We start from the raw sequence: 43,542 nt of genomic DNA, 5'->3' as shown, positions 1-43,542 counted from the left end.
ACCGACGCACCCGCGAAGCCCTCGTCGACGGCCTCGGCCTCGAACCCGGCCGCAGCCTCCAAGAACTCCAACAACGCATCCTCGAACACGACGCCAAAATCCAAATCCCCGCACTCACCCACTAACCACGGCCGTGACCGCCTGCCGGCACCGCGCCGACGGCCCAGGACACGATCAGGCGCAGTGGCCCCTGACGGTCGGCGAGACCGTCGGGAGCCACTGCGCCTGATGCGGTCCGCACCGCTGCCCGGCCCGCGACGCGCGGGCCGGGCGGCGTGGTGTCCGCCTACCGGTGGTTCAGCAGCACCGGCAGCGACGCCACGTCGTTCGCCATGAACGAGCGCAGCGGCTGGATCTCATCCGGTGCCACGGCCAGCGCGAGGTGCGGGAAGCGGGCGAACAGCGCCGGCACCGCCACGACCGCCTCCAGGCGCGCCAGGCGGGCCCCGGGGCAGAAGTGCGGACCCGCCCCGAACGCGAGGTGGTCCTTGTTCTCCCGGTCGATGTCGAACACGTCCGGGTTCTCGTGGACGGCCGGGTCGCGGCCGTGCGCCAGGTAGCTGATGAGGATGGCGTCGCCCGCCCGGATGACGACCCCCTCGCCGAGGTCGATGTCCTCCTTCGCCCAGCGCATCGGCAGTGCCGCCACCGGGCAGTGCGCCCGCAGCGCCTCCTCGATGGCGTCCGGCCAGCGGGCCGGGTCGGCCAGCAGGGTCGCCAGCTGGTCCGGGTTGGCGAGCAGCTCGCGGACCGTGTGGTCGATCAGCGTCACCGTCGTCTGGCTGCCGCCGCCGATGAGCAGCAGCAGCATGTCGACCAGCTCCTGCTCGCTGAGCGGCTCCTCGCCCTCCACCCGGGCCGCCATCAGGAAGCTCGTCAGGTCGTCGGACGGCTCGCGGCGCTTGAGGTCGATCAGCGTACGCATGGCGACGTTCATGTCGACGTAGACCGCGGCCGACTCCTCCTCCGGCACGTTGTCGGTGTTCAGCACCACGCGCAGGATCCGCAGCACCTCGGGCCGCAGGTCGTCCGGCACCCCGAACAGGTCGCAGATCACCCTGGTCGGCAACTGCTGGGAGTAGATGGTGTGCAGGTCGACCGGCTCGTCCGCCGGGTGCGTCGCCAGGTCGTCGAGCAGCCGCCGGGCGACGAGCTCCACGTGCGGGCGCATCGCGTCGATCCGCTTCGGGGTCAGCGCCGGCGCCACGAGCTGCCGCAGGCGCTGGTGCTCGCGGCCCTCCGCCGTGGACATGGACTCGACGTCCACCCACGGCGACAGCCACTTGATCTCGCCGGGGGTGTAGCTGGGCACGTTCTTCTTGACGTTGCGGGAGACCCCGGGGTGGGTCAGCAGGCGCCGGACCACGTCGCCGCGGGTGATCGACCAGGCCAACATGCCTTCCGGCAGCTCGACGGCCACTGCGGGGCCGGCCGCACGGAACTCGTCGATCTGCGCGTACAGGCACTTGCCGCCGCGACTGTCGATCTGGGTGGTGGGGGCAGCGCTGAAGTCGACCATAGTGCGCCTCCTACGATGATGAGGGAACGCAGAGAAAGGTAACTGTCGATCGGGAACTGTCGGGTAACCGCTTTCTCGCACCCGCCACGAATTCGCCTGGACAAAGGCGCAGATCATTGCGTCGTGCCGGCCTACCAACCTATCGTCCTACCACGACACGTGTCAGGGAGCGGCGATCCCGCCCTACTCACCGAATTCTGCGGCAACCCCATTTGTTAACGCGTGTGCGGAGGCACAAACATGGACAGGATTCGCCGGGTCGGCGTCGTCGGGTGCGGGGTCATGGGCGCCGGGATCGCCGAGACGTGCGCGAGGGCCGGCTTGGACGTGCTCGTCGCGGTGTCGCGGCCGGCTTCCCTCGTACCGGGCCGGGCGCGGCTGACCGCGTCGCTGGACCGCGCGGTGGGCCGGGGCAAGCTCAGCGAGGCGGATCGGGACGCGACGCTGGGTCGGGTGTCCTTCACCGCCGACCTCACGGACTTCGCCGACCGGCAGCTGGTGGTCGAGGCCGCCTCGGAGCAGGAGTCGATCAAGCTCGACGTGTTCGCCACCCTCGACAAGGTCGTCGAGGACGAGGACGCGATCCTCGGCTCGAACACGTCCTCACTGCCCATCGTGAAGCTCGGCGGCGTCACCGCCCGGCCCGAGCAGGTGGTGGGCATCCACTTCTTCAACCCCGCGCCGGTGCTCCCCCTCGTGGAGGTCGTCGGCTCGGTGCGTACGGACCCGCGGACCGTCGAGACCGTCGACGCGTTCGTCACCGAGGTGCTCGGCAAGCAGGTCGTCCGCGCCAAGGACCGCGCGGGCTTCGTGGTGAACGCGCTGCTGATCCCGTACCTGCTCTCCGCCGTGCGGATGGTGGAGTCCGGGATGGCGTCGGTGGCCGACATCGACAAGGCGATGACGCTCGGCTGCGCGCACCCGATGGGTCCGCTGCGCCTCGTCGACCTGATCGGGCTCGACATCGTGGCCGCGATCAGCGAGTCGCTGTACCGGGAGTTCCGGGAGCCGCACTACTCGCCGCCGCCGCTGCTCGCCCGCATGGTGGCCGGCGGCATGCTCGGCAAGAAGTGCGGCCGGGGCTTCTACGAGTACGGGCGATGAGCGCGTACGCCGCCGCAACGTCCCCCGCGGAGGTGGGCTGAACCATGGACCTCGTCGACCGTCTGCACCGCGTCGTCGCCGACGCGAAGTACCTGTCCCTGTCCACCGTCTCCCCCGACCGCCGGCCGTGGACGGCGGTGCTCCAGTACGCGTGGCTGCCCGACCCGCTGCGCTTCCTGTTCGGCTCCGCCACCCAGTCCCGGCACAGCAGGCACGTGGCGGCCCGCCCGACGGTGAGCGGGGCCCTCTTCGTCACCGGCGACGGCGGGCTCACCGAGGTCGACGGCGCCCAGTTCACCGGCACCTGCCGGGAGCTGACCGCCGACGAGGTACGCGCACACCACGCGACGTTCTACGACGCCCTGCTGCCGGACGACGCGAGCAGGGCGGAGTACACCCTGCCCGTGTCGGCGCTGCTGCCGCCGGCGGAGCACCGGATCTACCAGATCTCGGTGGACCGCGTGTGGCTCGTCGACACCAGCACCTGGATCGAGGACCGGATCGACCGCCGGATCGAGGTGGACCTGCCCTGAGCGGGGCGGGTCCACCCCGGTCCCGGGGTCACTCGGCCATCGTCGCCCAGAACACCGCCTCGTAGGCGTGCACCATCCGCGCCGCGCGCAGGGCCTCCACCGGGTCGTCGCCCGCCGCGAGGCCGGTCGACACCACCCCGGCCGCCTGCTCCAGCACCTCGTCCGGCGTCTCCGCGAAGTAGCGGAAGTGCGCGACCGCCTCGTCGGAGAACCCGTAGCGCGCCTGGAGGGCATCGGCCATCCGGGCGTAGAAGCCGCCCGACTCCTCGACGTTGACCAGCAGGGCCAGCGGGATCGCCGACCGCGGCCCGAACACGGCGGTCCGGACGATGAAGGAGGGGTACGCCTGGGCCAGCGGTCGCGGCTCGTGCGCCCGCAGCTCCTTCTCCCCCAGGCCCACCGCGGCGGCGAAGGCCGGCAGCAGGCCCAGCGCCTCCTCCTCGGCGCCCGCCATGGCCAGGAACAGCGGCTCGGGGAAGCGGGCCGCCAGGAACGCGAAGCTGCTCCGGTCGCTGGACACCAGGTGGTGCAGCTCGCCGGCCAGGGCGCGCAGCCGGTCGGCCGACACCTCACCGCGCTCCAGCAGCTCCAGGAACCGGTTGGGCGCCAGCTCCAGCGACCGCCGGCCCTGTGCCACCAGCTCTGCCACGTGCTCGTCCACTAGTCACCTCCGAATCGTGCGGTGCAGGTTCGGGCCGCTCGCCGGTCCCGGTACGGGCTCGGCGATCCACGGCCCCTCGATGGACGCGTCGAGCACGCCCTCTTCCAACCAGGTGAAGCTGCCGCCCAGCACCCGCCGGGCGACCGCGACGTCGTCGCCGTCGGTGTCGTCCCGCAGCCGCCGGCGCAGCTCCGCCACCCGCTGGCGGGACTGGCGGCAGAACGCGTCGGCCAGCTCGACCGCCGTGTCGCCGAGCGCCCTGGCGTACACGCAGGCGGCGGTCATCGCGTACAGCTCGGCGGCGATGTCCACGACGCGCCCGAGGAACAGCTGCCGCTCGGCGACCGCCTCGCCCCACCGCTCCCGGCCGTCGGCGAGGTGCCGGGCCATCTCGGCGCTCGTCGCGTCGGCGAACGACAGGTGCCCGGCCAGGTCGCCGAAGCCGGGCGGCGGCGTGAACGGCGTGGACCCCTCGGCCGGGCCCTCCTCGTCCGCCAGCGCGTCGGTCCCGACGAAGACGCGCAGCGCCTCGCTGGAGCCGTCGAAGATCCGGCCGATGCGCAGGTCCCGGAACAGCTGCTCGACGGGGACGCCGCGCTCACCGCGCGCGGCGGCCGACTCGGCGGTCTCGTACCCGCGGCCGCCCCGGATCTGCATCAGCTCGTCGACGATCCGCCACGCCTGCTCCGACGCGAACAGCTTCGCGAGCTCGGCCTCGGTGTGCGTGTCCAGCACGCCGGCGTCGGCGTGCCGGCCGGACACCTCGACCATGGCCTCCAGCGCGAAGGCGGTCGCCGCGATGTAGGCGATCTTGCTCGCCACCGCCTCGTGCTCGCCGATCGGCCGGTCCCACTGCACGCGTACGCCGGACCACTCGCGGGCGATCTTCAGGCTCCACTTGGCGGCGGCGGCGCAGACGGCGGGCATCGACAGCCGGCCGGTGTCCTGCGCGGCGAGCGCCACCTGGAGCCCCTGCCCCTCCGGCCCGATCCGGCGGCTCGCGGGCACCACGACCCGGTGCAGCCGGACGACCCCGTTCTCCAGGCCGCGCAGCCCCAGGAAGGAGCTGCGGTGCTCCACCGTGACCCCCGGCGCGTCGGCCTCCACCACGAACGCGGACATGCCTCCCGGGCCGCTCTCCGTGGGCGGGACCAGGGCCATCACCACGATCAGGTGGGCGATGGTGCCGTTGGTCGTCCACAGCTTCACCCCGTCGAGGCGGTAACCGCCGTCGTCGGTGGGGGTGGCGGTGGTCCGCATCCGGAAGGGGTCGTTGCCGATGTCGGGCTCGGTGAGGGCGAAGGCGGAGATCTCGCGTACGCACCTCGGCAGCAGCTCACGCTTCTGCGCGTCGGTGCCGAACAGCCGCAGCGGCTGGATGAGGCCGATCGCCTGGTGCGCGCCGAGCAGCTCACCGAGCGAGGAGTGCGCCGTGCTGACGATCATCAGCGCCCGGTGGTAGCAGACCCCCGACAGGCCGAGCCCGCCGTACTCCCTGGGGAGCTTGATGGCGAACGCGCCGAGGTCGCGCAGGCCGTCGACCACCTCGTCGGGGATCCGGTCCTCGCGCTCGATGAGCCGGCCGTCCACCTTGTCGGTGCAGAACGCGCGCAGCCGCGCGAGGAACGCCTCGGCGTCGGCGTCGAGCCCGGCGTCGGGCAGCGGGTCGAGCAGGTCGACCCGCAGCCTGCCGCGCAGGAGTTCGCTGCCGAAACTCGGTCTGGTCATCGTTGCCTCCCCGTTGCGCGGGTGGGTCTGGATCGGGACACGGGCCGGGCCACGTTCGACTCGCGTGAGCGGGTGCGCCCGTGGCCCGGTCCTCGACGTGGGTCAGCGCGCCGGCACGGCCTTGATCAGCGAGAGCGGGCCCGCGGCGCCGTGGCCGCAGGACTCGACGGTGAAGCCGGTCTCGGCGAGCAGGGACCGGAACTCGCTCTCGGTCCGCTCCCGGCCGCCGGCGGTCACCAGCATGTTGATGTCCGTGTAGAACATCACCGGGTTGTCGGTGTTCGCGGTGTCCGGCAGCACGGATCCGACGATCAGCAGCGTGGCGTCGGCGGGGATGTGGGCACGCACCGTGGCCAGCAGCTTCCGGGCGTTCTCGTCGTCCCAGTCCTGGAAGACGCTCTTGATGATGTACAGGTCGCCGCCCTCGGGGACCGACGAGAAGAAGTCGCCCGCCACGATCTCGCACCGGTCGGCGACACCGGCGGTGGCGAGCACGCCGGCGGCCTCGGCCACGCCCGCGGCGCTGTCGAAGCACACCCCCCGCAGGTGGGCGTGGGTGCCGAGGATCGCGGCGAGCAGCGTCCCGTCGCCGCCGCCGACATCCACGACGGTACGGACGCCGGAGTAGTCGTACCCGTCGGCGACGAGCTGGGCGGACGCCCTCGACTCCTGCCCCATCGCCACGTTGAACAGCGCGGACAGCTCGGGGTTCTCGGCGAGGTGCACGTAGGCGTTCTTGCCGTGCACGTGGTCGAAGGCGCACTCACCGGTCTCGATGGTGTGCCGCACCTGCTGCCAGGACGCGAACAGCGTGGGGTTGGTGAAGAACCGGGTGAACGCCCACAGCGTGTTCGGCGAGTCGGTGCGCAGCTGCTCGCCCACCTCGGTCAGCCGGAACTCGCCCGGCGCCGGCTCGACCAGCACGCCGATGGCCACGAGGGTCCGCAGCAGCCGGTGCAGCGACGGCGCGTGGGTGCCCGTCGCCTCGGCGAGCTGCGCGCTCGTGACCCGGCCGTCGTGGATGTGGTCGGCGAGCTTCAGCTCGGCGGCGAGCGCGAGCGACTGCGAGGCCATGTAGCCGCCGATGATCTCGATCAGGGCGGCACGGTTGCGGATCTTGGAGGCCAGGGTGGCCGGAACGGTGCTGGTCATGAGGCATGCCTTTCCGCGAGGGGGTGTCGAACCCACACGTTGGGCTCGACGTAGACGGCGTGGTCGTGGTCGACGTTCACCGCGACCGGGGTCAGGGCACCCGGCACGACGACCGGTCCGCTGGTGTCGAAGGGCAACCCGGTCCAGTCGCGCCACTGCGCGAGGCTGCCGGAGATCGTCATGGAGGCCGGGCAGACCTGGAGCACCTGCCCGCCCGCCCGGACGTGCACGCGCAGCCACGGGTCGGCCGGCAGCCCGTCGTCGCGGGTCCGGGCCGCGTACCCCGGCATCGGCTCGTGCGGCTCGGCGTGCTTGCCGCTGGGCCGGACCGGCCCGACGACGTCGCGGTAGCCGTGCCGGCGGGCGTTGTCCTTGACCGCCGCCAGGACGCGCCCCGACATGTTCCGGGCCTGCATGCCGGGCACCACGGCGATCTCCAGCGCGCACAGCGCGGTGAGGTCGCGGCCGGCGGAGGTGTCGAGCATGCTCATCCCCAGCACCGCGTCCCAACCGGTGTCGGGCAGGCTCGCCGGGTCACCGTCCCAGGCGAACGGCACGCCGGCCGCGCGGGCCACCACCTTGTCGTCGGATTCGACGACGACGAGCTGGTGCTCCGGGTACCGGTCGAAGGCCCAGCCGATCACCATCGGCTCGGGCGGGATGTACTCGGGCCACGAGGCCTCCATGTGGAGCATCGCGTCCCGCAGGTCCGGTCGCTCGGCGAGCGTCAACACGCGCACGGGGTCACCTCCCTCGGTCAGGCGGCCAGGCTGCGCGCGGGCAGCGGGTCCGCGGGCATGGCGCAGTGGTCGTCGGCGTGCCTGCGCAGCAGCGCCAGGTATTCGGTACGGGGCACCGCGACCGCGCCGATGAGCTTCGCGTGGTCGCCGTCGTGCTGGACGTCGACCGCCACGCCGCCGCTCTCCGCGACGCGCCGCACCAGGCACGCGACCGCGACCTTCGCGGCGCCGCTGCGCAGCGCGAACTGGGAGTCGGCGCTGAACACGCCACCGACCCGTACGCCGAACGTGCCGCCGACCAGCTCGTCGCCCTCCCACACCTCGACGCTGTGGGCGTGCCCCGCCACGTGCAGCTCGCGCAGCGCCGACACGAGCCGGTCGGTCAGCCACCGGGGCTCGCGGCCCACGCGGCAGTGCTGGACCACCCGGTCGAAGCAGACGTCGAGCGTCGTCGTCCACTCGACCTTGTTGCGCAGCTGCCGCCGCAGGCTGCGCTGGATGCGGGCCTGGTCGACGTGGATCACCGGGCGCGGGTCGGGCGAGCACCAGGCGACGGCGTACGGGTCCGCGCTCCCGGCGAGCACCGCGATCCGGCCGGCGGCGACGTCCGCCTCGTAGGTGAACTCGCTGACGATCTTCCGCTCCTCGGTGTCGGCCGGGAACGGGAACAGCCCGTGCCGGTAGGCGCCGAGGAGCGTCGTCGCGGACAGGTCGTCGCCGAACGCGACCGGGCCCTCGGTGGGGGCGTGGGTGAGGTCGAGCGTCTCCCAGCCCATCACGCGGCCCGCAGGAACTCGGTGCGGGTGAGGTAGCCGATGTAGCGGTCGAGCATCTCCGCGTCCACCGTCGGGATCTCGATGCCGCTGCCGCGCAACGCGTGCTCCACGTTGGTGCGGGAGAAGACGGGGAACGTCGTCTCCAGGTACATCTCCGCGACGCTCATCTGGCCCGTCGCGCAGCGGTCGATGAACAGCGGCGCGAAGGGGGTCATCGGATGGTCGGGCTGTTCGACCGCGACCCGCACCATCTCGTCGAGCCACTCGGCCCAGGTCACCTCGCGGATGTCGTGCCCGTGCGCCCGCAGGCGCTCGACCAGCACCGAGATGTTGACCTTCCCGGGGTTGGTGAGGTGGTAGACCTCGCCGTCGGGCCGGGACGCCCGGGCGATGTGCGCGACCGCGGCGGCGAACACGTCGACCGGCGTGTAGTCCAGCGGCAGCTCCGCGACGGGGGCGGTGCCGGTGTCCACCACGAACTTCTTCATCGCGCACATCTCCGTGGCGATGTTCCACGCGCCGTTGACCCGGTCGCCGGAGATGTCGGCGGCCCGGTAGATCGCCACCGGCAGCCCCTGCTCCGCCGCCCGGTGCAGCAGCGCCTCGGCCACCCACTTGCTCTCCACGTAGCCGACGGAGAGGTGGTCGGCGTACGCCAGCGGGGTGTCCTCGTCGACGTGCCGGACGCCGGCGGTGCCGAAGCCCGCGACGACGGCCATGGTCGACGTGTAGTGGACCGGGACGTTGCGGTGCCGGGCGGCCATCCGGATGATCTCGCGGGTGCCGTCGACGTTCGCCGGCCGCATGTGCGCGTACGGGTAGATGAAGTTGACGGCCCCGCCGGGGTGGTGGATGACGTCGACCGTGCGCGCCAGCTCGTCGAAGGCCGCCTCGGACAGGCCGAGCCCGGGTGCCGCGAGATCGCCGGGGACGGCGACGATCCGGCCCGCCGCCTGGTGACCGGCGAGGTCCTCGCCGAAGTAGTGCCGCGCGTTGGCCTGGATGCGGGCCAGGCCCTGCTTCGGCCCGTCGGCGCGCACGAGGCAGTGCACCACGGCGTCCGTGCTCGTCAGCAGCTCCCGCAGCAGGTAGATGCCCAGGAAGCCGGTGGCGCCGGTGAGGAACACGTGGCGGGGGTCCTGCCAGCGCGGCTCGTCGGACACGTCGCGCCGGACCTGCACGTCCAGCTCCGTCTCGGCGGCGAAGTCCACCCGCTTGCGGGTGTCGTCGCCAGCGAGCGTGCCTTCCCGGGCCTCGCGCACCGCCCGCGCCAGGCCGCGCGGCGTCGCGTCCTCCAGCAGCAGCCGGATCAGCGGACGTACCTGGGTGATGAGCACGCCGAAGGAGCCACGGATCTTCGCGAGCAGCTCGGCGGCGAGGATCGAGTTGCCGCCCTGCGCGAAGAAGTTGTCGTCCGGCAGCACCCGGGGCACGCCGAGCACCTGCCCCCACAGCCGGGTCACGCCGCGCTCCACGAGGTCGACGGGCGTGTCGTCCGCCGCCTCGGCAGCGACCGTCGCGGTGCCCGGCGCGGGCAGCGCGGCCAGGTCGACCTTGCCGTTGGTCTTCAGCGGCAGCTCGTCGAGTGCGACGAACGCCGTCGGCACCATGTAGTCGGGCAGGTGGCGGCTGACGAACTCGCGCAGCTCCGCGACGTCCAGGGGCCGTGGGCCGGTGTGGTACGCGGCCAGGCGCCGCTGGCCGTCGTGCTCGTACGTGGTGACGGCGACCGTGTCGACGCCCTCGTGCGCCGCCAGCGCCGCCTCGATCTCGCCGGGCTCCACCCGGAATCCACGGATCTTGACCTGCCGGTCGATGCGCCCGATCACCTCGAGGTTGCCCTCGGCGGTCCAGGCGCCCAGGTCACCGGTCCGGTACATCCGCGCGCCGGGCTCGGACGCGAACGGGTCCGCGCGGAAGCGGCCGGCGTCGTCCTCGGTCAGGTAGCCGCGCGCCACACCGCGACCGCCGATGTGGATCTCACCGCGCTCGCCGGGGCCGACCGGCCGGCCGTGCTCGTCAAGGACGTACACGACGGTGCCGGGCAGCGGCCGGCCGACGGGAGCCGCGCCGCGGGCGGGCAGCACGTCGGCGGTCAGGTCCATCAGGCAGGAGGTGATCGTGGTCTCGGTGAGCCCGTAGGCGTTGACCAGCCGTACCCCCGGCATCAGGTCCAGCGCCGTGCGGCAGTCCTCCGCGTTGACCGCCTCGCCACCCACGATCACCAGCCGGACCGGCAGGTCACCGGCCCCCGCGCCGGCCTCGGCGAGGAAGCGGCGCCAGTACGCGGGGGTCAGGTCCATCACGGTGACCCCGTGGTGGCGCAGCCGCTCCGGCAGCTCGCTGGGCGCCCAACTCAGCTCGGGCAGCACCAGCGTCGCCCCGCCCAGCAGCGCGACCGTGATCTGCTCGATGGAGGTGTCGAAGGAGAGCGCGCCGAACTGCAGCACCCGGTCGTCGGGGATGACGCCGTAGCGGCCGGCCAGCTCCCCGCACAGGTAGCTAAGCGAGTCGTGGTTGACCACGACGCCCTTCGGCGTACCCGTGGATCCCGACGTGTAGATGATGTAGGCGGCGTCCCCGCCGCCCTCCGCCACGGCCGGGGCGGTCGCGGCGCCGTCCGCGACGCTCGCGGTGAGCGCCCTGACCGGCAGGTCGGCGAAGCGCGCCAGGTCGCGCCCGTGGGTGACGACGGTGGTGCAGTCGGTCTCCTTCACGAACGCCTCGACCCGGCTGTCCGGCAGCCCCGGATCCACCGGCAGGTAGGCCGCGCCCGCCTTCCAGATGGCGAGCAGGCCGACGATGGCGTCGATGGAGCGTTCCAGGTGGACCATGACCACGGAGTCCGCGCCGACGCCCTCGTCGACGAGGTGGCGGGCCAGGCCGTTCGCCCGGCGCTCCAGGTCCGCGTAGCTGATGTGCGCGTCGCCCTGCACGACCGCGGTCCGGTCGGGCTGCGACGCCGCGCGGACGGCGATGAGTTCGTGGACACGCGGTTGCGTACGGATGTTCATGTTTTCCCTCGGGTGTGAGCACGGTCGTACCCGTGGATTTACCTGCCGCTGACCCAACGAAATTCGATACGGGCGACACTACTGCCTGCCGGCGGTTCCCCCGACTACCAGAATGAGCATGGAACCAGAATTGACACTACTCATCAGGGTAGTCCTTTAGGCGCGGTCCACCCTTCGTCGAATTCAACGTGGAGGACGCCGGAAATCGCTATGTGGCAGTGGTGCCCGGAAGGTCCGGACCGCCCGCTACGCCGCGGAGGAGACCGGCACGTGGCGGACGAGTTCCGCCCGCGAGGAGATGCCCAGCCGGCGGAACAGGCTACGCAGGTGGTAGTTGACCGTGTGCGGCGACAGCCGTACCCGGGTCGCGATCTGCCGGTTGGTCATGCCCTCGGCGACGAGCCGCGCGATGGCCCGCTCGACGCCGCTGAACGACTCCCACGCGCCACCGGTGTCCGGGCGGTGCTCGCGGGCGGCGGGCGTGGAGCGCAGCCCGATCCTGCGCCGCAGGTCGGCGGGGGCCACGGGCTCCGCCGACGGGTCGGCGGCGCGGGACGCACCGGTCACGGCCCGGCGCCGGCGCAGGCGGTCGCGGTCGGCGCGGAGCGCCTGCCGCACGGCGGGCGGCAGGGCGTCGAGCACCGCCCACCACACCAGTTCGTGCCGGAAGGCGAGGTCGTCGCCCACCCAGTCGAGCAGACCGGCGTCGAGCAGCGCATCCAGGTCCGGCAGCAGCTGGGCGGTGTTCCGCCGGGTCATCGCCGTCAGCTCCGCGAGCTGGCAGGACCGACCGAGCACGGCGGCCACCCGCAGCAGCTGCCACGCTCCGGTCGGCGCGCCGCGCAACGTGGCACGGACCAGCTCCTGGACCCGCTTCGGCGTCCGCGCCCGGCCGGGCCCGTCGGTGACGCCCTCGACGCGGATCCCCTCGCGCAGCGCGGCCAGCAGCAGCGGGTCCCCCGCCGCGGCGGCGACGAGCAGGCGCATGGCAGGATCCGCCACGACACCGGGCGGATCGGCGACGAGCCGACCCACGGTGTCCCCGGCCAGCGGGCGGCCCGCCTCGGCGAGCGCCCCGCCCCTCTGCGACAACTGCTCGTCCTCGTATGCCACGACGCAATCGTGCACGTGAATGTCTGCCGGTCTCAACATTGCCTTACCACCAGGTACGCCGAGCAATTACCCGCACGTGGGGGAAGCGACACCGCAGCGGCTTGCCGGCGGGTGACCCGGGATTGCTTCGATCAATGTAATGACGTCGCGAGAGAGGCGGGCAGTTGTGGAACCCGTTGTGGTCCAGGATTTCGTACCGGCGATCGACCTGTCGGGCCGCACCACCGCCGAGGGGCGCGCGGCCATCGCGGCAGCCATCGGCAAGGCGTGCGAGGGTTCGGGGTTCTTCACCGTCGTGGGGCACGGCGTGCCCCGGGAACTGGTGAACCGCATGTACACCACCACGAAGACCTTCTTCACCCGACCGGAGGAGGAGAAGGACCGGAGCGCGAACCGCGGCTCCGGGGTGTCGGGCCTGCGCCGCCCGGGCGGCCCGTACGAGGCGTTCGCCGCGCACGTGACGGGCGACCTGAGCGACGAGGAGCGCGCGCGGCTCGGCACGCACCCGGCCACCTGGAAGGCGGCGAACATCTGGCCGGACGACGACTTCAAGGCGGTCTGGTACGAGTACATCGCCGCCATGACCGAGCTGTCGGCGGACATCATGCGGCTGTTCGCGCTCGCCCTCGGGCTGCCGGAGGACTTCTTCGACAGCAAGTTCGACGAGCACGTGTCCCTGATCATCGCCAACTACTACTACCCGACGCCCGACGACGGCGTGCTGCGGCGGGAGATGCACACCGACTGGGGCAGCCTGACGGTGCTCTACGTGGAGGACGAGCTGGGCGGGCTCCAGGTGCGGCGCGGCGACGACGACTGGCTGGACGTGCCCGCCATCCCCGGCAGCTTCGTGGTCAACATCGGCGACCTGATGGCGTTCTGGACCGGCGGCCGCTGGGCGTCGACCGTGCACCGGGTGGTCAACCCGGAGGGGACGGACGCGCCGTCGCGCGTCTCCATCCCCTTCTTCTACCTGCCCAACCACGACACCACCATCGAGCCCATGCGCCCACTGGCCCAGGAGAGCGCCGAGGCCGGGCTCGACCGGGTGACCGTCGGCGAGTGGTTCTCGCACAAGATGCAGTCGACGTACCAGGCTTCCGCGTAGCCGACCCCGCGGCGCCCGCCGGACCGCCCCGCAGACGCGGTCCGCCGGGCGCCGCGCGGTGGGCGGGCCGCCGGGCGCTCCGGGCGCGCGGCGCATCGGCGACGGGCGCTCCGCCGGGCGGCGGTCCGGTGTCAGAGGGAACGCACCGCACCCGGCACGGTGAACTCGATGGTCTCGCGGGCGACCTCGCGCTCCACCACCGTCACCGGCCCGCGCGCCCGCAGCGCCTCGACCACGCCCTCGACCAGGCGCGGCGGGGCGGACGCGCCCGCGGTGACCCCGACCGTGGTGACACCCGCCAGCCACTCCGGCAGGATCTCCGCCGCGTCCTCGATGAGGTGGGCCGGTCGACCGGCGCGGCGGGCCAGCTCGACGAGCCGTTGCGTGTTCGCCGAGTTGGTCGAGCCGACCACGAGCACGAGGTCGGACTCCTCGGCGACCGCACGCAACGCCGCCTGCCGGTTGGTCGAGGCGTAGCAGATGTCGGCCGAGGACGGCCCGCGCAGCGCGGGGAACCGCTGGCGCAGCACGTCGAGCACCTCGGCGGTCTCGTCCACGGCGAGCGTGGTCTGGGTCAGGTACGACACCCGGTCCGGGTCGGGCACCTGGACCGTGTGCGCGTCCTCCAGCGACTGCACGAGCAGCATCCGCTCCGGCGCCTCACCCAGGGTGCCCTCGGTCTCCTCGTGCCCCGCGTGCCCCACGAGCAGGACGGTGTCCCCACGGTCGGCGTACCGGCGCGCCTCCGTGTGCACCTTCGCCACCAGCGGACACGTCGCGTCGAACACCTCCAGGCCGAGCCGGTCGGCCTCGGCGCGCACCACGGGCGACACCCCGTGCGCCGAGAACACCACAGTCGCGCCGGCGGGTACCTCGGCGAGTTCCTCGACGAACACGGCGCCGCGCGACTCCAGGTCGGCGACGACGTGCGCGTTGTGGACGATCTGTTTGCGGACGTACACCGGGCTGCCCCGGCTGGCGAGCGCACGCTCGACGATCTCGATCGCACGCTCGACACCGGCGCAGAACGCACGCGGTGCCGCGAGCAGTACCGTTACGGACTCGGCTACGGACATCGCGCACTCCTTCCCACGCATCTCCGCAGTATCGAGCCGTGTCCTCGCAATCCGGTGGGGTTCCGATGGAGCACCAGCAACGACGCCCCGCGCCGGGACGCCCGCTATCCGTGCACCTGGTAGGCGGCGAGGACCGTCTCGGAGATGAGGCGGGGGGCGTCCGCCCGGTCCACCTTCCCGCTGGCCACGTCGGCGGCGGCGCCCTTCATGATGTGGTGCAGCACGCTGGTCAGCCAGCTGGCCGGCAGGTCGACCCGGAACACCCCCTCGTCCTGACCCCGGCGGATCAACTGGTCGACGCGTCGCGCCGGCTCGGCGTGCAGCTCGTGCACGCGTTCGGGCGGCAGCGACGCCTGCGCCGCCTCCAGCACGGCGCTCGACTGGGCGATCAGCAGCCAGCTCGACCGGATCAGCACACGCAGGGCGTCCCGCGGGTCGCCGGTCAGGTCGAGGCCTGCCAGGAGTTCCTCCCCCTCGGCCAGCACCCGGGTCAGCGCGGCCTCGACCAGGGCGTCCCGGGACGGGAAGTGACCGTAGAGGGTCACCCGGCCCACCCGCGCCGCCTGCGCGATGTCGCTGACGCTGGCGTCGGGGTCGCGACTCAGGCAGCTCACCGCCGCCTCCAGGATCCTCTCCACGTTCTGCTGGGCGTCGGCCCGGCGGGTCGGCTTGGCGAGTGGGCGAGTCATGGAACTTCCCCTAAGTCGAACAGACGTGCATGAGTTAACGTGTCTCCGTAACTTGAACACTACCGTTCAACTTGGCGGAGGAGCCTGGCAGCCATGGCGGAACCTGTGACCGCAACCGAAACTCCCACACCCGCGAGTCCGCATCCGCAGCGCTGGCGGATCCTGGGCCTCGTCGGCATCGCCCAACTGATGCTGATCCTGGACGTCACCGTCGTCGCGATCGCCCTGCCGCACATGGGGTCGGACCTGGGGATGGATCGGGAAGCCCTCACGTGGGTGGTGAGTGGATACACCCTCACCTTCGGCGGCCTGCTGCTGCTCGGCGGGCGCGCCGCGGACCTGTTCGGCGCCCGGCGCCTCGTCCTCGCCGGGCTCCTGCTGTTCAGCGCCGCGTCCCTGACGGCGGGGCTGGCGACCAGCGGCCCCATGCTGCTGGGCGGTCGCGTCGGGCAGGGCCTCGCGGCGGCGCTCCTCTCCCCCGCCGCCCTGTCCCTGGTCGTCACGATCTTCGACGGCGACGAGCGCAACAAGGCGCTCGGCATCTGGTCGGCGCTCGGTGGCGGCGGCGCCGCCCTGGGCGTCCTCCTCGGCGGCCTGCTGACCGCCGGGCCGGGCTGGCCCTGGGTGTTCTTCATCAACGTGCCGGTCGGGATCATCCTGCTCCTGGCCCTCCGGATGCAGCTCCCGCCCCAGGCGCCCACCGGCGCGACGGCCAAGCTCGACGTGCCCGGCGCGGTGCTGGTGACGGCCGCCACCGGATCGCTGATCTACGCGCTGATCCGCGCCGGCGACGTCGGCTGGGCCAACCCGACGATCCTGGCGCTGCTGCTGGCCGCCGTGCTCCTCTACGCCGCGTTCGTCGTCCGGCAGCGCCGCGCCGCGAGCCCGCTGATGGACGTACGGCTGCTGCTTCGCCGGCCGGTGGCGACCGGGGCGCTGCTGATCCTCGTCGCGACCGCGCTGATGATCACCGTCTTCTTCCTGGGCACGTTCTACCTCCAGAACCACCAGGGCTACGGCGCCCTGCGCACCGGGCTGCTCTTCCTGCCCGTGGCGATCACGACCATGCTCGGCGCGAACGCCGCCGGCCGCGTCATCGGCCGGATCGGGGCGCGCACCCTCGGCGTCCTCGGCCTGCTCGTCGCGGCGGCCGGCATGGCGGTCCCCGCCTTCGTCGACGGGACCCTGGCCCTCGTCGTCGGGGTGGCCGTCGCCGCCTCCGGCACGGGCGTCCTCTTCGTCGTGGCGTCCGCCGTCGCGCTCGGCCAGGTCGCGCCGCACGAGGCCGGCCTGGCGTCCGGCATCGTCAGCACCTTCCACGAGTTCGGCGCCTCGCTCGGCGCCGCCGTCGTGTCGAGCATGGCCGCGGCGAGCATCGCGGGCACCAGCACCGAAGGCTTCTCCCGCGGCTTCACCACCGGCGCCGTCATCGCCGTCGCCGCCGCCGTCCTGGCCTTCGTCATCACCCCCCGGCCGGCCCACTGAGCCCCGACCCGGTGGCCGGTGGGGGCCCGCCCACCGACCACCGGGTCGGACATCCTCCACCACGCCCCCGACAGGCGGGCGCGGGAACGGCCGGTGGGGGCCCGCCCACCGGCCGCCGGGTCGGACACCGGCACGCCCCGGGGACGCGCGGGCGCCGGCCCCACCGTCACGTCGACGGGCCGGCGCTCACCGGCGCACCCGCGGCGCGATAAAGGCGCCGAGGCTGTCGCCGTGGCACTGCTCCACGCTGGTGGTGCTGACCCGCAGCGACACCTGGGTCGAGTCGCTGCCGTCCACCTTGACCGGGCGGGTCCTCCCGAGGCCGACCGTGGTGGTGAAGACCTCCTTGCGGTCGGAGAGCACGGTGAACCGCAGCGGCATGCCCTTCGGGGACTCGTCGGCGATGCCCACGGCCGCCTCGAGGACCCGGAACTGCCGGCTCACCACGAACGTGACCATGTAGTTGTCGTTCAACCAACACGGAGACGCGGTCAGCACCGCCTCGTGCCGCTTGCCGGCGACGGTCAACGGCTCCTGCTCCCAGCCCTCGAAGTCGTCCACCTCGCGCATCTCCGTCAGCGGAACCACGTCGGCCGAAGGCGACGGCGACGCGGTGACCGTGGGCGACTCGGCTGTCGGGGCGGGGTCGGTGGGCGCCGCCGGCGGGGTCGGCGAGGGCTGCCCGCTGGACGGAGCACCCTGGACCGGCGGCGCGGCACCGCCGCCGCCGGTGTCGCGGGTCAGCTCCAGCGCGACGGGAATGGCCGCCGCGACCACCGTGGCCACGGCCGCGATGACCGCGCCGGCGATCGCGGGATGGGACGAGCGACGCCGTCTCGGGACAGACACGCTTCGATTATGGCAACTCCGCGCACGCGCGCCGGGCCGCCGCCGGTCAGTGCCCGAGCCGGTCGAGGATCCTGGCCGCCACGTCGAGGGTGTTCCCCTCGGGCGCGGCGGAACAGCCGCCGATCGTCCCCCGCCAGCGCTCCTCGTGCGCGACGACGCGGGCGCGCAGGACGTCGACGTCCGGTGCCTGCCCCGTCGTCGCCGCCCGGGCCAGCCAGGTCGCCCACAGCTCCCACCGGGGCAGGTAGTAGTCCCGGACGAGCCCGGCCCAGTGCCGCCCGGAGTAGTCGTGCAGCCCGCTGGTCTGGTGGCCCCACACGGAGACCAGGCTGCGGGCGTCGCGCTCCATGACGTCGGCCTCGGCGGGCGAGCCGCCCCACGCGCGGGCGTCGTCGATCCACCGGCCGACGCGCGATTCGGACCGCGTGCCGGCGAGCTCGTCGAGGTCGAGCAGATCCGCCCGGAACCGGGCGAAGTGGTCCAGGACCCCGTCCCCGTCCCGCTCGGCGAAGGCTGCCAGCATCCCGCGGATGTGGACCCGCGAGCCCTGCGCCAGCACGTGACCGACCAGCTCGACCAGGTCCCGCTCGACCTGCTCCCGGACCCCCGCCTCCGGCGCCCGCCCGAGCAGCAGCCGGGCGGCCGAGGCGATCCGCGGCAGGGCGCCGAGGACCATGGGGTCGTTCTCGGCGTCGATGTTCGCCGACTGCCGCTGCGGCTCCGCGTCCTGCGGGACGAACTCGCCGGCCAGCCGCTGGGCGGCGAACGGCGCGTCGGCCGACCACGGCCGGGCGATGACGGGGGACGGGATGGACCGCGTACGCCCCGGCCCGTAGAGCGTGTCGGCCAGGAGCCGCCAGGCCCGGGCGAAGTCCTCGTGCCCGGACGCGTAGCGCTGCCGTGCGAACGACCGCAGCCAGTCGTCCAGTCGGGGCACGCCCCAGGTCAGGTCGGTGGCCAGCTCGTAGAAGACGCTGTTGTTCTCGACCGCCTCCGGTGCCAGCCCGACGCCCGCCAGCCGGGCGGGCCGCGTACGCCGCAGCTCGTCGACGTCGCGACGCAGCCCGTCCAGGTCGCCGAAGAGCGCGAAGCGGCCCCCGAAGTTGTGGATGGCGCACCACACCCAGCGCCGCCCGAACATGCCGTCGCGGCGCCACATGGGGGCGTGCTCACCCCACAGGTCCAGCAGGAGGAGCCGCTCGTCGGGCACGTCGGCCAGGAACGCGCGCACGCGTTCGGGCCGCCAGAAGTCGCGCTGGTAGTGGAACGGCCAGCCCTGGAGCACCCAGGTCGCCTCCGGGTCGCCGTCCGCCATCGCCCGGTAGACGGCCCGGCCGACCGATGCCAGGTAGTCGGGTTCCCCGGACGGCGGCACCGACTCGATGAACGGGTCGACGGCGTAATGGTGGTCGGTGCCGAACAGCTCCCGCTGGATGCCCAGGAACTCCGCCGTCAACGACGCGAACCGCTCGCTGTCGGGGCCGAGGATCGGGGTACGCCAGCCCTGCCACTCGATCTCGCCGGCCGACGGGTCGGCCAGTTCCGGCGGCACGTGGCCCCCGAACATGGGCAGGACCGGCGTCATGCCCAGCGAGCGCTGCCGGTCGAGGATCCGCTGCGCCAGCTCGACGTGGCGGCTGATCCAGCGCGCCGGCAGCGGCCCGCCGAACGAGTTCGTGTTGCCCATGAACGTCCACGGGAAGTGCGCCGCGCTGCCGATCCACGCGTCGATCCGGGCCTGGTCGAGCCCGGCCCGCCGGAACATCTCCGCCAGCACCGCCTCGTGGCCGACCTGCATGAGCGGGTGGGTGACGCCGTGCAGCGCCATCCAGTCGATCTCCCGCTCCCAGCGGTCCCAGTCCCAGAACGCCGCCGAGTAGCCGTAGGTCACGGCGTTGAGGTGATAGCGGACCGCGAACGGGCTGGTCAACCGCGTCGGGGGCGCGTCCGGCCAGGGCGTCGGCCGGGGCGCGAGCCGGGGCTGTTCCCAGGTCACCTGACGGCCGGCGTACGCCTTCAGGTACTGCCCGAACGCGGCGGCCGCGGCCACCGGATCCGACCCGCGCAGCGTCAGGACGCCGTCGCGGCACTCGTATCCGGCGACGGCCGCGTCGTCGCCGGCGGGGATCCGCTCCACCCGCACGTCGTCGGCCGTGCCGGCGACGCGGGCCACGAGGGCACGCACCTCGTCCACCGTCACAGCTCCTCGACGGTGCGGTTCAGCCGCGACCGCTCGGCGGCGAAGGCGACGAGGTGGCTCTCCACGCTCTCCTCCAGGGAGCTGGGGGCCGCCTCGACGTCCTCGCCGGACAGCCAGCGCCGGACCCGCCCGGTGAAGTCGAGCATCAGCCCGGCGTCGCCGCCGCCGTGTCCGGAGAACGCCTCGATGACCTCGTCGACGACCCCCTGGCTGCCGGTGCCGACCTGGAACGTCTCGTCGGTCCGCCGTCCCTCCACGGTGGGCGGCGTGTCGGTGAAGGTCGCCAGGCTGATCCGGCCCGAACGCATGTCCGCGGTGATCTGTCCGTGGCTGCCCATCAGCGTGAGCGTGCGGGTGTTCCACGCGGTGAACGCCGAGACCACCAGCGACGCCGTGACGCCGTTGCCGAAGCGCAGCGCCGCCGTCTGGTGGTCGACGACGTCGTTGTCCATCCGGTAGACGCACCGGCCGTAGTCGGTCAGCCGCAGGGCCCGCCGCCGGCCGGCCACGCTCGTGTCGTTCGTGACGACCGTGACGGGTGGCCCGTCGACGTCGGCGAGCTGGTCGACGTAGAGGCGCTCGGCGTTGTACGGGCAGGTGTCGGCGACGGCGCAGCCGTCGACGCAGCGCTCGGTCGAGCCCTTCGGCGCGTGCTCGGCCCGGAAGTGGCGGCGTTCGCCGAACGAGGCCACCGTCGTGCAGGGCGACCCGACCAGCCACCGGAGGATGTCGATGTCGTGGCACGCCTTCGCCAGCAGCATCGGGCTGGACTGGTCGGTCCGGTGCCAGTTGCCGCGCACGTAGCTGTGCGCGAAGTGCCAGTACGCCACGTTCTCGATGTGCGAGATGCCCTGCAACTCGCCGATCCGGCCCTCGTCGAGCAGGCGGCGCAGGGTCTGGAAGAACGGGGTGTAGCGCAGCACGTGGGCGACGGTGACCGTGCCGGCGCTGCCGCGGGCCGCGACGGTCAGCCGGTGCAGTTCCTCGGCGGTCGGCGCGATGGGCTTCTCGAGCAGGACGTGGTGTCCCAGTTCGAGGGCCCGGAGGGTGGGATCGACGTGGTCCCGGTCCGGGGTGGCGACGATGACCGCGTCCCACGGTCCCCGTGTCGAGAGCGCCTGCTGCCAGCCGGTGAAGCGTCGGTCCGCCGGGACGGCGTGGGCGTCGCCCAGTCCGTCGCGGCGCTCCGCGTCGGGCTCGGCGACCGCGACGACCCGGGCCGCCTCGGGGTGCTCCAGGCACCATTGGGCGTACGCGTGCGCGCCGCGCCCTCCCGCGCCGAGCACGAGCAGTCGTACCGGTCCCGATCCCGGGGACACAGGGCCTGCCACGTCGATCATCCTTTCGGTGTTCACTTGTCCGCCCCGGAGGTCAGTCCGGTGACGATGTAGCGCTGGGCGAGGAAGAAGATGACGATGACCGGTACGGTCACCGCGATGGAGCCGGCCAGGAGCACGGTCACGGGCACCTGGAAGTCGGTGAGCTGGGCGAGACCGAGCGGAGCCGTCCACCGGGACCGGTCCTGGACCAGGAACAACAGCGCGTAGAAGTACTCGTTCCACGCGATCATGAAGACGTAGATGGCGGTCGCCACCACGCCGGGCAGCGCGATCGGCAGTACGACCTTGCGCAGCATCGTCGGCAGCGAGCACCCGTCGAGCAGGGCCGCCTCCTCGACGCTCTCCGGCAGGGCGAGGAAGTAGTTGCGCATCATGTAGAGCGCGACCGGGACGGTGGCGGCGACGTAGATGACGAGCAACCCGACAAGCGACCTGGTCAGCCCCAGCCGGCTCAGGATGACGAACTTCGGCACCGCGAGCACGATGCCCGGGAAGAGGTAGACGGCGAGGATGATGCCGCTGGTGAAGCGCCGGCCCCGGTAGCGCAGGCGGGCCACGGCGTACGCGCCGAAGATGCACGCGACGATCGACACCGCGACGGTGGCCAGGGCGACCAGCAGGGAGTTGACCACGAACCGGCCGAGCCCGAAGCCGCCCGCCGACTCGTCCTTCATCGCCGTGACGTAGCTGGACAGGTCGATCTCGGAGAGACCGGGGACGACGTCGAGGGGCTCCATCAGCACCGCGGAGTGGGGGCGCAGCGAGAGCAGCACCCCGTAGAGCACGGGTCCCACGGCGCAGACGAGCGCGACGGTGATGAGCGTCCACCGCAGGACGTTCACCGGGCGCGAGGGCCGCATCGCCGAACTCACAACGTCTCCTTCCGCCGGGAGAGCAGGACGTAGCCGGCCAGCAGCACGCAGAGGATCAGCGACATCAGCAGTCCGTACGCCGCCGCGCTGCCGATGTCGGACCGGGTCACCAGCTCGGTGTAGACCTTGATCGCCATGACCTGGGTGCCGCCGGCGCCCTCGGTCAGCAGGTAGACGTCGTTGAAGTTCTGGAACGACCAGATGAAGCGCAGCAGCATCAGCAGCAGGACCACCCCCCGCAACTGGGGAAGGATGATGTGGCGCAGGTTCTGCCAGCGGGAGGCCCCGTCCAGTGCCGCGGCCTCCTCGATCCCGCCCGGCACGTTCTGCAGCCGCGCGGTGACGAAGAGGAAGGCGAGCGGGAACGACTTCCAGATCTCGAAGGCGACGACGACGAGCAGCGACACCGGTACGGGCAGACCCGCCACGTCGGTCGAGGTGGTGCTGAGGAAGCCGATGGGGCTCTGCCAGCCGAGGTACTCCATGCCGATCGCGTTGACGATGCCGTACTGGGGGTTGAGCATCGTGCGCCAGATCATCGCCGCCGCGATGACCGGCAGCACGTACGGGATCAGCAGCAGCGCGCGGACGAGCCCGCGCCCCCGGAAGGGGCGGCGCAGGGCGAGGGCGAGGGCCATGCCGACGCCGATGGACCCGAGCGTGGTCAGGGTCGCGTAGGCGACGGTGGTCCAGAGCGCGCCCCAGAACGCGTCCGACCGCCAGGCGTCGGCGATGTTCTCGAAGGTCCACTCGATGGTGGACGGTGACAGCCGGGGAATGTCGATCAGCCGTGTGTCGGAGAACCCGAAGATGACGACCAGGACGAACGGGAGCAGGACGACCAGCGCGAGCAGCAGCAGGGTCGGACCGGTGAGGAGCTGGCCGTTGAGGTTCTCCCGCTGGGAGCGGCTGAGCCGCTCCCAGCGGGAGGACCGCACTGTCGGCGTGCTCACAGTTCGGCCTGGACCTTCTTGACCTCTTCGGCCATCGCCTTCGTGATGTCGGCCGGCGACTGCCCGCCGTAGAGCCGCTCGAGGAACTGCGCGAGCACGTTCTCGGCGGTGACCGCGCCGGCCAGCGGGGAGTCCTTCGTGCCCATGCCCCACAGGCTCACGGCGTTGACGCCCTCGCGGATCTGGGTGACCATCTCCGGGCCGTACAGCTCGGCGACGGAGCTCTTGGCCTCCGGGCCGACGCCCAGCTTGCTCCACGCGTCGAGGTACGCGTTCGGCTCGGCCTTGGTGCCGTTGCGCAGCGGGATCCGACCCTCGGTCGCCGAGGCGAGCGTGTCCGAGTAGCCGTCCTCCAGCATGAACTTGATGAACTCCTTCGCCCCGGTGGTGTTGGCGCCCTCCGGGATGCCGTAGCCGAGGGTCGCGCCGTACTGCGCCGGGTGGTTCCGGTCGAGCACGGTGATGAATCCGGAGTTCTTCGACAGGAACGCCGGGTCGGCCTTGCACTGCGGGCAGGTCGGCGGGTTCGCCGAGTCGAGGCCGGCCAGCTCGTCGAGGATGTGGGTCGAGAAGAGCAGCATCGAGGACTTGCCGGCGAGGTAGGCCGCCCGCGCGCTGGTCACGTCGAAGTCACCCTGCGCGCTGGAGTCGCGCAGGACCTTGAACTGCTCGGCCGCCTTGGTGCACTCCGGCGAGTCGATGGTGACCTTGCCGTCCTGCACGAGCTGGCAGCCCGCGCTCTGGAACATCGAGTAGATGGCCTCGGTCCCCGAGGCGGTGCCGGACTGGGTGCCCAGGGCGATTCCGGACACCCCGGTCGCCTTCATCGTGGTGGCGGCCTTCGCCACCTCCTCGAGGTTGGTCGGCACCGCGACGTTCGCCGCCTGGAGGAGGTCCTTGCGGTACACCAGCAGGTGCACCCAGCCGTCGCTCGGCACGGCGCCGACCTTGTCGTCCAGGCTGAACGCCTTCAGGGCGTTCGCGTTGAACGTCTCGGCGCCGAGGTCCTTGACGACCTCCTCAGCGGCACCGGTGTTCAGCAGCCCCTGGGAACGCCAGGCGGCCGTGGTCGTGGAGCTGTGCAGCATCACGTCGGGCACGTCCCCGGAGGCGGCGCCCGTCGCCAGGGCCTGCTTCTGGTCGGCCTCGCTGAGCGGCACGACCTTCACGGCGATGCCGGTCTTCTCGGTGAACCGAGCCGCGACCTTCTCCTGCGCCGCGACCCGCTGCGGGGTCGTCTGCGGCGTCCAGAAGGTGATCTCCTTGGCCTTTTCCGCCTCCGACTCGGACCCGCCGCAGGCGGCGAGCATGGTGAGCGCGGTCGCGGCGGCGAGAGCCGCCGCCCACCGGCGCTTCGTCAGGTGGACCATGTGCTGTCTCTCCTCGATCTGCTTGGTGACGACGGTCAGGACCGCTCGACGGCCCCGCGCATGACGTGCCCCTGCGAGTTCGCCGGCGGGCGCACGCCGAGCAGGGCGCTGATGGTGGCGGCCACGTCGACCAGGCCGACGTTGCGCAGCGGGACGCCGCGGCGGATCCCGGCGCCGGAGAGCACCATCGGGACCTGCGCCTCCGGCAGGGCGCCGTGCGAGGCGCGGGGGGCGCCGTCGGCGAGCGTGGAGAGGTGGTACGGCTCGACCGGCTCCACCACGAGGTCGCCGAGCTTGTCGCTGGCCTTCAACCGGCGCAGGTCCTGCTGGTCGCGGACGGCCGCGATGCCCGGAATGCCCCGGATGATCCCGGCGATGCGGCGGGCGTTCTCCGGGGTGTCCGCCCGGCCCCGCAGGGTGATGTCGGCGGTACGCGGGGCGGGCACGACGACGATCTCGCTGGCCGGATCCGGTACGCCGCCCGAGCTGGCGACGACCTGGACCTTGAGGCCGGTCGCGGAGAGCCGGTCGAGCACCTCGGGCAGCAGCGGGACGGTCCACTCCCGGGCGCCGTGGTCGGCCGTGACGACGAACGCCGTCCGGTCCAGGACGCCGGCCTCGCGGGCGGCCTCGCGGACCCGCCCGATCTGGGCGTCCACGCGGGCCAGGGCGGCGGGCAGGTCGGGGTCGGAGAACCCGCCGTCGTGCAGTACGCCGTCGACGTCGTCGCAGTAGACGGTGATCAGGTCCGGGATCGCGGCCGGGTCGACCATGGTGCCGCCGGAGTTGACCGGTTCGCCGCGCAGCAGCGCGATCGCCTGGTCGGCGCGGGTCTCGCAGTCGCCGCCCGGCTGGGTGTACAGCGCGGCGGGGTCGCCGTACGTGGCGCCGTAGTTCTGCACCGCGTACCACTGGAGGTAGGCCGCGGTCCGGTCCTGCCGCTTCAGCGAGTGGGCGATCGTCTCCACGCCGGGCTCGATGTGGCGCTCCTGGGAGACACCGCGGTCGGTCTCCTGGTTGTAGTAGTAGCCGGTGTTGCGGTGCACGGCCGGGTACGCGCCGGTCGCGGTGGTCGTCCGCGACGAGTTGGAGTACGACGAGTACGACCCGTCGGCCACGCCGAAGGCGCCCTCCCCGATGAGCGCCCGAATGTTCGGCAGCTCGGCCAGTCCGGCGTAGCGCCCCGTGAGGAAGCGCGGGTCGAACCCGTCGAAGTCGAACATGATCACGTGCTGCGCGGGCCGCGCGCCGTCCGCCGTCGCCGCCGGTGACGACACCGCCGGGGTCGCCGGCAGTACGGCCGCCGCGAGCAGCACGACCGCGCCGGCCGCCCCGGCCCTGACCGCGCTGGAACGCCTGATCGGATGCGCCACCCTCTGCCTCCTCGAACCGTCGGACCCGTGGGCGAGAGTCTGCCGGAGACACGAGGGAGATTGTCAAGATGCCCGTGTGAGATGCAAGATACGCGCATGCAAAACCTCTCGGCTGACGGGAATGGTCGATCCTTGGACGAACTCGACCGGCAGATCGTCGGTGCCCTGCTCGCTCATCCGCGGGCCACCCACGCGCAGATCGGCGAGGCGGTCTTCACCTCGGAGGCCACCGTCTCCCGCCGGGTCCCGCGACTCCTGCGCAGCGGTGCGGTGCGGATCATCGGGGTCATGGACGGCGAGGCGACCCGCCGGGCGCGATCGCTGTTCGTGCGGCTGCGCTGCCGTCCGGACGCCGCCGGCCGCTCCGCCGAACACCTGGCCCGGTGGCAGGAGTGCGGCTCCGTCAAGCTGCTCACGGGCAGCGTCGACTGCGTGGCCGAGGTCTCCTACACCTCCAACGAGCACCTGCTCCAGCTCATGTTCGAGCAACTGCCCGGCCTGGACGGTGTCCTGGCGATATGGAGCAACCAGGTCATCCGGAGGTTCTGCACGCCACACAACTGGAGCCCGAGCCTGCTGCCGGCCGACGTCGTCGACGAGCTACGGGCGCAGCGGACGGACCACTGGAACGAACAGACACCCGTCGAGACGCCGTCCCGGCTCAGCCGACTCGATGAGCTGATCATCGCCAGCCTCGCCACGGACGGTCGCCAGGGCTGGCAGCAGCTCGCCGAGCGGTGCGGCGCGAGCCCCGCCACCGTACGGCGGCGGGCCGAGGCGATGATGGCGGCGGGATTCCTGCGCATGCGGACCGTCGTCGAGCCCAGCCTCGTCGGGCTCGCGGTGAACGCCTTCGTCACCCTCAGCGTCAACCCCACGCAGCTCGGGCAGGCCGGCGAACTGCTCGCCGCACACCCCGCCGTACTCATGATCTCCGCGACGACCGGGGACCGGAACCTGTGCGGCGAGATCGCGCTGGAGAGCGACGCCGCGCTCTACGAGTTCCTGTCCGGCACCATCGGCCAACTCCCCGGCCTCCAGCACGCGGACGTGGCCGTCGCCCTGCGTTCCGTCAAGCGGGCGGGAATGATCCTGCCGCCCGCGCCTCCCGCAGGCGAGACGAACCGTCGCGGTGTGGCCGCCCCACCCAGATGACGGACCTGCTCGACCGCAGCGGAGAGTCACAGCTCACCGGGGTCGGTCCGGGCGGATCGGCGAGGTCGCCGGTGGCCCGCCCGCAGGGCAGGTCGCCGGTGGCCCGCCCGCAGGGCAGCGGGAACGCCTCGCGTGGGCTACGGGACGATCGGGAGCGCGTCGACGTCGCCTCCGGTCTGGGGCAGCCCGGCGGCCGCGGCGACGATCTGGACGGCGTCCTCCAGCGTGGTGGCCTCCGGGAGGACGAGTTCGTCGGGCCAGCCGAGGACGTCGTGGGCGGCGTACCAGCCGCTCATCTGCGCGGCGGTGAACTCGCCGGCCTGCGGGCGCGTCAGGTGCCGGCGCAGGGTCTCGGGCAGGGACACGTCGAGGTAGACGAACAGCGACCGCCCCCGGTGGCCGTCCCGCAGCGCCGTCAGGACGGCCCGGTGGCGGCCGGTGTGCAGGATGCCCTCCAGCACGACGTGGTAGCCGTGGTCGAGCGCGAACCGTACGGTCTGTTCGATCAACGCCGGGGCCACGCCGCCGGGCTTGTCGCGCTCGCGCAACACGATGCGGCGCAGGTAGTCCTGTTCGACCAGCGCACAGCCCCGGCCGTGCCGACGCCGCAACTCCCGGGCGATGCTGCTCTTGCCCGAGCCGGAGTTGCCCCGGACGCAGACGAGGATCGTCTCCGCGCTGCCGGTCGGGACGGCGTCGGCGTCGGCGTCCATGGTGCCCCCTCGCGGTCAGTCGGTGCGTACGGTCAGGCCCCGGGCGGCGACGACGCATAGAGCCATTGGCGATCTTGACAGTCTCGGCCTCGTTGGGACACCCTCTGGGCCAGATCGCGCCCGAAGGTCCGTGGCTCATGGGTTGCGGCTGCAAGGTCGATATTCCACATAGGTACATGGAGGCTCACTTGCGTCGGAATATCGCAGTCAGCATGGCTGCGCTTGTCGCCGTGCTCGGAATCCTGGTTCCTCAGGGGTCCGCGCTCGCCGGCAGTGGCGCGCCATTCAAGCTGCCCTACCGGGCTGGACACGCGTACACCATCACCCAGACCCCCGGGAGCGGCTACTCCCACAACGACGGCTACAACCGACATGCCGTCGACTTCGCCATGCCGCAGGGCACCCCGATCGTCGCCTCGGCCGCCGGCACCGTCCGCTACGAGGGATGGAGCAGCGGCGGAGGCATAATCGCGCTGATCGACCACGGCAACAATCGATGCTCCCAGTACGCCCACCTCAGCACCACCATCGTCGACAGAGGGCAATGGGTGGCGCAGGGGCAGCACATCGGCGCGTCCGGCGCCACCGGAAATGTGACCGGTCCACACCTGCACTGGAACGTCGTCTACTGCGACTCCCAGCTCAGCCGCGAGATCCCCAACACCGTGGAGAACGGCACCAACTATCCCACCGGCACCGCGCCCGTGAGCCAGAACTCCCTTTCCACCAACCTGCCCGGAGCTGATGGCGAACGGGTGTCCGACTTCAGTGGTGACGGTGCCGCCGATGTGCTGGGGGTCGCCGCCAACGGCGACTTCTGGTACTACCCGCACAACCTTTCCGGTCTCAGCACCCCGGTGAAGATCGGGATCGGTTGGGCGGCCTTCAAGCACGTCATGGCCGCCGACTGGAGCGGTGACGGCGCCGCCGACGTCCTGGGAGTCGATTCCTCAGGAAGGCTGTTGTACTACCCGAACAACAGCTACAAACTGTCCGGCTACACGCAGATCGGGAATGGCTGGGCGGCCTTCAAGCACGTGATGGCCGCCGACTGGAGCGGCGACGGCGCCGCCGACATCCTGGGAGTCGACGCCAACGGAAACCTCTGGTACTACCCCCACAACGGAACCGGCCTCGGCAACCCCGTCAAAATCGGGAACGGCTGGGCGACCTTCAAGCACGTCATGGCCGCCGACTGGAGCGGCGACGGCGCCGCCGACATCCTGGGAGTCGACGCCAACGGAAACCTCTGGTACTACCCCCACAACGGAACCGGCCTCGGCAACCCGGTCAAAATCGGGAACGGCTGGGCGGCCTTCCTACACGTCATGTGACAGTAACGATCCACCAGGGCGGGTCGGCCCAGGCACCAGACCGGGTGCCGGCCTTCAGTGCGGCGCTGATCCTTCAGAGGTGCGCGACAAGCTCGACCCGACTCGGCGATCATGCGTCACACATCGGCACGATGGCTACTTGAAGTAAGAGCGCGGGCGGCCTGTCCAGCCACAGCTCTGGCACCCGAGATTGCGGCGGGGCCGCTCCCGGAAGGAGCGGCCCCGGAGTTCGGCGTTCAACCCGTTCGATCAGTCCAGGCGGTATCGAGGATCACCTGGTACGCGCTGATCCGCACGGGCGACAGCGTCAGTCGCTCGTGGGCGAGCAGCTCACCCGTCTTCGGGTCGAAGATCAGCAGAGACTGCGCGTCGTGTTCGCGGTCGTCGAAGGTGACGGCGACCCCGTCCCGACCGGCGCGATCAACCACCTGTCCCCGCCATCGGATGCCGGGCACGTCGGCGAGGACCCGCAGGATCTCCGCTCGGGCCGCACGCGGTATGACGAACTGCGCATAGAGAGTGCTGACTTCTTTGCTCGCGGCGCCCGGCCCGTGCTCGACCTTCAGCAGTTCGCGCAGCCGCGACGGGTCGGCCGACGGTGGCGTGAGTTCCATGGGCGGCAGCGGGATCATGGCCGGAGCCGCCGTGGCGCCAACTGCGGGACGCGAGCCCAGGTTGCGTTGCCAGTAGTCGCGGGACTCCTGGTCGGGGTACTGCGGCTCCAACTGCGTGTTGATCTGGCTGCCGGTCCCGTCGGCGGCCTGCCAGACCTTGGTCTCGCTGGCGAAGGCGACCCGGTGACGGCCGTCGGCGGAGGTCATCAGCGGATCGCCCCACACCTTCGTGTGGTGGTACATGTAGCGCCCGCCGAGGTGGTCGTACTCCGCGTCCTTGATCTTGCCCGCGAGCGCGCGCAGCTGCGGGCCAGCCTCCGGCGGGTCCGTATCGAACTGGTACGAGACCGGTACGAGCACCGATCCCGCTGTGCTCCCGGGCCCGCCTGCAACGTCCGGTGAGGGCCTGTCGAACGGCTGGAGAACGGCCACGGCACCGACCGCGACCGCCAGCGTCCCCGCCGTCAGAACCAGCCGGCGGGTCGGGCGTACGCGACGACGCCCGGCGACCATCTCGGTGGTGCCAGCGCGGTCGATCAGCTCGTGTGCCGAGACCAGCGGCGGCGCGACGGCGGCGGTCCGGGCCGGGTCGACCGGGCCGAGGAGGGTACGGGTGCGCTCTGCTCCGAACATCACAGTTCCTCTCGCGTGGTCGCCAACACGGGGCGGCGCCGGGCCTGAGCGGGCCGGTTCGACATCGCTTCGGCGAGGCGGCGGCGGGCGCGATGCAGGCGCACCGCCGCGGTCGCCCGAGTACAGCCAAGAACCTGGGCCGCCTCGGACACCGTCAACTCCTCCCAGCCGATCAGCCGGAGAATCTCCTGATCGAGTTCGCTGAGAAGGGTCAGCGCGGCCCGGACGTCGGCGACCCCGACGGTGGTGTCGGCACCCGACGAGCTGGCGACCCGTGCCAGGTCGGCACCAGTGATGGGCAGGACATCGGGGGCGCCGCGCCGCGACCGCCAGTGGTTCGCAAGGAGCCGCCGGGCCACCCCGTACAGCCAGGGCAGGCTGCGGTCCGGCACCTCGTTACGACGACGCCAGGCGACGACGAAGACCTCCTGGGCGAGCTCCGCCGACGCGTCGGAGTCCGCGAGTCGGCGCAGGCCATACCTCACCACGTTCGCGTACTCGGCGGCGTAGAGGCCGGTGAACCAGCCCTCGTCCCTCTCCTTCGGTGGACCCACCCGAACCCCCATTGCCTCGGCGACTCTCACCCTGGCTTGTGTCACGACAGGCCTGACGATTACCGACGAGCTTCTCCCAGCCGTTACTGAGGAACCCCGGTGACCACGATCGGACGCGGCGGCGTCTACCTCGATAGAGGACAAAGCCGCGGCGCTCGTGAAGCACCGCGCGGATCTGCGTGATGTCGTCGGCCCGGAGTGTGGTGCCTGCCTGGGTCAGGGTCGAATACCGCGCCGTGCTACGAACTCCAGGAAGTCTGGTGCCTCGAGTGTTGGGTCGTCGGTGTCGTGGTAGTGGAACCACACCTCGTCGCTGCACCGGCCGCCGAGGACGGGGAAGCACCAGTAGTCGCCTGTGCCGACGGGTGCCACTGCGACGAAGGACCCGTCCGGGAACTCGGCTTGGCTGATGGAGAGGACGTCGTCGACGTGGTGCGCGGACGCTGCTGTGGGTACGGACAGCAGGTCGAGGAACCCGAACTGCCCGCCGCCGTAGCGCATCATGAATGCCTTGTACTGCTTGGGCAGGGTCGCGTTCAGCGCTCGCTCCGCCTCGGTGATGTCCTCCGCCGACGCGGTCAGCCCTTCGATCACCTTGAAGTCTTCGATTTCCTCGAAGCCGGACCTGGCCGCCCGGGTGCGCAGTGATTGAACGTGCTGGTCGAACTCCTCGAGGTCCATGCCGTCGATCATCTGCGACTCCTAGGGCGTGTTCTAGAGGTCAGGACCGGTTGGTGGGCCGTCCCGGGTAGTCACGGTCGGCCAGCCAGATCGTCAGGTCTTTAGCGATCGCGGAGATGTTGGTTCCTGTGGTGTGTTCGTGCTGGTGGTGGCTTGGGTCGCGGCGTTCGACCTCGTAGCTGCCGTCATCGAGCAGGGAGACCGAGGCGTACCAGTCACTATCGTCGGCGGGGTTGATGGTGACGAAGGTGTTGTCGGGCTGGTCGAGGTCTTGCAGCAACATGTACAGGGCGTCCTCGGACGGGTCGGCGATGTGGTCGCCGTTCTCGGTATCGGCGTCGTAGTAGTCGGCGGCCATGCTGCTGTCCCTTGGTGAGCCGGTGCTGGGGTTCGAGGATCCCATGCTGGTCACAGCCATTCGTTGATCGCCGCGATGTGCACGACCGCCTCGAATCGGACGGAGAGCTTGTCGTAGCGGGTCGCGACCGCCCGGTGACGTATCAGTCGGACCAGGTGTGGGTGCGGTCCTCCGCCGAGCTTCGCGACGCACCAACCCCAAACCGTGCAGCCAGGTCAGGTCCCGGTGGGCCGTCAGCCGCGACACGTCGCAGACCAGGGCCACATCCAGTGTCGACGCCGTACCGTGCTGCGCCAGGAACGACAGGATCCGCCACCGCCTCCGGGGCGCCGCAACCCGCCCGCGATCAGGTCGACACGGAGACATGCCGAACTCGCCCGCGTCACCCTTCGTCACGCCTCGCGATCATCGCCAACGGGGAGGACCGACTCGACGATGCTCGCGATCCCGACCACCGGCATCTGTTCGTGCATCGTGATCACGTCGCCGGGCACCAGACGTCGCCATCGCTGCGGGCTCAGCGGAGCCAGGCGGACCACCGCTCTCCCGCCGGGCTGAAGATCCGGCTGCGCCTCGACCCACAGCCGCGCGACGTACAGGTCAGGGTCGCCCGCCGCCGTCACATCGCCGATGTCCCACAGCGGACGGAGGCGCCCATCGCCGGGAATCGGAGTTCGCCTGCCGCCAGCGACGTCCGGATCCACGAGCTGAAGGTCCGCGCGTATCACCCCGTGAACGACCTCAAAGCGGCGCCAGTGGCACCACCGCTCGGTCCGGGACTGCCACATCATCCTGGCTGCCTCCGCGAGCAGGTCCCAGAAGGCGGTCTCGGAGCGGTACGCGTCGCCCAGTTCCACGAGAATGCCCAACGCGACCTCCCACTCGTCGTGGTCGAGGTACTCGTTGGCATCGGCCACCGTCGTGCCGGCCGCACCCGGCGCGACCGCGGGCACGTGACGGGCAGCCCGACGAAGAAGCTCGGGAACATCCACGGCGTGGATCCTCCCGCAGGATCCATTGGACGCCACGCCCTGGAAGGGGCCAGAGCCAAATATCGGCCATGGAAACCCCGCGGACGGCCCATGTCTCGGCCGGCATCCCGGCTGCCGGCGACGCGCACCGCCCCACCGGCTGGCTAGCTTGTGTCCACGATCACGGCACCGCGTCCATGGCTCACCGGAACCGTCCAACGGCTCCAGCGCACCCACCGAGCGACCACCCACCGCCGACGTACACGAAAAAGGCCCCGGCCCGGTGTGAACCACCAGGCCAGAGCCTTTATTGCTGGTGCGCCGCCAGGGACTCGAACCCCGAACCCGCGGATTAAGAGCCAGCGTCAAATCGATGCCACGCGTGCCCGCGCGTCCCACCAGTCCACGCATCGGCAGGTTTCGGCTGATCCCGCCGGGCGCATGTACCACAAATCCATACGACGCCGACCCTGTCCACGGCGACCGAGCACCCGCCGAGCACCCGGATCTGCGACCACCCGGTTTCCGGAATGTTAGCCATGAGCGGTCGATCAGCCGTTACTTGTACGCCCATCGTCGGTGCCACCGACCTGAAGCCAGTAAGGGGACATCGCTCGCCACCGTTACCATGATGAACGACGGAGTCGGCAGCCGGGGTGCACACCTGTTGGAATGTCGGACGTCGCGGCGAGACCGACTTCCAGGCGCCAGTCAGTCGAGGAACCCGGTCACCGGACCCACACCGGTCAGAAGGCCGGCAGCACGACCGTAGCGGACCATCTCCTGGTCGAAGTTCATGTGCTGGTCCCGCATGTGCGCGACGCCGGGGTCGTCCGGGAAACCCCGGTAGGTGGCGAACATCGCTCCGGCGCGCTGCGCAGCCAACAACCCCGTCAGCGCCGAGGCGCTCACGTCGATGACATTCGCGAACCAGGCCGCCTCATCTACGTGCAAGCTCATGCTGTCCGACAGCCCCCACGCGCGGGCGTGCGCGGTCCCGGACAGCAGGTCGTAGAGGGCGGGCAGGTTACCGAAAGCTTCCGGCACCAGAGTGCTGACCTTCGTGCCCGTCGAGGTCTCCTCGCCGCCGCGGACCACCCGCACGCCCTTGAGGCGTGCGCCTGGCCGGTCAGCGATCGTCTCGATGCGCGCATCCTCCAGCCGATCAAGGAGTGCCTGGCGCCGCCGCTTGATGCCGTCGCCGGGCGCGGCCATGTATGCGACTGAGGGAACCTGCTGGGCGGCCTTGATCGCGAGGGTCGCGTCCTCGACCAGGAATGCGACGCCGCGACCCAGCCGGGTGGCGAACGGCTCGCCTTCAGCGAGCAGCCACCACAGCCATGACGCCGACTCGACGGCTCCCCGCGTCAAGGCTGCGTGCGCGTAGACGGGAGCGCCGTGCTCTCGCACGTGGGTCAACAGCAGTCCAAGGGCGCGTACATGGTCGGCGACGTGTACCGCCATGCTCATCGAGGTGAGCACGCAGTCGCGCCAGATCTGCCGGCGAGCCTGGGCACGGACCATCGTGTTGAGCGCCCGGTCGTCGCGGTTACACCACGCGTCCGGCGCTGGGGTGGCGTCATGCACGCGGGTCAGGGTCTGCTGCAACGTATCGGCCTGCTGCTGGCAGGCACGGGCCGCGCTCAGCAGCAGCCGCATGGCAGGGTCGGGCACCACTTTCTCCTCATCATAAACCACCATGAAGGGGCGAACGAGGTCATCGTGCACCTGAGCACCGGTCTGGCGCCTGCGGTTTCTGCGCCGGGCTGGTCGTGGCTTTCATCCTGTGGCGGCTAGGCAGGTAAGCAGGGTTCTGGACAGCGGGGCAGCGCATCCGGTGTCGGAGCAGAGCTGATCGCAGCTCCATATCGTGAACGCGAATCATTGACGGATCGTCGCTACTGTGCGGCGGTAGTGGCCTCACGCTGTCTGTGGAGGCGATCGAGGAGCTGAGGCGGCTTGGCCCCGGGAGCATGTCTCTGCCGCGCGAATCGTTCAAGCACGACGACCTCGGCAGCGGCGTTGCCCAGTCGGGCGAATATGATGGCGGCCCTCTCGTAAAACCAGGATCCACCCCGCATCCGTTGATTCGTGAGTCGTTCTCTACCGCGTCGATGCATCGGACGGGCGGGTGTTAAGCGCCACCGCCACAGCGCCGTCGAGCCTGGACGGGATCTCCCCCGCCACGTCGGCGAACGTCGGCGCTCCGAACAGCATGTCTGCGGTGATGTGGTGGACGAAAGTCGGACCTGGGTCGCGGCCTGGGTCGACGAGGTGGCCCACTCGTCGACCACCCGACCTCCTTCGACGCGGACCAGGCGATTTCAACCTATTTGCGCTCTAGCTCCCGTAGTATCGCGGGCAGCGCCGGGAGAACGTGTTCATACAGCGTCTCCTGCTCACAGCAGTCGCCTGTCTCGGAGATTGCGGCAGCCAGCTCGCGTAGTGCGAGGGGCCCGTTCAGGGAAAGCGCGGCGGCAATTTGTCGCGCCACAGCCAATTGCCGATCGTCTTGGATCCGTTTCGTTCCGGCGCGCCACAGGTCGACGGACATGCCAACGGGAGTTATCTCCCTACCGAGCTCCCTCTCAAGGTTTGCGATCATTCGTATTCCGTACGCGTCCAGGTCTAGCCACGCCGCCATAGGGAGCTTCAGATCCGCAAGGAACCTCATCAGCCTCTTGCTGGGGTTTCCCTGATTCCAGACGCACAGCCACCGGTTGGTAACGCCGTCCAATAGGCACACCTTCTCAAACGCCTCGGTATTCTCGACTAAGAGAATGCCGCGGGCTGTGCAGTCGACATATCCGAGCGTTCTTACGCCGTGGGCTGGCACAGCTATCCACGGGCGGGCGGCAGCAGCGTCGGCTACAGTTCCGTCGATCACCCATGCGAGCGGGCCACTCAACCTGATCGGTATGTCGGCCTCGTCGACCGCTTGGTCAAACGGCCGGTGCACCAGATTGGCGAACGCAAGGCGGCGTTGGTCGGTCCATCCTTTCGTATCGCCAAACGCCTGTCCGGCGAGCTGCTTAGCCGCCAGGCGTCGACCTTCCCGGTCAGCTGTCCACCAGACGCAGGCGGCCCTCATTGCTAGTTCATACACTGGCCACGAGGTCGTACCGGCTAAGGTTCCGCCTGGGAGGCGCGGAATCGGACCATCCGGAGTCGCCTGCAGCAGTGCCCTTTCCGAGGCCAGTTCCGGGACGCGTGCCATTAGTTCGAGCAGTTCAAGTTTGATGCGCTGGTTGGCGGCCGTCCGGGCATCTAGGCGGAGCTGTCTCTGTAGCAACGGCTCGCCGGTCAGTGCCACGACGATATCGGACAGCCCTTGCTTGGCTGGGCCGGCGCGGAGTAGCTGGTCGAGGCTCGCCAAGTCGACCCGGATGCTTCGTCCGACGTGGCGAGTCAGCCGCCGGCCGAGAACGGCGCCCAGCTCTGATGCCGTGGGGAGGTCGGTCACCTGAATGGTAATCGCTCCGCGCGGCTCCGCTCCGGTTCGTTCCAGCTGCCGACGGACCCGCTGCCACAACACGCTCAGCTCGGGTCGATCAAGGGCGCATCGAACCGGTTCGGGCAGTGATGCGATCATGAGCTGCGCCGGAGCTCGATGCCATCCCAGGTGGTGTGTACGAACGCGATACCGGGAGCGCCCTTCGGCCGGAAGATGTCATAGACCTGCATGCGGTCTATTTTTGGCGAGAACGCCGACCCGCCTGGCCAGGTAATGATCCAGTCCATGTCGAGGTCGGCAAGCAACTCCAGCAGTCGGGTAGTGGTGGGGTCGTCGAGACGTTCGAACGCCTCGTCGAGGAGGACCAGCCGCAGCGGATTGGTGCCCGGGACAGTGAGCGCGTCGTAGAAGGCCGCCGCGGCAGCGAAGAGAGTGACGTACGAGATTAGTCGGGTCTCGCCTGACGAGAGCCTGCGCAGCAGCCGATTGCGCGACTGACCATCTGGCCCGATGTCGCGTACGCGGACGGTGAACGCGTACCAGGTGCGGTAGTCCAGGGCCTGGGTAAGAACTTGGCTGTAGCGGGCGTCGCGGAGGTCGCGTTCGGCCTCAATGCGCTCCTGAAGGGCTCGGCGCAGCTGGGCGTCCTGTTCCGGGCTTCGGGTGGCGAATGACTTCCGGACCAATGCGAGCGCCTCACGGGTGGCGTCATCGAGCGCGGGTGAGGGGTCCCAGCTGAGTTGGACGTGGACACCCTGGCTGGACCGGGCGTCGGCCAGGATGGCGTTCATGCGACCGCACAGGTCGTCGGCGGCATCGATCTGTCGACGCAGGTGCTCGGCGAGGTCGCGCAGCAGGTACTCCTCGAGAATCTCCCGGTAGCGGGTGTCGAGCTGTTCCTTGTGCTCGGCAAGACGGTGGGCGGTCCGGCCCGCGGCAGCGGCGATGGGACGGGCACCTTCACCGTCGCTGACCAGCACGGTGAATACGTCATCCTCGTTCCGCACGGTGGCGTCGTGGCCGTCCGGGAGATGCTCGCGGAAGGTCTGAAGCGCGTTAATCAGATCTGCCTGCTGCAAATCCGAGTGCCAGCCGGCGGCGGTCTGCAGGGCGCTTTGCCGATCGACGGGCGGCTGCTCGTCTCCATCGCTTGCAGCCGCCCAGACGCCGCGTGCCCCGGCGGCGGCGGCGAACCGTCGCTCCGACTGCGCTAGCTCGTCCTGTTTTTGTTGTTCGTTCGGCTCGTCAGCCTTCTGGGCGGCCTCCAACTCGATCACCGCCTTAGAGGCCTTGTCCCGCTCTGCGCGCAGCCGGGGAAGGGCCGTGCGCGTGCGCTCCAGCCTCTGACGCAGCTGTGACAGTCGCCTGTCGTACTCCTCTCCGTCGATACCGAGGCTGTCGAGGTAAAGCGCCACAGCCTTGGCAGCCTGGGCGTAATCGCCGTGGGAGGTGGCTGCCTGATCCTCCGCCTCCTCCCGGTCTGCGAGAGTCGCGGTGTAGGTCTCCATGGGGGCCGCGGCGTCGTGGATTGCCGGAAGGTAGAGGTCGTTTAGTTTCGCGGATAGCGCGCCTGCTGCCTCGATCGCGCTGGTGATCTGGGTCAGGCGCTGCCCGAGCGCTGCAGCTGCGTCCGGCAGGTTCGCCTCGGCTGCCTGGCGACTCAACTCGCTGTGTTTAGCCTGCCATAGCCCCTGGGCCTGAGCGTGCGCCTGAATCTTGGCTTGAGCCTGCAGCTCCGCCGCCTCGCGGTGCTCCCCCACTGCTATTGCCCTCGCGTGCGCGGCTACGACCGGGGCGGCGTCCGGAAAGTTTTCGACATGCTTCTCCCAAGTAGCAAGGTGAACCTCGGCGTCTCGGCTGCGCTGCTGCTGGTTGGTCAGGCGACCGTCGAGGTCCTCCAGAAGTGCAAGCAGTTCCGTGATCCTGCGCTGGCGGTACGCCTGCCGGGTGCTGACCCCGATGTGCTCGGCGACGTCCTTGGTCCACGCACCAGCAAGGCTGCCCGCCCGCCAACGACCCGTCAGCGATACGGCAAGGCCGCCATCGCCAGCTTCGGCCGGGTTATCGGCGATGCGGACCCCTTCCAGCAGACGCGCCACGGCGGCGGCTGCCACGGAGCAGCCGTCATCGGGTGCGGGTACGAGCACAGAGGCCAGAGTCGGCGAGGGTCCGGCGTTGGGCGGTGCCGTCTTGGTGACCGCCAAGACGTCGTGGAGGTCTGGGTCGGCGATAGTCCCATCGGCGGCGACCCAGGCGTCAAGAAGGCCGCTGGCCTGCAGCGCAGCTTCCAACCCGGCCCGCTGCTGCTCGGTTACATGCGGGTGGAAGTCGACCAGTTGGTAGAAGGCCGCACCTGGCCGTTCCTCCCTGTCAGCCGAGGCGTACCGGAACGGGGGTGGCGGAGCATGGACGCCAAGGCGGCGGGCATGCAATTCATCGGCGACGCGTTCTCGCTCCTCAGCCATGTTTTTGAGATCCAACCCGGCTGCGCTAGCGGCATCGCGCGCGTGCGCGACGGCCGGGGCAGCCCACGCCCGATGAGCGGTGCGGCTTTCGGCAGCGCCGCCTGGGTCGTCAACGAGATCGTCCTTGCCCGGTAGCGCAGGCGGCTCGCCGAGATCCACAGCGCTGGCTGGGGCGGCTTCCGCCCACCTGCGTGTCGCGTCAAGCCAGTCCTGGGCGGTCGCCGTGGCATTCTCCACCGCGATGCGGTGGTCGGTGGCGGTCTGGTCGGCAGCCGCGGCAGCCTCCTCCGCGTGTGCCTTGAGTTTAGTAATCTGCTGATGGTCCTGCTCTAGTTGCGAGGCGGTGCGCTGCAGCGTGGCAGCAAGAGCATGTCGTTCGTTGGCGGCGTGTATCGCGTGTTGGGTTTCGGCGGCCACCTGCTGCACGGTGCTAGTCAGCGCGTCGAAGTCGACAGGGGGCGGGGCCACTCGCTCGACGGCTCCCGGGGCGGCCTCGGGGCCGACATCGATCTGGACGTAGTCGGTGCTGCGTGTCAGCTCGGCGGCTGGTGGCGCGGGTGGTGCCGGCAGCAGCCGCGGATCCAGCCCTGCCCAGCCGAACCGCTCGCAAGCGTCCTTAACGGCCTGTACGGTCCCTTCCGCGGCCCGCTTAACTGACAGGAGCACGGACAGCACAGCGCGGGCGGCGTTGTTCTCGGCGTTGCGGCAGTTTGTCGCGTTACGGAGGGCAGATTCTGCCACTTGTTGTAGCGCATCGACGAGTTGGCGTCTGACGTTGAGGTCTCGGTACTCCTGGTTGCCATCCAACTCCCGGACCTGCGCGTTTAGCTCCCGCTCTAGACGCTCGTGCGCCGCAACGTCCAGCGCCGCCTTGTCCCTTACCCGGCATTGCTGGCTCACCGCTCGGACACGCGCCTCGACTACCCGCAGGTGGCCGGTGAGCGCGCCCCGCGCTTGGACAACGGCGTTGGCACGGTCACGAAGGGCCCCGGCCGCGTAGGCGGCGTAGATCCTGAGGAACTTCGACAACGCCTTATCGGCCTCGCGCAACCGCCCGATGTTCTCCCTGATCGCTTCGAGGTCCTGGAACTGGTTCGCCAGCCGCTTGACTACGTCGGGATCCAGTGGTGGCAGCGCGCGTCCGAGGTACTCCTCTAGCTGTCCCTCCACGGCCTTGACACCGACATCGGGATTGCGGAGCGTCCGTTGCAAGTGAAGCAAGTCGTCGTAGCGGTGTAGGTCGCCGATGCCATAGACAACCGTGGCAATCCGTTGCTGCATGGCCTTCGGGTCCTCGTCGAACACGGCGTCAGCACCGAGGCGTTCCTTGAGTCCCTTTTGGTCCAGGGGAGTCTTGTCGGTTCCAGCCAGATTGAAGTCAATGCCGACCCGAGCACCAGTCACGAACCGCCACGAGCTGGCCACACCCTGGGTGGTCTTCGATGCCTTCACCCCGATACCAGCGGTCAGGAATTCCGCACCACCATCGGGTACTTCACGGCGTAGCTCAATCCAGGCGTAACCGATGCGATTGGGTCCCTCAGCGTAGTCGTCGAGCATGAGCCGCCGGATGCTCACTGTGTCATACCCTTTGGCTCCGAGATGGTGCAGATCGCCATCGAGGCACAACGGCAGCAGCAGCTCCAAGGTCCGGGACTTGCCCGACCCGTTGGTACCCTGAAGGATTACCCGTCCGCCCGCCAGGTCGAGCGCGCGCTCGCCATACTCCCAGATGTTGACAATCCCGCCGCGGTACAGCCGCCAGCGCGACGCGTCCGCCTGAGCCTCCGGACCGACGATCACCAGGGCACCTCGCCCTCACCGAAAAGGGTCAGTTCATCCACGTTGTCTGAAGCCGCCTGCTCGGCAGCGTTGCGCTTTTCCTCGACCTTGGGCAGCCAGCGGTGAGCGGCCGGTACGAGAACCACGACGTCGTCGGAGATGCGTCGGGCGATGCCCGCTTGCAGTACCAGGCCGGTCACCTTCGAGGCCAACGCGTCAAGGTTGGCCAACTCGCTCTTTGCCCAGCCCGATGGGTGTCGTTTGACAAGGTCCGCACAGACCGGTCGGATCTGACTGACGCTGACGGCGTGACAGCCGTCGACCTCGCGTGGTTTCGACATGGCTAGCAGTGGCTCCAACGCCAGCAGGGCCATCCGAGCCACTGTCGAGCCGCCGGGAAACGACAGATCAGTCAGGTACTCGTCGGAATCGGTCGCCACCATGCCCTCGGCTCGCGCCTCGACCTGGAGGCCGAAGTAGCGATCCAGCCAGTAGGACTCCTGCCGATGGTGATAACGCAGGTAGTCGGCCTCCTCGATGGGCAGATCAGCGTAAAGCACGACCGGATCCTCTGCGAGCCGACGACGAGCCAGTACGCCAACGACACGGCCGATAGCGGGAGGTCGGTGCCCGGCCCGGTCGGTGGAGTCGACGTCAGAAGTGCGCACCGGCCGCCCCATCAGTCCCAGCAGCTCTGCATCGACTGTTATAAGCGCCTCCTCGGGACCGCCGGATGTCACCGCCGCCACGCTGCCTTCGGTCTCCTCCAGCACGCCCAGGGCGACCAAGTGACGTAGGGCGGCCGCCATCGCCCGGAGTTCGACCGGGTCGTCGCTCACCGCGATGCCGGCCTCGGCCGCAGCTCCGCGCACGTCGGCCACCAGTTGGGACAGCAGGACCTGGCGGCCCACCTCCACCAGCGCCGCGAGCGTCAGGGCCAGGTATGCATAGCTGCGCGGGGTGAACCCGGACACGCCGCGTCCGCCACCGTCATCGCGCTGCTTGAAGAGACGGGCGAAACGGCGCTCCACCCGCAGCGGGTAGCCGAGGTAGGCCGCGAACAGCCGGCGCAGCACAGCCCGGTGCCGGTACAGCAGGGGTAGCAGCTCCGCCTCCGGCCCGTCGGCGTGCAGCAGAGGCTGCCGCAGCAGCGCACGCGCGCACCTGCGGACCTGGGCAGCCTCGATATGCGGCAAGTCACCGAGCAGATCCATGTGACGGCCCCGCTCATCCATGCGGCGACTCCGCTGCCGACGCCCCTTCGCAGACCTCGACATGGACAGCCACGTCGTGCAGCGTCAAAGCGCCGTGCGCGGCCCGGATGCGACACCGGACACCGGCCAGCGGTCCCACGCGTACGCGTAGCTGTGAAGGCGTGTGCAGGAATTCGCCAGCGCCATCGACACGCTCTCGGTAACTCATCGCACGGCGCAACAGATCGTAAAGCACGTCCAGCGCACCGGCCGACAGCGTAACCTCTTCCAGCCGAGCCGCCGCGGCTCGCAGCTCCGCGTACGCCGCCTCACGCCTTCGGGCCTGCTCCTGGGCTTCGACCAGCGCTAGTTGCTCACCGAGAGGATTTTCTACGATCTTGGCCGTGCGGCCTCGCGCGGCTCGATCGCCCCGACTCGACATAGACACCGGGACCGGGGTCCTCATCCCGTCGCGCCACGGCGTCGTGGGCAGCGTATCGTCCACGTCCGGCGCTAGGAGCCAGTGACGCGCACCCCACACACCAAATGATTCAGCATATATGCCGTGCGCTCCCTCTACTGTGGATTGGTCGAACCGGCGGGCGAGCCGAATCAGTTCCGTACGCCGCCCCGGCGCGATCTCTCCTCCGCCGGTTGCTCGCTTGACATTGGCCAGCAGTGACCCAATCGCCTTCGCCGTGGCCTCGCGGAGAGCTCCGACCTGACTGACCTGCCCTGGTCGCTCGACGAACCAGTCCGTTAGGCCACGCCAGTCGCTCATCGAACGGCCCCGGGCGCGCTCGACCGACTCTCCCAACTCGGCGGTCGGCGCAAGGAGTCGCAGCACCTCCGGCAGCGCCGTTTCGAGCGTGCCTAAGGTCTCCGCGATCGGTGTCGTGTGCCGCATGACATCGTCGACAACGAGCTGGATGTACTCGACCAGAAGCCCACGGAACCCAGCGATCTCCTCCGGATTCAGGTCATGCCGAGCCACGACCTGTCCCACATGGGCATAGAAGTCACGCACGGTGGCGGCCAGCTCAGCGTGCTGAAGGAACAGGGTGGTCACCTGCTCCGACAACCGCTCCCGCAACTTCGCCACCGCCGACGAACCCGAGCCGTGTAGCTGCTCAGCCACCAATGCTGCGGATATGGTGCCCGCCGCATCGTCCAGGCCACGCCGGATCGCGGGCAGTAGCTCTCTCGAAACCTCCCGAGCACCCTCCGGAATCGCCAATAGCGCCTCGGCCTCGCGATGTATCCGCAGCGCAAGCTTGTCCACCTGATAACGGAGGCTTCCGTGCGCGAACTCGGCAATCGACTTAGCGTTCGCTTCGCGCCGGCCGGGAACGAGATTTCCCCACTTCCTCAGCTGGGTAAGGCGGTCCACCACGCGGTCTACTGACGATTCCCCTGGCTCAATGCGACCGTCACGCTCGGCAGCGAACAACGCGTTTGACACATCAGTCGCCGATAAATCCGCGAGCAAGGTCGAGGAGAACACTCGCATGATGGCGAAATAGGTACGTGGGAATTCCCTGGAAGTCAGGTACGAGTATCGACGCAGACGACTCTCTGCATCGGAAGGGTCTCCAGCGACGTCGCCCTCTGCGTCCTCCACGTGTCGTACCGTAGCGAGCGACGAGGCCATCCCGGTACCCCCATTGATGTGGACCTTCCAAGAATCAGCAGGCGAAGTCGCGTGGACGAGCGACCTTGCGCTGCCGCTCGTTTGGAGACGCGACGCTCAGGGAATCCGGCTTCATACCTGGCTGGGCACACCTCCCATACCCCAAAGAGGCTGTCCGAGGCCCACCGCCAGCGCTCCGCGCCGCCCTCCCGCACCGCGGCCTGCCCGACCCCTTCGATATGCCAACCGTCCTCACCACCGGACCACCACCGCTGCCGCCAGCCGTGCACCGCAGTCTGCAACACCCGCAACCGCCACGCAATCTCCGGCACCGACACCCTCGGCGAACC

At 70.3% G+C, this 43,542-nt stretch carries 34 protein-coding genes and 1 pseudogene; 6 read left to right on the top strand and 29 right to left on the bottom strand.

The genetic code is table 11. The features are described 5' to 3' along the window. Positions 1–286: 286 nt before the first annotated feature. Positions 287–1,519 (bottom strand): cytochrome P450, encoded by a 1,233-nt coding sequence (locus F6X68_RS07235; protein ID WP_151453516.1) that lies wholly within the window; start codon positions 1,517–1,519, stop codon positions 287–289. Between the two features lie 240 nt (positions 1,520–1,759). Here F6X68_RS07235 and F6X68_RS07230 point away from each other — a divergent pair, with 240 nt between their 5' ends. Next, entirely contained in the window at positions 1,760–2,623 is an 864-nt protein-coding gene (locus F6X68_RS07230; protein ID WP_151453515.1) for a 3-hydroxybutyryl-CoA dehydrogenase, read from the top strand. A 44-nt stretch (positions 2,624–2,667) separates the two neighbouring features. After that, on the top strand, positions 2,668–3,156 hold the full coding sequence (locus tag F6X68_RS07225) for a pyridoxamine 5'-phosphate oxidase family protein (protein WP_151453514.1): 489 nt from the start codon (positions 2,668–2,670) through the stop codon (positions 3,154–3,156). Between the two features lie 28 nt (positions 3,157–3,184). On the opposite strand, the gene F6X68_RS07220 is transcribed toward F6X68_RS07225, so the two are convergent. The 7 genes from F6X68_RS07220 to F6X68_RS07190 form a co-directional block, all read right to left on the bottom strand. Beyond that, on the bottom strand, positions 3,185–3,817 hold the full coding sequence (locus F6X68_RS07220; protein WP_151453513.1) for a hypothetical protein: 633 nt from the start codon (positions 3,815–3,817) through the stop codon (positions 3,185–3,187). Positions 3,818–3,820: 3 nt separating this feature from the next. Then, positions 3,821–5,545: an acyl-CoA dehydrogenase family protein gene (locus tag F6X68_RS07215; protein WP_151453512.1), complete on the bottom strand. Its 1,725-nt coding sequence runs from the start codon at positions 5,543–5,545 to the stop codon at positions 3,821–3,823. Between the two features lie 102 nt (positions 5,546–5,647). After that, positions 5,648–6,697, bottom strand: coding sequence for a methyltransferase (locus F6X68_RS07210; protein WP_151453511.1), 1,050 nt, complete (start codon positions 6,695–6,697; stop codon positions 5,648–5,650). Further along, positions 6,694–7,437, bottom strand: a complete 744-nt coding sequence (locus F6X68_RS07205) for an N-acetyltransferase (RefSeq protein ID WP_225852040.1) — start codon at positions 7,435–7,437, stop codon at positions 6,694–6,696. The genes F6X68_RS07210 and F6X68_RS07205 overlap by 4 nt, the downstream gene beginning before the upstream one ends. A 17-nt stretch (positions 7,438–7,454) precedes the next feature. Continuing rightward, the gene (locus F6X68_RS07200) at positions 7,455–8,213 is read right to left on the bottom strand and encodes a leucyl/phenylalanyl-tRNA--protein transferase (protein ID WP_151453510.1); all 759 of its coding nucleotides are present in this window, start codon (positions 8,211–8,213) and stop codon (positions 7,455–7,457) included. Then, a complete protein-coding gene (locus F6X68_RS07195; RefSeq protein WP_151453509.1) occupies positions 8,213–11,227 on the bottom strand; it encodes a non-ribosomal peptide synthetase in 3,015 nt (1,004 codons plus the stop codon). Before F6X68_RS07195 ends, F6X68_RS07200 begins: the two co-directional genes overlap by 1 nt. 246 nt (positions 11,228–11,473) lie before the next feature. Then, positions 11,474–12,340, bottom strand: a complete 867-nt coding sequence (locus F6X68_RS07190; RefSeq protein WP_225852039.1) for a helix-turn-helix transcriptional regulator — start codon at positions 12,338–12,340, stop codon at positions 11,474–11,476. Between the two features lie 166 nt (positions 12,341–12,506). Between F6X68_RS07190 and F6X68_RS07185 the strand changes: the two genes are divergently transcribed. Next, the gene (locus tag F6X68_RS07185) at positions 12,507–13,448 is read left to right on the top strand and encodes an isopenicillin N synthase family oxygenase (protein ID WP_225852038.1); all 942 of its coding nucleotides are present in this window, start codon (positions 12,507–12,509) and stop codon (positions 13,446–13,448) included. A 131-nt stretch (positions 13,449–13,579) separates the two neighbouring features. On the opposite strand, the gene ispH is transcribed toward F6X68_RS07185, so the two are convergent. Together ispH and F6X68_RS07175 are read right to left on the bottom strand one after the other, a co-directional pair. Beyond that, a complete protein-coding gene (gene ispH, locus F6X68_RS07180) occupies positions 13,580–14,524 on the bottom strand; it encodes a 4-hydroxy-3-methylbut-2-enyl diphosphate reductase (protein ID WP_225852037.1) in 945 nt (314 codons plus the stop codon). 104 nt (positions 14,525–14,628) lie between these two features. Then, on the bottom strand, positions 14,629–15,213 hold the full coding sequence (locus F6X68_RS07175) for a TetR/AcrR family transcriptional regulator (protein ID WP_151453505.1): 585 nt from the start codon (positions 15,211–15,213) through the stop codon (positions 14,629–14,631). Positions 15,214–15,318: 105 nt separating this feature from the next. On the opposite strand from F6X68_RS07175, the gene F6X68_RS07170 reads away from it, so the two are divergent. After that, positions 15,319–16,698, top strand: a complete 1,380-nt coding sequence (locus tag F6X68_RS07170) for an MFS transporter (RefSeq protein WP_225852036.1) — start codon at positions 15,319–15,321, stop codon at positions 16,696–16,698. A 186-nt stretch (positions 16,699–16,884) separates the two neighbouring features. Here the strand turns inward: F6X68_RS07170 and F6X68_RS07165 are convergent, their stop codons facing one another. From F6X68_RS07165 to F6X68_RS07135, 7 genes are read right to left on the bottom strand one after another with little or no spacing between them, the layout of a single operon-like run. Then, positions 16,885–17,547, bottom strand: coding sequence for an NPCBM/NEW2 domain-containing protein (locus F6X68_RS07165; protein ID WP_151453503.1), 663 nt, complete (start codon positions 17,545–17,547; stop codon positions 16,885–16,887). A gap of 46 nt (positions 17,548–17,593) precedes the next feature. Beyond that, positions 17,594–19,741 carry an alpha-N-acetylglucosaminidase gene (locus F6X68_RS07160; RefSeq protein WP_192581309.1) on the bottom strand — a complete coding sequence of 716 codons (2,148 nt, stop codon included), beginning with the start codon at positions 19,739–19,741 and terminating at the stop codon, positions 17,594–17,596. 2 nt (positions 19,742–19,743) lie between these two features. Then, positions 19,744–21,078 (bottom strand): Gfo/Idh/MocA family protein, encoded by a 1,335-nt coding sequence (locus F6X68_RS07155; protein ID WP_225852035.1) that lies wholly within the window; start codon positions 21,076–21,078, stop codon positions 19,744–19,746. 20 nt (positions 21,079–21,098) lie between these two features. Next, positions 21,099–21,959, bottom strand: a complete 861-nt coding sequence (locus tag F6X68_RS07150; protein WP_225852034.1) for a carbohydrate ABC transporter permease — start codon at positions 21,957–21,959, stop codon at positions 21,099–21,101. Further along, entirely contained in the window at positions 21,956–22,912 is a 957-nt protein-coding gene (locus F6X68_RS07145) for a carbohydrate ABC transporter permease (RefSeq protein WP_151453500.1), read from the bottom strand. Before F6X68_RS07145 ends, F6X68_RS07150 begins: the two co-directional genes overlap by 4 nt. Beyond that, the gene (locus F6X68_RS07140) at positions 22,909–24,282 is read right to left on the bottom strand and encodes an ABC transporter substrate-binding protein (protein ID WP_151453499.1); all 1,374 of its coding nucleotides are present in this window, start codon (positions 24,280–24,282) and stop codon (positions 22,909–22,911) included. The genes F6X68_RS07145 and F6X68_RS07140 overlap by 4 nt, the downstream gene beginning before the upstream one ends. A 35-nt stretch (positions 24,283–24,317) precedes the next feature. Next, positions 24,318–25,655, bottom strand: a complete 1,338-nt coding sequence (locus tag F6X68_RS07135) for an alkaline phosphatase family protein (protein ID WP_151453498.1) — start codon at positions 25,653–25,655, stop codon at positions 24,318–24,320. 132 nt (positions 25,656–25,787) lie between these two features. Between F6X68_RS07135 and F6X68_RS07130 the strand changes: the two genes are divergently transcribed. Beyond that, complete coding sequence (locus tag F6X68_RS07130; RefSeq protein ID WP_192581308.1) at positions 25,788–26,810, top strand: Lrp/AsnC family transcriptional regulator; 1,023 nt, start codon at positions 25,788–25,790, stop codon at positions 26,808–26,810. Between the two features lie 137 nt (positions 26,811–26,947). Here F6X68_RS07130 and F6X68_RS07125 read toward each other — a convergent pair whose 3' ends face one another. Beyond that, positions 26,948–27,523: a kinase gene (locus F6X68_RS07125; RefSeq protein ID WP_151453496.1), complete on the bottom strand. Its 576-nt coding sequence runs from the start codon at positions 27,521–27,523 to the stop codon at positions 26,948–26,950. A 212-nt stretch (positions 27,524–27,735) separates the two neighbouring features. Here F6X68_RS07125 and F6X68_RS07120 point away from each other — a divergent pair, with 212 nt between their 5' ends. After that, entirely contained in the window at positions 27,736–28,857 is a 1,122-nt protein-coding gene (locus F6X68_RS07120) for a peptidoglycan DD-metalloendopeptidase family protein (protein WP_151453495.1), read from the top strand. Positions 28,858–29,093: 236 nt separating this feature from the next. On the opposite strand, the gene F6X68_RS07115 is transcribed toward F6X68_RS07120, so the two are convergent. The 11 genes and pseudogenes from F6X68_RS07115 to F6X68_RS07050 all read right to left on the bottom strand — a co-directional run bounded on the left by F6X68_RS07115 (position 29,094) and on the right by F6X68_RS07050 (position 43,183). Then, on the bottom strand, positions 29,094–30,104 hold the full coding sequence (locus tag F6X68_RS07115; protein ID WP_151453494.1) for a CU044_5270 family protein: 1,011 nt from the start codon (positions 30,102–30,104) through the stop codon (positions 29,094–29,096). After that, positions 30,104–30,658, bottom strand: a complete 555-nt coding sequence (locus F6X68_RS07110; protein ID WP_225852033.1) for an RNA polymerase sigma factor — start codon at positions 30,656–30,658, stop codon at positions 30,104–30,106. The genes F6X68_RS07115 and F6X68_RS07110 overlap by 1 nt, the downstream gene beginning before the upstream one ends. Before the next feature lie 216 nt (positions 30,659–30,874). Continuing rightward, positions 30,875–31,351, bottom strand: coding sequence for an SMI1/KNR4 family protein (locus tag F6X68_RS07105; RefSeq protein ID WP_151453492.1), 477 nt, complete (start codon positions 31,349–31,351; stop codon positions 30,875–30,877). Positions 31,352–31,379: 28 nt separating this feature from the next. Continuing rightward, the gene (locus F6X68_RS07100; RefSeq protein WP_151453491.1) at positions 31,380–31,697 is read right to left on the bottom strand and encodes a hypothetical protein; all 318 of its coding nucleotides are present in this window, start codon (positions 31,695–31,697) and stop codon (positions 31,380–31,382) included. A 243-nt stretch (positions 31,698–31,940) separates the two neighbouring features. Beyond that, positions 31,941–32,063 (bottom strand): annotated as a pseudogene (locus F6X68_RS07090) (hypothetical protein); the annotation flags it as partial. Positions 32,064–32,089: 26 nt separating this feature from the next. Continuing rightward, positions 32,090–32,689 carry a hypothetical protein gene (locus tag F6X68_RS07085; protein ID WP_151453490.1) on the bottom strand — a complete coding sequence of 200 codons (600 nt, stop codon included), beginning with the start codon at positions 32,687–32,689 and terminating at the stop codon, positions 32,090–32,092. Between the two features lie 690 nt (positions 32,690–33,379). Then, on the bottom strand, positions 33,380–34,396 hold the full coding sequence (locus F6X68_RS07080; RefSeq protein WP_151453489.1) for a hypothetical protein: 1,017 nt from the start codon (positions 34,394–34,396) through the stop codon (positions 33,380–33,382). A gap of 601 nt (positions 34,397–34,997) precedes the next feature. After that, positions 34,998–36,260, bottom strand: coding sequence for a Wadjet anti-phage system protein JetD domain-containing protein (locus F6X68_RS07065; protein ID WP_151453488.1), 1,263 nt, complete (start codon positions 36,258–36,260; stop codon positions 34,998–35,000). Further along, positions 36,257–40,390 carry a TIGR02680 family protein gene (locus tag F6X68_RS07060; protein WP_192581306.1) on the bottom strand — a complete coding sequence of 1,378 codons (4,134 nt, stop codon included), beginning with the start codon at positions 40,388–40,390 and terminating at the stop codon, positions 36,257–36,259. Before F6X68_RS07060 ends, F6X68_RS07065 begins: the two co-directional genes overlap by 4 nt. Then, the gene (locus F6X68_RS07055; RefSeq protein WP_192581305.1) at positions 40,387–41,604 is read right to left on the bottom strand and encodes a TIGR02678 family protein; all 1,218 of its coding nucleotides are present in this window, start codon (positions 41,602–41,604) and stop codon (positions 40,387–40,389) included. The genes F6X68_RS07060 and F6X68_RS07055 overlap by 4 nt, the downstream gene beginning before the upstream one ends. Continuing rightward, a complete protein-coding gene (locus F6X68_RS07050) occupies positions 41,597–43,183 on the bottom strand; it encodes a DUF2397 domain-containing protein (protein ID WP_225852032.1) in 1,587 nt (528 codons plus the stop codon). Before F6X68_RS07050 ends, F6X68_RS07055 begins: the two co-directional genes overlap by 8 nt. Between the last annotated feature and the right edge of the window lie 359 nt (positions 43,184–43,542).

It is taken from the genome of Micromonospora sp. AMSO12t (genome assembly GCF_008806585.1).
In the GTDB taxonomy this organism is placed as follows: domain Bacteria; phylum Actinomycetota; class Actinomycetes; order Mycobacteriales; family Micromonosporaceae; genus Micromonospora; species Micromonospora reichwaldensis.
The sequence above is the reverse complement of the archived record's forward strand: the minus strand, read 5'-3'. Positions and strand labels throughout refer to the sequence as shown.

Bases quoted from the DNA above. Each gene is read 5' to 3' on its own strand.
- F6X68_RS07115 (WP_151453494.1), bottom strand. From the start codon at position 30,104: ATGTTCGGAGCAGAGCGCACCCGTACCCTCCTCGGCCCGGTCGACCCG.
- F6X68_RS07175 (WP_151453505.1), bottom strand. From the start codon at position 15,213: ATGACTCGCCCACTCGCCAAGCCGACCCGCCGGGCCGACGCCCAGCAG.
- F6X68_RS07125 (WP_151453496.1), bottom strand. From the start codon at position 27,523: ATGGACGCCGACGCCGACGCCGTCCCGACCGGCAGCGCGGAGACGATC.
- F6X68_RS07225 (WP_151453514.1), top strand. From the start codon at position 2,668: ATGGACCTCGTCGACCGTCTGCACCGCGTCGTCGCCGACGCGAAGTAC.
- F6X68_RS07140 (WP_151453499.1), bottom strand. From the start codon at position 24,282: ATGGTCCACCTGACGAAGCGCCGGTGGGCGGCGGCTCTCGCCGCCGCG.
- F6X68_RS07200 (WP_151453510.1), bottom strand. From the start codon at position 8,213: ATGGGCTGGGAGACGCTCGACCTCACCCACGCCCCCACCGAGGGCCCG.
- F6X68_RS07235 (WP_151453516.1), bottom strand. From the start codon at position 1,519: ATGGTCGACTTCAGCGCTGCCCCCACCACCCAGATCGACAGTCGCGGC.
- F6X68_RS07215 (WP_151453512.1), bottom strand. From the start codon at position 5,545: ATGACCAGACCGAGTTTCGGCAGCGAACTCCTGCGCGGCAGGCTGCGG.
- ispH (WP_225852037.1), bottom strand. From the start codon at position 14,524: ATGTCCGTAGCCGAGTCCGTAACGGTACTGCTCGCGGCACCGCGTGCG.
- F6X68_RS07055 (WP_192581305.1), bottom strand. From the start codon at position 41,604: ATGGATGAGCGGGGCCGTCACATGGATCTGCTCGGTGACTTGCCGCAT.
- F6X68_RS07195 (WP_151453509.1), bottom strand. From the start codon at position 11,227: ATGAACATCCGTACGCAACCGCGTGTCCACGAACTCATCGCCGTCCGC.
- F6X68_RS07230 (WP_151453515.1), top strand. From the start codon at position 1,760: ATGGACAGGATTCGCCGGGTCGGCGTCGTCGGGTGCGGGGTCATGGGC.
- F6X68_RS07100 (WP_151453491.1), bottom strand. From the start codon at position 31,697: ATGGCCGCCGACTACTACGACGCCGATACCGAGAACGGCGACCACATC.
- F6X68_RS07210 (WP_151453511.1), bottom strand. From the start codon at position 6,697: ATGACCAGCACCGTTCCGGCCACCCTGGCCTCCAAGATCCGCAACCGT.
- F6X68_RS07065 (WP_151453488.1), bottom strand. From the start codon at position 36,260: ATGATCGCATCACTGCCCGAACCGGTTCGATGCGCCCTTGATCGACCC.
- F6X68_RS07120 (WP_151453495.1), top strand. From the start codon at position 27,736: ATGGCTGCGCTTGTCGCCGTGCTCGGAATCCTGGTTCCTCAGGGGTCC.
- F6X68_RS07105 (WP_151453492.1), bottom strand. From the start codon at position 31,351: ATGATCGACGGCATGGACCTCGAGGAGTTCGACCAGCACGTTCAATCA.